At 71.3% G+C, this 55,493-nt stretch carries 50 protein-coding genes (1 of these 50 running past the window's edge); 21 read left to right on the top strand and 29 right to left on the bottom strand.

Annotated features, from left to right (window positions below; all coding sequences use genetic code 11):
* The 8 genes from AC3WXD_RS04870 to AC3WXD_RS04835 all read right to left on the bottom strand — a co-directional run.
* Positions 1 to 127, bottom strand: the start of a protein-coding gene (locus AC3WXD_RS04870) for an HD domain-containing phosphohydrolase (protein WP_492323166.1). The gene continues 2,828 nt to the left of window position 1, outside the view; only the first 127 of its 2,955 coding nucleotides appear in the window; the start codon lies at positions 125 to 127; its stop codon lies off the left edge, out of view.
* A 695-nt stretch (positions 128 to 822) separates the two neighbouring features.
* On the bottom strand, positions 823 to 2,088 hold the full coding sequence (locus AC3WXD_RS04865) for an MFS transporter (protein ID WP_052165778.1): 1,266 nt from the start codon (positions 2,086 to 2,088) through the stop codon (positions 823 to 825).
* A gap of 218 nt (positions 2,089 to 2,306) precedes the next feature.
* Entirely contained in the window at positions 2,307 to 5,108 is a 2,802-nt protein-coding gene (locus AC3WXD_RS04860) for a molybdopterin-dependent oxidoreductase (RefSeq protein WP_492323165.1), read from the bottom strand.
* 44 nt (positions 5,109 to 5,152) lie between these two features.
* Positions 5,153 to 6,382 (bottom strand): NAD(P)/FAD-dependent oxidoreductase, encoded by a 1,230-nt coding sequence (locus AC3WXD_RS04855; RefSeq protein ID WP_059411504.1) that lies wholly within the window; start codon positions 6,380 to 6,382, stop codon positions 5,153 to 5,155.
* Positions 6,379 to 6,729, bottom strand: coding sequence for a nitrite reductase small subunit NirD (nirD, locus tag AC3WXD_RS04850; RefSeq protein ID WP_020201054.1), 351 nt, complete (start codon positions 6,727 to 6,729; stop codon positions 6,379 to 6,381). Before nirD ends, AC3WXD_RS04855 begins: the two co-directional genes overlap by 4 nt.
* Before the next feature lie 53 nt (positions 6,730 to 6,782).
* Positions 6,783 to 9,335, bottom strand: a complete 2,553-nt coding sequence (gene nirB / locus AC3WXD_RS04845) for a nitrite reductase large subunit NirB (protein ID WP_492323164.1) — start codon at positions 9,333 to 9,335, stop codon at positions 6,783 to 6,785.
* A 60-nt stretch (positions 9,336 to 9,395) separates the two neighbouring features.
* A complete protein-coding gene (locus AC3WXD_RS04840; protein ID WP_492323358.1) occupies positions 9,396 to 10,712 on the bottom strand; it encodes an MFS transporter in 1,317 nt (438 codons plus the stop codon).
* 318 nt (positions 10,713 to 11,030) lie between these two features.
* Positions 11,031 to 11,528: a winged helix-turn-helix transcriptional regulator gene (locus AC3WXD_RS04835; protein WP_492323163.1), complete on the bottom strand. Its 498-nt coding sequence runs from the start codon at positions 11,526 to 11,528 to the stop codon at positions 11,031 to 11,033.
* Positions 11,529 to 11,617: 89 nt separating this feature from the next.
* On the opposite strand from AC3WXD_RS04835, the gene AC3WXD_RS04830 reads away from it, so the two are divergent.
* Positions 11,618 to 12,229, top strand: a complete 612-nt coding sequence (locus AC3WXD_RS04830) for a GNAT family N-acetyltransferase (protein ID WP_492323162.1) — start codon at positions 11,618 to 11,620, stop codon at positions 12,227 to 12,229.
* Here AC3WXD_RS04830 and AC3WXD_RS04825 read toward each other — a convergent pair.
* Positions 12,189 to 13,073 (bottom strand): EamA family transporter, encoded by an 885-nt coding sequence (locus AC3WXD_RS04825; RefSeq protein WP_492323161.1) that lies wholly within the window; start codon positions 13,071 to 13,073, stop codon positions 12,189 to 12,191. The genes AC3WXD_RS04830 and AC3WXD_RS04825 overlap by 41 nt on opposite strands.
* A 263-nt stretch (positions 13,074 to 13,336) precedes the next feature.
* On the opposite strand from AC3WXD_RS04825, the gene AC3WXD_RS04820 reads away from it, so the two are divergent.
* Positions 13,337 to 14,053 (top strand): SDR family oxidoreductase, encoded by a 717-nt coding sequence (locus AC3WXD_RS04820; RefSeq protein WP_492323160.1) that lies wholly within the window; start codon positions 13,337 to 13,339, stop codon positions 14,051 to 14,053.
* 22 nt (positions 14,054 to 14,075) lie between these two features.
* Here the strand turns inward: AC3WXD_RS04820 and AC3WXD_RS04815 are convergent, their stop codons facing one another.
* The 4 genes from AC3WXD_RS04815 to AC3WXD_RS04800 all read right to left on the bottom strand — a co-directional run bounded on the left by AC3WXD_RS04815 (position 14,076) and on the right by AC3WXD_RS04800 (position 18,242).
* On the bottom strand, positions 14,076 to 15,383 hold the full coding sequence (locus AC3WXD_RS04815; RefSeq protein ID WP_059411508.1) for a type II toxin-antitoxin system HipA family toxin: 1,308 nt from the start codon (positions 15,381 to 15,383) through the stop codon (positions 14,076 to 14,078).
* Entirely contained in the window at positions 15,380 to 15,673 is a 294-nt protein-coding gene (locus AC3WXD_RS04810; RefSeq protein WP_029043197.1) for a helix-turn-helix domain-containing protein, read from the bottom strand. The genes AC3WXD_RS04815 and AC3WXD_RS04810 overlap by 4 nt, the downstream gene beginning before the upstream one ends.
* 301 nt (positions 15,674 to 15,974) lie before the next feature.
* Complete coding sequence (locus tag AC3WXD_RS04805) at positions 15,975 to 17,594, bottom strand: rhodanese-like domain-containing protein (RefSeq protein ID WP_492323159.1); 1,620 nt, start codon at positions 17,592 to 17,594, stop codon at positions 15,975 to 15,977.
* Between the two features lie 33 nt (positions 17,595 to 17,627).
* On the bottom strand, positions 17,628 to 18,242 hold the full coding sequence (locus tag AC3WXD_RS04800; RefSeq protein WP_059411510.1) for a cysteine dioxygenase family protein: 615 nt from the start codon (positions 18,240 to 18,242) through the stop codon (positions 17,628 to 17,630).
* Positions 18,243 to 18,500: 258 nt separating this feature from the next.
* Between AC3WXD_RS04800 and dapC the strand changes: the two genes are divergently transcribed.
* Complete coding sequence (gene dapC / locus AC3WXD_RS04795; RefSeq protein WP_059411511.1) at positions 18,501 to 19,721, top strand: succinyldiaminopimelate transaminase; 1,221 nt, start codon at positions 18,501 to 18,503, stop codon at positions 19,719 to 19,721.
* 58 nt (positions 19,722 to 19,779) lie between these two features.
* Entirely contained in the window at positions 19,780 to 21,462 is a 1,683-nt protein-coding gene (locus tag AC3WXD_RS04790; protein ID WP_492323158.1) for a rhodanese-like domain-containing protein, read from the top strand.
* 31 nt (positions 21,463 to 21,493) lie between these two features.
* Here the strand turns inward: AC3WXD_RS04790 and AC3WXD_RS04785 are convergent, their stop codons facing one another.
* The gene (locus tag AC3WXD_RS04785) at positions 21,494 to 22,501 is read right to left on the bottom strand and encodes a tripartite tricarboxylate transporter substrate binding protein (protein WP_020201067.1); all 1,008 of its coding nucleotides are present in this window, start codon (positions 22,499 to 22,501) and stop codon (positions 21,494 to 21,496) included.
* A gap of 262 nt (positions 22,502 to 22,763) precedes the next feature.
* Here AC3WXD_RS04785 and AC3WXD_RS04780 point away from each other — a divergent pair, with 262 nt between their 5' ends.
* From AC3WXD_RS04780 to metC, 5 genes are read left to right on the top strand one after another with little or no spacing between them, the layout of a single operon-like run.
* The gene (locus tag AC3WXD_RS04780) at positions 22,764 to 23,612 is read left to right on the top strand and encodes a transporter substrate-binding domain-containing protein (RefSeq protein ID WP_492323157.1); all 849 of its coding nucleotides are present in this window, start codon (positions 22,764 to 22,766) and stop codon (positions 23,610 to 23,612) included.
* Positions 23,612 to 24,358, top strand: a complete 747-nt coding sequence (locus AC3WXD_RS04775) for an amino acid ABC transporter permease (protein ID WP_492323156.1) — start codon at positions 23,612 to 23,614, stop codon at positions 24,356 to 24,358. The genes AC3WXD_RS04780 and AC3WXD_RS04775 overlap by 1 nt, the downstream gene beginning before the upstream one ends.
* The gene (locus AC3WXD_RS04770) at positions 24,345 to 25,151 is read left to right on the top strand and encodes an amino acid ABC transporter permease (protein WP_020201070.1); all 807 of its coding nucleotides are present in this window, start codon (positions 24,345 to 24,347) and stop codon (positions 25,149 to 25,151) included. Before AC3WXD_RS04775 ends, AC3WXD_RS04770 begins: the two co-directional genes overlap by 14 nt.
* A complete protein-coding gene (locus tag AC3WXD_RS04765) occupies positions 25,138 to 25,995 on the top strand; it encodes an amino acid ABC transporter ATP-binding protein (protein WP_020201071.1) in 858 nt (285 codons plus the stop codon). The genes AC3WXD_RS04770 and AC3WXD_RS04765 overlap by 14 nt, the downstream gene beginning before the upstream one ends.
* A gap of 28 nt (positions 25,996 to 26,023) precedes the next feature.
* The gene (gene metC, locus AC3WXD_RS04760; protein WP_492323155.1) at positions 26,024 to 27,229 is read left to right on the top strand and encodes a cystathionine beta-lyase; all 1,206 of its coding nucleotides are present in this window, start codon (positions 26,024 to 26,026) and stop codon (positions 27,227 to 27,229) included.
* A gap of 109 nt (positions 27,230 to 27,338) precedes the next feature.
* Here metC and AC3WXD_RS04755 read toward each other — a convergent pair whose 3' ends face one another.
* The 3 genes from AC3WXD_RS04755 to AC3WXD_RS04745 form a co-directional block, all read right to left on the bottom strand.
* Complete coding sequence (locus tag AC3WXD_RS04755) at positions 27,339 to 28,739, bottom strand: NCS2 family permease (RefSeq protein WP_020201073.1); 1,401 nt, start codon at positions 28,737 to 28,739, stop codon at positions 27,339 to 27,341.
* 550 nt (positions 28,740 to 29,289) lie between these two features.
* The gene (locus AC3WXD_RS04750) at positions 29,290 to 30,264 is read right to left on the bottom strand and encodes a Bug family tripartite tricarboxylate transporter substrate binding protein (protein ID WP_492323154.1); all 975 of its coding nucleotides are present in this window, start codon (positions 30,262 to 30,264) and stop codon (positions 29,290 to 29,292) included.
* A 59-nt stretch (positions 30,265 to 30,323) separates the two neighbouring features.
* Entirely contained in the window at positions 30,324 to 30,545 is a 222-nt protein-coding gene (locus tag AC3WXD_RS04745) for a hypothetical protein (RefSeq protein WP_492323153.1), read from the bottom strand.
* A 40-nt stretch (positions 30,546 to 30,585) separates the two neighbouring features.
* On the opposite strand from AC3WXD_RS04745, the gene AC3WXD_RS04740 reads away from it, so the two are divergent.
* The 5 genes from AC3WXD_RS04740 to AC3WXD_RS04720 all read left to right on the top strand — a co-directional run bounded on the left by AC3WXD_RS04740 (position 30,586) and on the right by AC3WXD_RS04720 (position 34,317).
* Positions 30,586 to 31,290, top strand: a complete 705-nt coding sequence (locus AC3WXD_RS04740) for a GntR family transcriptional regulator (RefSeq protein WP_052165779.1) — start codon at positions 30,586 to 30,588, stop codon at positions 31,288 to 31,290.
* 143 nt (positions 31,291 to 31,433) lie between these two features.
* Entirely contained in the window at positions 31,434 to 32,054 is a 621-nt protein-coding gene (locus tag AC3WXD_RS04735) for a flavin reductase family protein (RefSeq protein ID WP_029043201.1), read from the top strand.
* A gap of 171 nt (positions 32,055 to 32,225) precedes the next feature.
* Positions 32,226 to 32,702 (top strand): nuclear transport factor 2 family protein, encoded by a 477-nt coding sequence (locus AC3WXD_RS04730; protein WP_020201079.1) that lies wholly within the window; start codon positions 32,226 to 32,228, stop codon positions 32,700 to 32,702.
* Positions 32,703 to 33,011: 309 nt separating this feature from the next.
* Positions 33,012 to 33,749 (top strand): SDR family NAD(P)-dependent oxidoreductase, encoded by a 738-nt coding sequence (locus tag AC3WXD_RS04725; protein WP_492323152.1) that lies wholly within the window; start codon positions 33,012 to 33,014, stop codon positions 33,747 to 33,749.
* A 67-nt stretch (positions 33,750 to 33,816) separates the two neighbouring features.
* Positions 33,817 to 34,317, top strand: coding sequence for a RidA family protein (locus tag AC3WXD_RS04720; RefSeq protein ID WP_492323151.1), 501 nt, complete (start codon positions 33,817 to 33,819; stop codon positions 34,315 to 34,317).
* 1 nt (position 34,318) lies between these two features.
* Here the strand turns inward: AC3WXD_RS04720 and AC3WXD_RS04715 are convergent, their stop codons facing one another.
* The 5 genes from AC3WXD_RS04715 to AC3WXD_RS04695 all read right to left on the bottom strand — a co-directional run bounded on the left by AC3WXD_RS04715 (position 34,319) and on the right by AC3WXD_RS04695 (position 39,648).
* Positions 34,319 to 35,230 (bottom strand): LysR family transcriptional regulator, encoded by a 912-nt coding sequence (locus AC3WXD_RS04715; RefSeq protein WP_492323150.1) that lies wholly within the window; start codon positions 35,228 to 35,230, stop codon positions 34,319 to 34,321.
* A gap of 40 nt (positions 35,231 to 35,270) precedes the next feature.
* Positions 35,271 to 36,389 carry an NAD(P)H-dependent flavin oxidoreductase gene (locus tag AC3WXD_RS04710; protein WP_492323149.1) on the bottom strand — a complete coding sequence of 373 codons (1,119 nt, stop codon included), beginning with the start codon at positions 36,387 to 36,389 and terminating at the stop codon, positions 35,271 to 35,273.
* A complete protein-coding gene (locus tag AC3WXD_RS04705; protein WP_492323148.1) occupies positions 36,386 to 37,666 on the bottom strand; it encodes a YbfB/YjiJ family MFS transporter in 1,281 nt (426 codons plus the stop codon). Before AC3WXD_RS04705 ends, AC3WXD_RS04710 begins: the two co-directional genes overlap by 4 nt.
* Positions 37,659 to 38,543 (bottom strand): LysR family transcriptional regulator, encoded by an 885-nt coding sequence (locus tag AC3WXD_RS04700; protein WP_492323147.1) that lies wholly within the window; start codon positions 38,541 to 38,543, stop codon positions 37,659 to 37,661. The genes AC3WXD_RS04705 and AC3WXD_RS04700 overlap by 8 nt, the downstream gene beginning before the upstream one ends.
* A gap of 172 nt (positions 38,544 to 38,715) precedes the next feature.
* Positions 38,716 to 39,648, bottom strand: coding sequence for a LysR family transcriptional regulator (locus AC3WXD_RS04695; RefSeq protein ID WP_454733399.1), 933 nt, complete (start codon positions 39,646 to 39,648; stop codon positions 38,716 to 38,718).
* A gap of 142 nt (positions 39,649 to 39,790) precedes the next feature.
* On the opposite strand from AC3WXD_RS04695, the gene AC3WXD_RS04690 reads away from it, so the two are divergent.
* Positions 39,791 to 40,579, top strand: coding sequence for a carboxymuconolactone decarboxylase family protein (locus tag AC3WXD_RS04690; protein WP_020201087.1), 789 nt, complete (start codon positions 39,791 to 39,793; stop codon positions 40,577 to 40,579).
* A gap of 16 nt (positions 40,580 to 40,595) precedes the next feature.
* Here AC3WXD_RS04690 and AC3WXD_RS04685 read toward each other — a convergent pair whose 3' ends face one another.
* On the bottom strand, positions 40,596 to 41,513 hold the full coding sequence (locus AC3WXD_RS04685; RefSeq protein WP_059411524.1) for a LysR family transcriptional regulator: 918 nt from the start codon (positions 41,511 to 41,513) through the stop codon (positions 40,596 to 40,598).
* Positions 41,514 to 41,625: 112 nt separating this feature from the next.
* Here AC3WXD_RS04685 and AC3WXD_RS04680 point away from each other — a divergent pair, with 112 nt between their 5' ends.
* Positions 41,626 to 42,657 carry an aldo/keto reductase gene (locus tag AC3WXD_RS04680; protein WP_492323146.1) on the top strand — a complete coding sequence of 344 codons (1,032 nt, stop codon included), beginning with the start codon at positions 41,626 to 41,628 and terminating at the stop codon, positions 42,655 to 42,657.
* A gap of 13 nt (positions 42,658 to 42,670) precedes the next feature.
* Here AC3WXD_RS04680 and AC3WXD_RS04675 read toward each other — a convergent pair whose 3' ends face one another.
* Together AC3WXD_RS04675 and ppk1 are read right to left on the bottom strand one after the other, a co-directional pair.
* Positions 42,671 to 43,003 (bottom strand): CppA family protein, encoded by a 333-nt coding sequence (locus AC3WXD_RS04675; protein WP_020201090.1) that lies wholly within the window; start codon positions 43,001 to 43,003, stop codon positions 42,671 to 42,673.
* 300 nt (positions 43,004 to 43,303) lie between these two features.
* Entirely contained in the window at positions 43,304 to 45,448 is a 2,145-nt protein-coding gene (gene ppk1 / locus AC3WXD_RS04670) for a polyphosphate kinase 1 (RefSeq protein WP_492323357.1), read from the bottom strand.
* Positions 45,449 to 45,706: 258 nt separating this feature from the next.
* Here ppk1 and AC3WXD_RS04665 point away from each other — a divergent pair, with 258 nt between their 5' ends.
* The 4 genes from AC3WXD_RS04665 (at position 45,707) to AC3WXD_RS04650 (ending at position 49,661) form a co-directional block, all read left to right on the top strand.
* Positions 45,707 to 46,663, top strand: a complete 957-nt coding sequence (locus AC3WXD_RS04665) for a Bug family tripartite tricarboxylate transporter substrate binding protein (protein WP_492323145.1) — start codon at positions 45,707 to 45,709, stop codon at positions 46,661 to 46,663.
* The gene (locus tag AC3WXD_RS04660; RefSeq protein WP_492323144.1) at positions 46,660 to 47,859 is read left to right on the top strand and encodes a CaiB/BaiF CoA transferase family protein; all 1,200 of its coding nucleotides are present in this window, start codon (positions 46,660 to 46,662) and stop codon (positions 47,857 to 47,859) included. The genes AC3WXD_RS04665 and AC3WXD_RS04660 overlap by 4 nt, the downstream gene beginning before the upstream one ends.
* Before the next feature lie 28 nt (positions 47,860 to 47,887).
* Complete coding sequence (locus tag AC3WXD_RS04655) at positions 47,888 to 48,661, top strand: enoyl-CoA hydratase (protein WP_020201094.1); 774 nt, start codon at positions 47,888 to 47,890, stop codon at positions 48,659 to 48,661.
* 106 nt (positions 48,662 to 48,767) lie between these two features.
* A complete protein-coding gene (locus tag AC3WXD_RS04650) occupies positions 48,768 to 49,661 on the top strand; it encodes a LysR family transcriptional regulator (protein ID WP_020201095.1) in 894 nt (297 codons plus the stop codon).
* Positions 49,662 to 49,723: 62 nt separating this feature from the next.
* Here the strand turns inward: AC3WXD_RS04650 and AC3WXD_RS04645 are convergent, their stop codons facing one another.
* The 4 genes from AC3WXD_RS04645 to AC3WXD_RS04630 all read right to left on the bottom strand — a co-directional run bounded on the left by AC3WXD_RS04645 (position 49,724) and on the right by AC3WXD_RS04630 (position 54,405).
* Entirely contained in the window at positions 49,724 to 51,106 is a 1,383-nt protein-coding gene (locus AC3WXD_RS04645) for an MFS transporter (RefSeq protein ID WP_454733395.1), read from the bottom strand.
* A 76-nt stretch (positions 51,107 to 51,182) separates the two neighbouring features.
* Complete coding sequence (locus AC3WXD_RS04640) at positions 51,183 to 52,217, bottom strand: succinylglutamate desuccinylase/aspartoacylase family protein (RefSeq protein ID WP_020201097.1); 1,035 nt, start codon at positions 52,215 to 52,217, stop codon at positions 51,183 to 51,185.
* A 134-nt stretch (positions 52,218 to 52,351) separates the two neighbouring features.
* A complete protein-coding gene (locus AC3WXD_RS04635; protein WP_020201098.1) occupies positions 52,352 to 53,284 on the bottom strand; it encodes a LysR family transcriptional regulator in 933 nt (310 codons plus the stop codon).
* Positions 53,285 to 53,493: 209 nt separating this feature from the next.
* Complete coding sequence (locus AC3WXD_RS04630) at positions 53,494 to 54,405, bottom strand: LysR family transcriptional regulator (protein WP_231586408.1); 912 nt, start codon at positions 54,403 to 54,405, stop codon at positions 53,494 to 53,496.
* A 212-nt stretch (positions 54,406 to 54,617) separates the two neighbouring features.
* On the opposite strand from AC3WXD_RS04630, the gene AC3WXD_RS04625 reads away from it, so the two are divergent.
* On the top strand, positions 54,618 to 55,493 hold an 876-nt coding region (locus AC3WXD_RS04625; protein ID WP_492323143.1), incomplete at its 3' end, for an MBL fold metallo-hydrolase.

Raw genomic sequence — 55,493 nt, 5'->3', positions numbered from 1 at the left:
GCCGCTCGTACAGCGTGAGCGCGCCGTAGAGCAGCAGCACCATGCCGGCCATGAGGACCAGCAGCGTGATGTAGATCGAATACGGCGACAAGATTCCGGACTGGCGCTCTGGAGTGGCGGCATGCATGGTAGTGGTCCGAGGAGGTACGGTTGACCTGGTCCGTACCGCAAACAGCATCACGGCGCGGGCGCGCTGGCGCGCGATCGTGACGGTGATATGAAGCGGCGGATGCGTCGTCCCCTTGCCGCTTGCCCATGCACAAAGGCCGGAAAAATGCCGCCGGCCGGTGTGTCGGGCTGATTCTGTCATAAGCGTTTTTCAAATGATATGGCGTGCCGCGCATTCGCTCCTTTGCCACATGCGGCGCGCGATATTCGTGCACGGCAGGAAATGGCGCAATTCAATCCGATTGCGAAAATTCCGCGGCGTTTCCTTATGCCAATGCGGATGTCGATGGCGCATGGCGGCCGTGGCAGCCACGCCGGACGCCAATTCGCGGGCAGCGGGTTTCGCCATGATTTGTCGCGGCCGCGCCTGGCCGGCCATAACCCGCTTATGGCCGGTGGCGGCGCGCGAGCGAATCCGCGCCAGGCGGCGAACATGGCGCGGCGGCCGAATGCCGCGGGTGGATCTGGAAATGCCTGGAGGCGTTTCGGGCCGGTATTGTTTTTTTCGTGCCGCTCGCGATAGCCTGCGGATTTTCCGTGCGGCGCATTCCCGCGCGCATCAGCCGAATATCGCGGCACGGGCGGGGCTGGCGTTCTGCGCCGCCGTCCCCGCCCTCATGCCCTGAGCCGCCCGCATGGCGGCTTTCCCTGGCTTCAGCAGTTGCAGTCCGGCGCGGGCGCGATCACGCCCGCGGCCGCCGGGGCCGCGGCGTGGTCCTTGCCGATGGCGCGGAAGCTGCCGAGCAGTGCCAGGCCGATCACCGCCAGGGCCGCGCCCAGGCCGAAGTCGGTCGGGATGCCGGCGTGGTCCACGATGCCGCCGCCAACCGAGGAGCCCACCGCGATGGCCACCTGGATGATGCCGACGAACAGCGCCGAGCCGGCCTCGGGCAGGTCGGCGGTGGAGCGCTGGATCCATACGCTGAGGCATAGCGGGATCGCGCCGAAGGCGATGCCCCACGCCAGCACGGTCGCCACCACCGCCGGCGCCGCATGCCGCAGCGCGGGCATCGCCAGCAGCGAGACCATCAGTATCACGATCATCGCCGCGAGCGACGCGCTGAGGTTGCGCCCCACCGTGGCCGAGACCGCGAAGTTGGAGACGAAGCCGATGATGCCGAAGCCGAGCAGCACCAGGGTGATGCTCTGCGCGCTGAAGTCGGCGTATTGCTGGAGGAACGGCGCGATGAAGGTGTAGGACGAGAAGTGGGCGCCGAACACGAAGGCGACCATGATCAGGCTGCGGCGCGAATGCGTGCGGCGCAGCAGCGCGAGCAGGTCGGCCATGCGCAGCGCGGCTTTCGACGGCAGCGCCGGCACCAGCATGGCCTGGGCCACCAGCGCGACCGCCACCAGCACGCCGGTGGCCATGAACGAGGCGCGCCACGAGGCGAGACCGGCGATGAAGGTGCCCAGCGGCACGCCGATCACGGTGGCGCACGTCACGCCCGCGAGGATCATCGCGGTGGCCTTCGGCGCTTCATGGGGGTGCACCAGCCGGCCCGCCGCGGCCAGCGCGAGCGTCCAGAAGCCGCCCAGGCTCGCGCCCAGCAGCGCGCGGCCGACCAGCATGACCGTGAAGCTCGGCGCGAATGCCGAGATCAGATTCGACGCCAGCAGCAGCACCGACAGGACCAGCAGGATCAGGCGCCGGTCGATGCGTCCGGCGCCCAGCATCATGCCCGGCGCGGAGATGGCGGCCAGGATGCCGGGCGTCGTCACCATGAGTCCCGCGGTGCCCGGCGTCACGCCGAATTCCGCGGCGACCTGCGGCAGCAGCCCGACCGGCAGGAATTCCGTGGTCACGAACGCGAACGCGCCCACCGTTACCGATCCGACCGCCAGCCACGCCCGCAGGGGCGAATCGGCGTGGGGATTGTTCGTTGCGTCACCCGCGGGGTGACTGCCTTCCATCATCATGAGTCTGCTCGTTTGCTTGTCTGTTGCGGATCTGCGGGGCGCGACCCGGAAAGACGGGCAACATACCACCGCCGCGCGCTTTGCGCTGGCGGCCCGCAAATACTGCGCTAATCCCCGGTCCGCGGCAGGGTCTTCATCGTACTTACACATGGCGGGCGCCGCCGCCGCCGGCGCGCGGGCCGGCATTTTCTGCCGCGAAGCGAGGTTTCGCGCCGGGCTCAAGCCGTTTCCGCCACCCTGATCTCCGTCAGCAGCTTCTTCAGTTCCGGCACGCAGGAGCCGCAGTTGCCGCCGGCCTTGACGCAGGCCGTGATCTCGGCGGGCGTGGCGAGGTTGTGCTTGCGCACCGCGTCGCAGATCGTATTGCGGCCCACGCCGAAGCACGAGCACACCGTGGGGCCGGCATCCACGCCTTTTTCCAGCGGCTGGCCGAGCAGCAGGCCGATGCGGTCGGCGTCTTCCAGGCGCTCCCTGGCGAACAGCGTGGACAGCCACGCGCGCGAGGGCAGCTCGGGCCGGGTGGCGACGTAGATGCAGCTCTGCAGGCGGTCGTCGACCACGTGGCCGGCGTGGTAGATGCCGGCGCTGCGGTCTTCGTATTCGATCCAGTCGGCGTCGGGGTCGGTGATGCCGAGCAGGGCGCGCGCCCACGCGGCGCGGTCGTCGACGTTCTCGCGGCCGGCGAATTCGTAGCGCTGGAACTGGCGGCCCTGCACGCGCGTCCAGTAGGTCAGGGCGTTGCCGGACAGCTCGCCGCGGCTGAGCGCGAAGCCGTGCCACGAGACCGGGAACGCCTCCACGCGCGCCGGCGTGTGCTTGAACTCGGGCTCGCCGGAGAGCGGGTCCACCACCGGGTTGACCAGGGCGCCGACGCGCGCGTCGGAGCTGAACTGGTCGTTCCAGTGGATCGGCACGAACACGCTGCCGCGCGCGATGCCGCCGCTGTGCTGCACGCGCGCCACCAGCGCGCCCCAGCGGGTGCTCACGCGCGCCAGCTTGCCTTCGCCCACGCCGCACAGCAGCGCGTCCTGCGGGTGCATGTCGACGAACGGCTCGGCGATGTGGTCGGCCAGCCTGGGCGATTTGCCGGTGCGCGTCATGGTGTGCCACTGGTCGCGCACGCGGCCGGTGTTGAGCACGAGCGGGTATGCGTCGTCGGTGGCGTTGGCCGGCGCGCGCGGCGCGGTGGCGACGAAGCGGGCGCGGCCGTCCGCGTGGGCGAAGCGGCCGTCGGCGAACAGGCGCTCGGTGCCGCGGCTGCCGCGCAGCGCCGGCGCCCTGGCCGCCACCGGCCATTGCACCGGCGGCATTGCGTCGAACTGCGCGCGGCTCATGCCGGCCAGCCCGGCGATGTTGAAGACGCGCGGCGCATGCGTGGCGTCCGCGCCGCCGTTGCGGTAGGCGCTCAGCCGAGCGTGCTCGTCGAAGATCTCGTGCACGCCGGCGTAGGCGAAGCCGTCGAAGCCCATGCGCGTGGCCACCTCGCACAGGATGCGCCAGTCCGCGCGCGCTTCGCCGGGCGCGGGCAGGAACGCGCGCTGGCGCGAGATGCGGCGCTCGGAGTTGGTCACGGTGCCGTCCTTCTCGCCCCAGCCGAGCGCGGGCAGCAGCACGTGCGCGGCGTCGTTGGTGTCGGTGCGCAGCATGATGTCGGAGCTGACCACCAGTTCGCAGCGGGCCAGCGCGCGGCGGGCCTGGTCGGCGTCGGGCAGGCTCACCACCGGGTTGGTGGCGATCACCCACACCGCCTTGACGCGGCCCTGCTCGATGGCTTCGAACAGTTCCACCGCCTTGAGGCCGGGCTTGTCCGCGATGGCGGGCGAGCCCCAGAACGACTGCACGATCTCGCGGTGCAGCGGCTCGGCCAACTCCATGTGGGCGGCCAGCATGTTGGCCAGGCCGCCGACTTCGCGCCCGCCCATCGCGTTGGGCTGGCCGGTCAGCGAGAACGGCCCCGCGCCGGGCTGGCCGATGCGGCCGGTGGCGAGGTGGCAGTTGATGATGCTGTTGACCTTGTCGGTGCCGGCCGAGGACTGGTTGACGCCCTGCGAGAACGCCGTGACCACCCTGGGCGTGGCGGCGAACAGCGCGTAGAACGCGCGCAGGTCGGCCACGTCGAGCTTGCAGGCGCGGGCCACCGTGTCGAGGTCGGCGCAGTCCGGGCCGGCGGCGGCCAGCGCGTCATCGAGGCCGCTGGTGTGGGCGGCGATGAAATCCGCGTCGGCGGCGCCGTGCCGCGCGAGATAGTGCAGCAGGCCGTTGAACAGCCACACGTCGGTGCCGGGCTTGACCGGCAGGTGCAGGTCGGCCAGCTCGCAGGTGGCGGTGCGGCGCGGGTCGATCACCACCAGCTTCATGCCGGGGCGCGCTTCCCTCGCCCGCGACAGGCGCTGGAACAGGATCGGATGGCACCACGCGGTGTTGGAGCCGACCAGCACGACGAGGTCGGCCAGCTCCAGGTCCTCGTAGTTGCCCGGCACCAGGTCCTCGCCGAAGGCGCGCTTGTGCCCGGCCACCGCCGACGACATGCACAGGCGCGAGTTGGTGTCGATGTTGGCGCTGCCGATGAAGCCCTTCATCAGCTTGTTGGCGATGTAGTAGTCCTCGGTCAGCAGCTGGCCGGAGACGTACAGCGCCACGGCGTCGGGGCCGTGCTCGGCGATGATGTCCCGGAAGCCCCGCGCCACGCGGTCGAGCGCGTGGTCCCACGAGACCTGCGTGAGCGCGCCGCCGGCGCCGCGCACCTGCGGATGCAGCAGGCGGCCTTCCAGCCCGGTGGTCTCGGCCAGCGCCGAGCCCTTGACGCACAGGCGGCCCTGGTTGGAGCCGTGGCTGGCGTCGCCGGCCACCTCGACGCTGCCGTCGGCATGGCGCGTGGCGCGCACGCCGCAGCCCACGCCGCAGTAGGGGCAGGTGGTGTCGGTGACGGTGGTGTCGGCGGACAACCCGGCAGGCAACCCGGCGGACAGCCCGGCCGCGGCCTTGGTGGAGACAATGACGGGAATATCGGACAGGTTCACGGTGGCGCTCGTTGCTGACGGTTCTATCGGAGGCGGCGCGGCATTCAGGCCGCCAGCGCCTCGCACTGCGCGCGGCCGAACAGCAGGCGCTGGCGCATCGCGCCGACCGGCGCACCGCGCTGGATCAGGTCGAAGTACCAGGGGCCGTCCTGCACGTCGCCGTACAGCACCGCGCCGACCAGGCGGCCGTCCTGCAATACCAGCCGCTTGTAGACGCCGCGGCGCGCGTCGCGCATGACCAGGTCCTCGCTGCCCGCGCCGCCGATGAAGTCGCCGGCGGAGTACAGGTCCACGCCCGTCACCTTGAGCTTGGTGGCGGTGGCCTGCTGCACGTAGCGGCGGTGCCCGGCGCCGGCCAGGTGGGCGGCGGCCACGCGGGCCTGGTCCCAGATCGGCGCCACCAGGCCGAAGGTGGCCTGGCGGTGCTGCACGCATTCGCCCACGGCGTACACGCGCGGATCGTAGGTCTGCAGCGTGTCGTCCACCACGATGGCGCGCTCGCAGTGCAGGCCGGCCTGCCGCGCCAGTTCGATGTTGGGCCGCACGCCCGCGGTCATCACCACCAGGTCGGCGGGGACGCTGGTGCCGTCCTTGAAGCGCACGCCGGTCACGCGCGTCTCGCCGAGGATGGCGCTGGTATGCGCGTTGAGCAGGAAGCGCAGGCCCTTGCGCTCCAGCGCCTGCTTGAGCAGGGCCGAGGCGGGCGCGTCGAGCTGGCGGTCCATCAGGCTGCCGGTGACGTGCACCACGCTGACTTCCATGCCCTGGCGCATCAGGCCGTTGGCGGCTTCCAGGCCCAGCAGGCCGCCGCCGATCACCACCGCGTGGCGGTGGTCGCGCGCCGCGGCCAGCATGGTTTCCACGTCCTGGATGTCGCGAAAGGCGATCACGCCGTCGAGCTGATGGCCCGGCACCGGGATGATGAAGGGTTTGGAGCCGGTCGCCAGCAGCAGGCGGTCGTAGCGTACCTCGCGGCCCGACTGCGAGCGCACCATGCGGCGCGCGCGGTCGATGGCCACCACCGGGTCGCCGGCTAGTAGCTCGATGCCGTTCTGCGCATACCACTCGCGCGTGTTGAGCATGATGTCGGCGATGGTCTTCTCGCCGGCCAGCACCGGCGAGAGCAGGATGCGGTTGTAGTTGCCGTGCGGCTCGGCGCCGAACACGGTGATGTCGTAGAGGTCGGGCGCCAGCTTGAGCAGTTCCTCGACCGTGCGCATGCCGGCCATGCCGTTGCCGACCACCACCAGGCGGGGCTTGGGGCTGGCGCTCATGCGGCCACCCACACCTTGCCGTCGTGGACGCGCGCCGGGTAGGCCGCCACGGAATGCTCGGGCGCCTCCAGGCATTCGCCGGTGCGCAGGTCGAAGTGCTGCTTGTAGATCGGCGAGGCCACCACCACGCGCTCGCCCAGGCTGCCGACCAGCCCGCGCGACAGCACCGCGGCGTGGGAGTTGGGGTCGTAGTTGGCGATGGCGAAGACCTGCTCGGCCTCGCCCGCGCCGACGCGGAACACGGCGATCTGCGCCTGGTCCACCAGCGCGCACACGCCGGTATTGGGCACGATGTCGCGCAGGGCGCAGACGGCGGTCCAGGTCTCGGGCTGGCGGGCTTGGCTCATGCTTGTTCTCCTTGGGTCTGGCGCGGTGGGGTGGGTGGCTCGGGCGGGGCGGCTCAGGCGGCCTTGACGACGGTCACGGGGATCTGTTCGATCCGGGAGCGATGCAAGATCCGTTCCTCGGGCGTGGCCGGGCGGACCTGGCCGCGCTCCTCCATGAACACCAGGTTGTCGTCGCGCAGGTCGCTGTTGACGAAGTGGCGGAAGCGCTTGCGCGTCTCCGGGTTGGTCACGGCCAGCTTCCATTCGTCCTCGTAGGTGTCCACCACGTGCTGCATCTGCGCTTCCAGTTCGGCGCCGATGCCCAGGCTGTCCTCCAGCACCACCGCCTTGAGGTAGTCCAGGCCGCCTTCGAGGTTGTCGCGCCAGGTGCTGGTGCGCTGCAGGCGGTCGGCGGTGCGCACGTAGAACATCAGGAAGCGGTCCACGTAGCGCAGCAGCGCGGCGCGGTCCAGGTCGCTGGCCAGCAGCTCGGCGTGGCGCGGCTTCATGCCGCCGTTGCCGCACACGTACAGGTTCCAGCCGCGCTCGGTGGCGATGATGCCCACGTCCTTGCCCTGCGCCTCGGCGCATTCGCGCGTGCAGCCGGACACGCCGAACTTGATCTTGTGCGGCGCGCGCAGGCCCTTGTAGCGGTTCTCGATCTCGATGGCCAGGCCGACCGAGTCGTCCACGCCGTAGCGGCACCACGTCGAGCCCACGCACGACTTCACCGTGCGCAGCGACTTGCCGTAGGCGTGGCCCGACTCGAAGCCGGCCGCGATCAGTTCTTCCCAGATCATCGGCAGCTCTTCCAGGCGCGCGCCGAACATGTCGACGCGCGCGCCGCCGGTGATCTTGGTGTAGAGGCCGTATTTCTTGGCCACCTGGCCCACCGCGATCAGGCCGTCGGGCGTGACTTCGCCGCCCGGCATGCGCGGCACCACCGAGTAGGTGCCGTCCTTCTGGATGTTGCCGAGGAAGTAGTCGTTCGAGTCCTGCAGGCTGGCGTGCTCTTCCTTGAGCACGAACTCGTTCCAGCACGAGGCCAGGATGTTCGCCACGGTGGGCTTGCAGATGTCGCAGCCCAGGCCCTTGCCGTGCGCGGCCAGCAGCTCGCCGAAGCTCCTGAAGCCGCCCACGCGCACCAGGTGGTAGAGCTCCTGGCGCGAATAGGCGAAGTGCTCGCACAGGTGGTTGTTGACCGCCAGGCCCTGCTTCTTCATCTCGGCCTTCATCACCTGCGTGACCAGCGGCACGCAGCCGCCGCAGGTGCTGCCGGCCTTGGTGCAGCTCTTGAGCGCGCCGATGGTGGCGGCGCCGTCGCGCACGGCGGCGCAGATGTCGCCCTTGGAGACGTTGTTGCACGAGCAGATCTGCGCGGCGTCGGGCAGCGCGTCGGCGCCCAGCGCCGGCCTGGCCTGGCCGTCGGAGGACGGCAGGATCAGGAATTCGGGCGACTCGGGCAGCTCGATCTTGTTGAGCATCATCTGCAGCAGCGTGCCGTATTCCTCGGCGTCGCCGACCAGCACGCCGCCCAGCAGGTACTTGCCGCAGTCGGACACCACCAGCTTCTTGTAGACCTGCTTGCGCTCGTCGGTGAACTGGTAGGCGCGCGCGCCGGGCGCGCTGCCGTGCGGGTCGCCCAGGCTGGCCACGTCCACGCCCATCAGCTTGAGCTTGGTGCTCATGTCGGCGCCGGCGAACTCGGCCTGGTGGCCCAGCAGGTGCTTCGCCGCCACGCGCGCCATCTCGTAGCCGGGCGCGACCAGCCCGTAGATCTTGCCTTGCCACAGCGCGCATTCGCCGATGGCGTAGACGTCCGGGTCGGAGGTCAGGCACTGGTTGTCCACGGCGATGCCGCCGCGCTCGCCCACTGCCAGGCCGGCCGCGCGCGCCAGTTCGTCGCGCGGGCGGATACCGGCGGAGAACACGATCATGTCGGTCTCCAGGTGGCTGCCGTCGGCGAAGTTCATGCGGTGCGTGCCGGCCTCGCCGTCGACGATCTCCACGGTGTTCTTGCGCGTGTGCGCGGTCACGCCCAGGTCTTCGATCTTCCGGCGCAGCATCTCGCCGCCGCCGTCGTCCACCTGCACCGCCATCAGGCGCGGGGCGAACTCCACCACGTGGGTCTGCAGGCCCATGTCGCGCAGCGCCTTGGCGCATTCCAGCCCGAGCAAGCCGCCGCCGATGACCACGCCGGTCCGCGCGCGCGCGCCGCATTCCTGCATGGCTTCGAGGTCTTCGATGGTGCGGTAGACGAAGCAGTCCTTGCGGTCCTTGCCCGGCAGCGGCGGCACGAACGGATAGGAGCCGGTGGCGATGACGAGCTTGTCGTAGGGCAGCGTCTCGCCGGTGGAAATGCTGACCGTCCTGGCCGCGCGGTCGATGCCGGTGGCGCGCGCGTTCAGGCGCAGCAGCATGTTGCTGCGCTCGAAGAAACCGGCCTCCACCAGCGACAGGTCCTCGGCGGACTTGCCGGCGAAGAATTCCGACAGGTGTACGCGGTCGTAGGCCGGGCGCGGCTCCTCGCACAGCACCGTGACCTCGATGTCCTGCGAGCCGGCCTCGGCCAGGCTTTCCAGGAATTTGTGGCCGACCATGCCGTGGCCGATGACGATCAGTTTCATGATGGTTTCCTTGTTCTGTGGGGCCGGGGCCTTGCTGTGCTTCTTGTCGTTCCGCGCGGCTCAGGAGCCGGCCAGCGCGTTGTCGAACAGGGCCTGCTCGCTGGCCTTGTGCTCGGCGGAGAAGCGCACGGCGATGGCGCACAGGGCCGAGACCAGCGCGGCCGCGCCGAGCACCGTCAGGGTCTGCTGCAGGTTGCCGCCCAGGCCCTTCATCAGGAAGCCAGCCGCGACCGCGCCCACGTTGCCGCCGGCGCCGATGATGCCGGCCACGCCACCGAGCGCCTTGCGGTCGATGAACGGCACCAGCGCGTAGGTGGCGCCGCACGCCATGTGGGTGAACAGGCCGAAGGCCAGCATGGCTACCACCGCCGCCACCACGCTGTGCGCCTGGGCGAACCACAGCAGGCCCAGGCCTTCGCCGAGGATCAGCACGAACAGCAGCATCGAGCGCGCGTCGAGGCCGCGGCGCAGCGCCGCCTTGTCCGACAGCCAGCCGCCCAGCGCGCGCGCGAACAGCGCCAGCAGGCCGAAGCTGGCGGCGGCCAGGCCGGCGCTGCCCAGCGACAGGCCGAAGTGGTCCACGTAGTAGGTGGCGGCCACGTTGTGGATGAAGATCTCCACGCCGAAGCAGGCGCCGTAGGTGATGAACAGCATCCACACGCGGTAGTTGGCGCTGGCCGCGGCGAAGCTGGCCCAGCCGCCTTTCTTGCCGCTGTCCACGGCGATGCCTTGCTTGCGCAGCGCGATGAAGTCGCCCTGCGGGCAGTCCTGGGTGAACTTCCAGTACAGCACGGCCACCACCAGCATCAGCACGCCCGGCACCAGCAGCGCGAGGCGCCAGCCCAGCGCGTGGTTCACGCCCAGCATCAGGATCGCGCCCAGCAGCAGCGGCATGGTCGCCTGCGCGGCGCCGCCGCCGGCGTTGCCCCAGCCCGCGGCCGCGGCGTTGGCGGTGCCGACCACGTTGGGCGCGAACATCACCGAGGTGTGGTATTGCGTGATGACGAAGCTCGCGCCGACCGCGCCGATCAGCAGGCGGAAGAACAGGAAGGCTTCGTAGCTCTGCGCCATCGCCACGCCCAGCACCGGGATCGCGCCGAGCGCCAGCAGGCCGGTATAGGTGCGGCGCGGGCCGAAGCGGTCGCACAGCGGGCCCACCACCAGGCGCACCAGGATGGTCACCGCCACCGCGGCGATGTTGATGTTGGCGATCTGGTCGGGCGTCAGGCCGAACTCGCCCTTGAGCACCGGCATCAGCGGCGCGCAGGCGAACCACGCGAAAAAGCACACGAAGAATGCCATCCACGTCAGGTGGAAGGCGCGCATCTGCGGCGTGCGCAGGCTCAGCAGTTCGATGCGGGTGGCTTTGCCGGTCATCATGGCTCCAGACTCCAGAAAAACAAATGGCGTCCCGCGAGCCGGTCATGAAGACAGGATCAGGGGACGCCGTTGTCCTGGCGGCATCGGTAAAGACCGCTGTCGCCGTGTGTGGGGGGAGCGGGCCGCCGTTGGTCCGCTCGCGTTCTGTTGAGCAAGCGGCGTGCCAGCGGCGGATGTGATGGCGAGCGGGGCTTCTGGCGGGAAAGGGCGCTTCGGCGGCGGCGGCCGTGCGCCGCCTTGGGGCAGCCGCGGCGGCGCGGCACGGTCATGGTGCGGTGCAGTGAACGAGGGCGGTGCGCGGCGCCGCCGCGCGGCTCAGGCGCCGGCCGCGGCGGTGCGCCCGTCGTCGGCGGCGGCGGGAGGGGCTTCGCGCGGTACCCGGCTGAGCTCGATGTCGTTGGGCCGCACCAGCGCGTCCATGTCGTCGACCAGCGCGGCGCGCACGTGGCGGCCCTGGGGCGTGAGCAATGCCACCGGGCCTCGCCCGTGGGGCGCCAGGTGGCGGTCGCCCCATTGCAGCAGGCCCACGAGCACCGGCAGCAGCTCGACGGCGGCGCGCGTGGGGCGGTACTCGAAGCGCTCGCGCTCGCCGGGCTCCTTGTAGCCGACCTTGCGCAGGATGCCGGCCTCGGTCAGCGTCCGGAGGCGCGCGGACAGCACGGCGGGCGAGCATTGCAGCCGCGCGAGAAAGTCGTCGAAGCGCCGGATGCCGTGGAACACGTCGCGCAGGATCAGGATCGTCCACTTCTCGCCGATCAGGTTGAGCGTGGCGGCAATCGAGCAGTGCTGGAGGTCTTCGGCGGTGGGTCGCATGCAAACTAGCATAGCACCCTGACTTCATTTGCAAAAGTCAGGGTATAGCCTATACTCCTGACTATTAAAAATGTAGTCAGGAGTCGCCGATGCCCTCGTCGCAACCACCCGCCGCCGCGGCCGGATGCCCGCAATGCGCCCAGGGCTGGCAACTGGCCGGCGGCGAGCGGGTGGTGGTGCGCGCCGTGCGCGCGGCCGACGCGGCGCGCGAGCGCGCCTTCGTCCAGGCGCTGTCGCGCGAGAGCCGCTATTACCGCTTCCTCACCGGCGGGCGGGTGTCCGACGAGGTGATCAGCCGGTTCATCCATGACGAGGACGGCCTCGCGCTGGTGGTCACGGCGGAGGTGGCGGGCGAGCCGGTCATCGTCGCCAACGGCAACTATGTCGTCACCGCCGCCGGCGTGGCGGAGTTCGCGGTGGCGGTGGCCGACGACTGGCAGGGCAAGGGCCTGGGCCGCCGGCTGATCGCGCGCCTGCGCGATGCCGCGGCCGGCGCGGGCCTGCGCCTGCTGCGCGGCGACGTGCTCAGCGAGAACCGCCGCATGCTGGCGCTGATGCGGGAGTTCGGCTTCTCCAGCCGGCGCAACCCGGAAGACGTCATGCTGCACGAGGTCACGCTGGTGCTGCGCGGCGGCGGGCTGAGCGGCAACGCAGACTGGCTTACGCCGGCACCGTGTCGCGGCGGCGCGTGCCGGCCGTGACCGTGCAGCCGACCGAGGCGATGATGATGCTGGCGATGGCCAGCCACTGCTGCGCGCTCAGCGTCTCGTGCAGGAACACCAGCCCGGCCAGCGCGCCCATCGCCGGCTCCATGCTCAGCAGGATGCCGAAGGTCCGGCGCGGCAGGCGCTTGAGCGCCACCATCTCCAGCGAATAGGGAATCGCGCTCGACAGCAGGCCCACCGCCAGCCCCGCCAGCAGCAGCGCCGGGCTGAACATGGCCGTGCCGGTGTGCGCGAGGCCGAACGGCAGCACCACCAGCGCCGCCACGGTCAGGCCCAGCGAAGTGGCCTGCCCGCCATGCGCGTTGCCGGCCATCTGGCCGAATATGATGTACAGCGCCCAGCCCACCCCCGCCGCCAGCGCGTAGCCGATGCCCACCGGATCGAGCGTGCCCACGTTCTGCCCGAGCGGCAGCAGCAGCAACAGGCCCGCCACGGCAAACGCGATCCACAGGAAGTCGATGGCCCTGCGCGACGACGACACCGCCACCGCCAGCGGCCCGGTGAACTCGATGGCGATGGCCAGCCCGAGCGGCACCGTGCGCAGCGCCATGTAGAACAGCAGGTTGGTGGCGCCCAGCGCCGCGCCGTACAGCGCGATCGCGCGCGCGTTGGCCCGGCTCAGCGGCAGCCGCCACGGCCGCCACACGCACAGCAGGATCAGCGCGGAAAAGCCCACGCGCAGCGCGGTGGTGCCCTGGGCGCCGGCCGCGGCGAACAGGGTCTTGGCGAACGAGGTGCCGATGCACAGCGAGGCCATCGACCCGACCAGTGCCAGCACGGCAACGAGGGTTGTGCTTTGTTTCAGTCGGTTCAGCGGCAATTGCGAGTCTCGGGAAGGGGGTGTCCTGGCAGCCGGCGGGCCGGCAGGCGGCGGCGAGGCCTGCATCTTGAACGATCTTGCCGGCGCTGGCTAGGACATGTGCAGCATGGCGGACCCGGCCCACCCGCGCCGCGCACCGGGTGGTCCGCGCCGCCGGTGCGTGCCGAGGCGCCGCATGGCGCTGGCGGCCGAGGAGGGCGATGTCTATGTTGAAGGAGAGCGCCGGCATGGCCGGCCCCGCCACCGCCTTCAGGAGAACTCCGATGGCATCCTCCGCCTCTCCCCGCCGCGTCGCGATCACCGGCGCGGCCGGCGCGCTCGGCCGCGCCGTCGCCGGGGCCTTTGCCGACGAAGGCGACCGCCTGGCCCTGATCGACCTCGACGCCGAAACGCTGCGCGCGCACGCGCCGGTGGCGCAGGCCGCCGGCTGGCACCTGCCGCTCGGCGCCGACGTGACCTCGCCGGACAGCATGGCGCAGGCCGCGCGCGCCATCCTCGACGCCTTCGGCGGCCTCGACGTGCTGGTGCACGTGGCCGGCGGCTTCGAGATGGGCGAGCCCGCGCACGCGCTGAGCCGCGAGTCGTGGCTGCGCATGATGGACCTCAATGCGTGGTCGCTGGTGGCCGTGACCCGGCACTTCATTCCCGCCATGCTGGCGCAGCACGCCGGCAAGGTGGTCGCCGTGTCCGCGCGCGGCGCGGCCAGCGGCGCCGCCGCGATGGGCGCCTATTGCGCCTCCAAGAGCGCGCTGCAGCGCCTGGTGGAAAGCCTGTCGCACGAAGTCCGGCAGGCCGGCATCAACGTCAACAGCATCGCGCCCGGCATTCTCGACACGCCCGCCAACCGGCGCGCCATGCCCCATGCGGACACGGCCGCCTGGGTGTCGACGGCCGCGGCCGCGCGCGCGGTGCTGTTCCTGGCGTCGGACGGCGCGCAGGCCATCCACGGGCAGCATCTGGTGCTGGACGGGTTGAGCTAGGCCGGCGCCGGCGCCGCGTTCCTCACGCCGGTCCGGGCCGTGCCAGCGGCAGGGTCGCCAGCCGTTCCAGCACCACGGCGCGCATGCCCGCCGGCGCCGGCAACTGTTCCAGCAGCGCGGGCCAGCGCTCGTGCGCCATCGCCACCGCGTCTTTCGCGGCGGCGGTGGCGATGCGCTCGGCGACCCTGGCCGCGCGCGCGAACTCGCGGTAGGTCTGCAGGGTCTGCGCGCGCTGCTGGCGGTCGATGGCGACGTTCTGGCCGAAGCCGGCAAAGCCCGGCAGGGCGGCCACGCTGACGATGTCGTAGGCCGGCGACAGCTCGGCGGCGATGCCGTTGCGGTACAGGAACGAGAAGTTCCTGAGATGGGCGTCGCTGTTGCCCAGCAGCGTGTTGACGGCCTGGCGGATGAAGAACTGGCGCACGTCCTCGATGCCGCGCACGCTCAGGCGCTCCAGCAGTTGCACCAGCGCGGCGTAGGCCTCGGGGCCGGCGTACTTGCGGCTGGGCATGCGCGTGAGCACCTGGCAGCCGTCCTCGGCGTGCACGCGGCCGCCCGGCTCGCGGTCGAAGCGGTCCACGGCGAGGAAATGCAGACCGGCGCCGAGCGCCTCGGGCAGGCCTTCCACCTCGATGGCGGCCAGCGGCACCGGCCGGCACGGCGCCACCGCCACGCCGGCGGCCTGCGCCAGCTGCATGGCGGCGTACTCGTTGAAGACCTGGCTGTCGTCGTTGCGCGCGGGCAGCTTGGCGATCAGGTCGGAGAGGCGCCCGTGCGTGGGCAGCGTGTAGCGCCTGCCGGCCTGCGCGGTGGACAGCGCGAGCTTGTTCTGCACGCCCGAGACCGAGGCCGCGCCTTCGGTGGCGCCTTCGATCACGGCGATCTCGAGGTTGTCGGCGCCGCCGGTCACGCCCACGGTGCGCACGTGCCCGGGCAGCGTGTCGAGCGGGGCCGGGCGTATCACCACGGCGCCGGGCAGGTCGTCGCCGGCGGCGGCCAGGATGCCGAAGTCGTCGCGGTCCCCGGCGTGCTGGCGGGTGGCTTCCAGGCGCCTGCGCAGCTCGCTCTCGGGCAGCAGCCCGGCGAAGTAGGGCGGCAAGGCGCCGTTGGTGTTGTAGAGCGCCGGATGGAACGGGTTGGAGAGCACGGTGGCGGTCAGCGCCTCGTTGCCGGGGAAGGTCAGCGACAGGCTCAGCGTGGGCCGCAGCGGATCGCCGCGGAACGCTTCGGCCGGCACGAAGCGGCAGGTGCGCTCGACCTCGCACAGATGCCCACACAGCACGCCGTGCAGATGGACTTCGAGGTAGCGGGGCCGCAGGCCGGGGCTCACGGCTGCGGCTCCAGGAACATTTCCACCGAGGTGCGGGCGTCGCGGTCGGGCCCGCTGTCCTTGCCTTCGAGCAGGCGCCGCACCGCCAGCAGGTGCTCGCGCGGCACCAGCACCCATTCCGCGTCGAGCGCGGCGCCGATGGCCTCCAGCGTGGAGGCGCGCACGTCGCTCCTGCCGCTCAGCGCGGTGGTCAGGTTCGATGGCGCCATGCCGATCAGGCGTGCCACCTCCGCCAGGGAAGCCTTGCGCGCGGCGCGGCGCGCCTGCAACTGTGCTTGGAATGATGCCATGACATAGTTTTAGCTGAATATATATGTCATAGCATAGCAGATGGCCGGACGGATTTATGCTATTCCATAATTTTGTTATTTAAAATATGTCATAACATAATGCGCCGGGATGTGATGCCGCGGACGCGGGCAGGCCGGTCCTCGGCCGGCGCTCGCCGCCGGCGCGGCGGTGGGCTCTCGCGCGCCGTGGCGATGGCGGGCGGGGAAAGCCCTGGGTTCCGGCCGCCGGTGCCGCGCGCCGCCCACGCCGGCGGCCGGTAGCGGCGGCGCCCGGTGGCAGGGAACCGGCGGCGCCGGGGCGCTACGCCGCGCGGCCGTGCACGGCCGGCTGGCCCGGCGCCCGGCGGAAGACCCCGAGCTCGTCCGGCGCGCACTGCGCGATCAGCCCGGTTTCCCACGCCAGGTAGGCGCGCGCCGCCTCGTGGTTGCCCTCGTGGCGGTCGTGCACGAAGAACAGGAAGTCGATGCGCGCCGCCGCCGGCAGCGGCGCCGGCCGCACCGCCTGGGGCAGGCCCGCGGCCAGCCAGGTGTCGTAGCCCTGCGCCAGCCGGTACACATGGGTGTAGCCCTCGGCGAGCAGGTCGTGGCCGGCCAGGCTGGCCACGCGCGGGTCGGCGGCGATCAGGATGACCGGCCGGCCCGGCTCGGCGCCGAGCTCGCCGAGCGTGCGCGGCAGGCGCGGGCGGATCGACCAGACCGCGCCGTCGGCGTGGCCGCGCCCGTAGGCGGCGCTGTCGCGCAGGTCGATCGCGATGGCGTCGGGCGCCTCGGCATGCAGCGCGCGCAGCAGGCTGGCGTCGAGCACCGGCAGCTTGCGGGCGGACAGGGGCCGCGGCGGCGCGCTCACCTTGAGCGCCGCGTCGACGCCGTCGGCCAGCACCGCGCTTTCGTAGCCCAGCTGGTACAGCCAGCTTGCCACCACCGGCGCGCGCACGCCGTCGTCGTCGAACACGATCACGCGCGCGCCGCGCACGCCGACGTACTGGTCGGTGGCCTGGATCAACTGGCCGCCGGGCGCATGCGTGGCGCCGTCGATGGTGCCCGCGGCGAATTCCTCGGCGGTGCGGATGTCGAGCAGGAAGGTGGTGCGCCCGGCATCGTCGAGCCATTGCTGGGCCTGCGTGGCCGACAGCGCGGGCAGGCCGAAGCGCAGCAGCAGCCGCGCCGAGCGCGCGCGCGCCGCGGCCAGCGCGGCGGCATCCGGCGCCGGCGGATAGCGGCGCTGGCTGCCGTGCTCCAGCGCGTGGCCCGCGAGATACCAGCCCTGGGTGCCGTTTTCCAGCGCCAGCACCGGGTTCGGCAGGCCGAGGTTGCGCAGGGTCTGGGCGCCGATGATGCTGCGCGTGCGGCCCGCGCAGTGCACCACCACGGTGGTCCGCGCGTCGGGCACCAGCGCGTCCAGGCGCAGCGCCAGCTCGCCGTTGGGCAGGCTGCTGGCGCCGGGGATCGTCATCTTCTGGTGCTCTTCGAAGGTGCGGCCGTCCACCAGCACCAGCCTCTCGCCGGCCGCGCGCCGCGCCACCAGTTGGTCCGCGCTCAGGCGCGGCGTGTGGTGCCAGTGCTCGACCAGTTCGCCGAAGGTCTTGGAGGGCACGTTGACGCCCTTGAACAGCGTATAGCCGGCCGCGGCCCAGGCCGGCGCGCCGCCCGCGAGCAGGGTCACATCGCCGTAACCGAGCTGCGCCAGCCGCTGCGCGGCGCGCGCGGCCACGCCGTCGCCATCGTCGAGCAGCACGATGCGCTCGGCCAGGCGCGGCGCCAGGCGCCCGACGTCCAGCTCCAGCCGGCTATAGGGCAGCGGCACGGCGAAGAACGGATGGCCTTCGCCATACTGGCCGTGCTCGCGCACGTCGAACAGCGCCAGGGGCTGGCCGTCGTTGAGCCAGCCGCGCAGCGTGGCGGCATCGATGGATCGGGTCATGGCGGGCTCCTGGGGGCTGGGATGGACGGCGCTTCAGGCCGCGGCCTGGGCCGGGACCTGTTCGCTGCGGTTCATCTGGGTGGTGTTGTAGTTGACGATGCGGCCGGTCTCCGGCTCGATGCCGATGCGCCCGGTCAGCGCTTCCAGCGGGCGGCCGTAGAGGTGGAAATGCAGCGTGGGCGCGTCGCCCACCACGTGGATGCTGTGGATGTCCTGCGGCAGGAAGGCGATCGGCGCGCCGGGGCGCACCACCTGCTCGCGCTCCAGCGCCAGCGCGGCGCGGGCGGGATCGCTGCCGTCGTCGGTGCGGCGGTAGACGCGGTTCAGCTCGTCGCCCTGCACGGCCACGATCACCGCCCAGGTGTCGTGGTTGTGCGGGATGGTCTTCTTGCCGGGAACGATGGAGTTCAGGTACAGCGCCGGCAACTGGCCTTCCTCGCTCAGGCGGTAGCGCGTGGAGGTGGCGGTGCCGTCGGCGGGCGGCGGGAAATCGGCGAAGCCGAACAACGCCTTCTTGTCGGCCAGCGCCTGCAGGGCGTGGGTCACGCGCTCGAGCGTGGCGCGGTCCACGTCGCGCTGGCTGGTGAGGGCGCGGACTTCGGCAAGGGTGGTGGCGACGGCGGCGCTGCGCTGGCTCTGGATGGTCATCTGGGGGAATCCTCGTTCTGATCGGCAGGCCTCCACTCTACGGAGTGCGCGGCGGCGGTTGAAAGAACAATATCGCCGATGCATATGCGGTTTTGCCGCCAGGCCCCAGTCGGGCGGGCGCCGCGCTTCGCATTTCCAATGACGGAAAGATTCGTTGCCGCGGCGCCTGCCCGGCTCTTAGAGTTGGGCGCAAGCCGGTCCGGGCAAGCCCCGGGGGCCAGCCATTGCCGGGCCCCGTTCCCGGAACGGAGACCGCACATGAGCCAGACCCTGCACGAACGCCTGCAACCCTATCCCACGGAGAAACTGGCGGCGCTGGCGGCACAGACGCCGCTGCGCACCAGCCTGCCGCCGATCAGCTTCAGCTGGGGCGAGCCGCGCCATGCCACGCCACGCTTCATCGAGGAAGCGCTGGCGCGGCACGCCGGCGAGATCGGCCGCTATCCCAAGGTGCCCGGCAGCGACGCGCTGCGCGAGGCCATCGCCGCCTGGATCGCGCGCCGCCACGGCGTGGGCGACCTGGACCCGGCGCGCGAGATCGTGCCGGTCAACGGCGCCAAGGACGGGTTGTTCAGCCTGGCGCAGGCCGTGCTCGGCGCCAGCCGCCCGCGCGAGGGCGCGCCGGTGGTGCTGGTCAGCAATCCCGGCTACCAGGTGTACGAGGGCGCGGCGCTGCTGGCCGGCGCCGAGCCTTATTACATCGACACCGCGCGCGGGCTGGTGGCCGCGCTGGACGCGGTGCCGGCCGAGGTCTGGCCGCGCGTGCGGCTGTGCTACCTGTGCTCGCCGGACAATCCGTCCGGGCGCGTCTATCCGCTGGAAGACTGGGCCCACGTGCTGGCGCTGTCCGAGCGCCACGGCTTCCACGTGGTCTCCGACGAGTGCTACTCCGAACTGTATTTCGACGAGGCCGCGCCGCCGCTCGGCGCGCTGGCCGCCGCGCAGGCGCTGGGCCGGGACCGCCGCCGCCTGCTGGCGGTGGCGAGCCTGTCCAAGCGCTCCAACGCGCCCGGCCTGCGCTCCGGTTTCGTCGCCGGCGACGCCGACGTGCTGGCGCGGCTGCGCCAGTACCGCAGCTATTCCGGCGGCGTGCTGAACCCGGCCGTGCAGGGCGCCAGCCTCGCCGCGTGGCGCGACGAGGCGCACGTGGTGGAGAACCGCCGCCTGTACCGCGAGAAGTTCGATTTCGCCGTGCCGCGCCTGCGCCAGGTGGCGCGGCTGGAAGCGCCGCAGGCGGGTTTCTTCGCGTGGCTCGACATCCGCGCCAGCGGGCTGGACGACGTGGCCTTCACGCGCCTGCTACTGGCCGAGCAGAACCTCGCCGTGGTGCCCGGCACCTTCCTCGCGCGCACGGTCGACGGCCACAACCCCGGCGTGGGCCATGTCCGCATCGCGCTGGTCGCCAGCCCCGAGGAATGCGCGCAGGGCGTGGAACGCCTCGTGAGCCTGCTGCGCGGGTTGCAGCCGGCCGCTGCCTGAGCGCGCGCGGCTTGTTGCCGCCTTGCCGTATCCGACGATCTCCTTTTTCTTCTCCGCCATGACCATCACCGACCTGACCCAGACCTTTGCCGACGACCCCGCCGCCGCGCGCGCGGACCATCCGCGGGTAAGCCCGGCCGCGCTCAAGGATGCCATCGCCGGCGGCGGCGAGCTGGCCGTGCTGGACGCGCGCGAGGAGGGCGCCTTCTCACGCGCGCACCTGCTGTTCGCCGTGCCCGCGCCGCTGGGCCGGCTCGAAACCGTGATCGACCGCCTGGTGCCGCGCCGGAACACGCGCATCGTGGTGACGGACCTGGCCGAGGACCTCGCCCACGCCGCCGCCGGCAAGCTGCTGCGCTTCGGCTACATCGACGTCTCGGTGCTGGCCGGCGGCACGCGCGCGTGGCAGGCCGCCGGGTACGAAGTGTTCAGCGGCACCAACGTGCCCAGCAAGGCTTTCGGCGAAGTCATCGAGCACGAGCTGCACACGCCGTGGATCACCGCCGAGGCGCTGCGCCTGCACCAGCAGCGCGGCGACAACGTGGTGGTGGTGGACAGCCGCCCGTTCAGCGAATTCCAGAACATGAGCATTCCCGGCGCGGTGGACTGCCCCGGCGCCGAGCTGGTCTACCGCATCGGCGAGATCGCGCCCGACCCGGACACGCTGGTGGTGGTCAACTGCGCGGGCCGCACGCGCAGCATCGTCGGCGCGCAGACGCTGATCAACGCCGGCATTCCCAACCGCGTGGTGTCGCTCAAGGACGGCACGATGGCATGGCTGCTGGCCGGCTACGCGCTCGACCACGGCCAGACCCGCTTCGCCCCGCAGCCCGGCGACGCCGCGCAGGCCACGGCGCGCGAGCGCGCCGCCCGCGTGGCCGGACGCGCCGGCGTGCGGCACATCGACGCCGCGCAACTGGCCGCGTTCGAGCAGCAGGCGCACGAGCGCACGCTGTACCGCTTCGACGTGCGCTCGCCCGAGGAATACGCCGCCGGCCACCTGCCGGGCTGGCGCAGCGCGCCCGGCGGGCAGCTGGTGCAGGCCACCGACGCCTACGCCGGCACCCGCCGCGCCCGCATCGTGCTGGCCGACTGGGACGGCGTGCGCGCGCAGACCACGGCGGCATGGCTGGCCCAGTTCAGCGGGCACGAGGTGTTCCTGTTCCGCGCCGATCCGCGCGCCGCGCGCGAGGCCGGGCCCGAGCCGGTGCGCGTGCTGCGCACCTCGGCCGCCGAGGCGCCGTGGATCGAGGCGGCTTCGCTGTCCGCGCTGCAGGCGCGCGGCGGCGTGACGGTGGCCGACGTCGACAGCAGCCTGGCCTTCCGCCGCGGCCACATTCCCGGCGCCTGGTTCGCCACGCCGGAAAAGGCGGCGCTGGTGCTGGACCACGCCGGCCCGGCCGACGTGATCGTCGTCACCTCCGCCGACGGCGTGCTGGCGCAGGTGGTGGCCGCGGCGCTGCGCCACGCCAGCGGGCGCGACGTGCGCGCGCTGCTCGGCGGCAACGCGCGCTGGCAGGCGCTGGGGCTGCCGGCCGAAGCCGCGCCGGCCGGCTCCGCCGCCGCCGCGCGCGTGCTGACCGGCGACGAGGATGCCTGGTACAGCGCCTACGCCTACGAAGACGAAGGCCGGCGCAAGGCCGAGATGCATGCCTACCTGAACTGGGAAATCGGGCTGGTGGACCAGCTCGGGCGCGATGGCGATCTGGCGGTGAAGCTGGTGGACTATCGCAAGGCCTGAAAGGTACAAAAGCCCTGGGGGTTTGTTTCCCTCACCGCAACGAAATCCCCGAAGCCGCGATCACCGCCGCATAGCGCGGCATGTCCTTCGACAGCGTGGCATCGAGTTCCTGCGCCGTCGATCCCACCACCACGTAGCCCGCGTCTTCCAGCTGGCTGCGCGTGGCCGGCACGCTGAGCACGGCGGCCACGTCGCGGCTGATGCGCTCCACCACCGGCGTGGGCGTGGCGGCCGGCGCGATCAGGCCCTGCCAGCTTTCCACGGCGAAGCCGGCGGCGCCGGCCTCGGCCATCGTCGGCACCTGCGGCAGCGCCTTCGAGCGATAGGGCGTGGTGACGGCCAGCGCCGTCAGGCGCCCGGCGCGCACGTAGTCGGTGACGGCGGCGAGCGTGATGAGGGTGGCGTCGATATGGCCGCCGAGCAGGTCCACCGTGGCCGGCGCGCCGCCCGCATACGGGATGTAGTTGACGCGGATGCCGGCCTGGCGCGACAGCATCTCGTGCGCGACGTGGGCGATGCCGCCGTTGCCGGGCAGGCCCAGCGTCACCTCTCCGGGTTTCCTGCGGGCCAGCGCCAGGTAGTCCTGGAACGTGCGCACGCCGAGGTCCGGGCGCGCCACCAGGATCTGCGGGTTGACGACCGCCTTGCTCACGCCGCGGAACGCATGGGCCGTGTCGTAGGGCAGCGTCTTGAACAGCGAGGCGTTGAGCGTCACGCCCTCGCCGCCGAGCAGCAGGGTGTAGCCGTCGGCCCTGGCCCTGGCCACCTGCGCGGCGCCGAGCGTGCCGCTGGCGCCGGCCACGTTTTCCACCACCACCGGCTGGCCCCATTTCTCGCCGAGCTTGAGCGCCAGCGTGCGCGCGAGCTTGTCGGCGCTGCCGCCGGCGGCAACCGGCACCACGATGCGCACGGCGTGCGCGGGAAAGGCGTCGGCCTCGGTGGCCGCGGGCGCGGCGTGCGCGCGCAGCAGCAGCGGGGCGCCGGCGATGGCGGCGGCGCCGAGGCCGATGAAGGTGCGAAAGAGAGTGCGGCGTTGCATGGCGTTGCGGCCCCGGCGCGTTGCCGGGACGTGCGGGATGGAAGGAGGAGGAACAGCTTAGGAACGCACCCCGCCGGCGGCCAACGAATCTTTCCGCGCATGGTTATGCGGCGTGCCCGGTGGCAACGCGCGGCGCATAACGATTGCCTCTTTTATTCGTTCCGTGGCATCGGGCCTTTGCGTACAGTTGGTCGACCGCACCGGCTGCCGCGCGCTGGCCGGCGCGCGGCATGACGACACGCATAACAACCAGAAGCACACCATGACACGCAATCTTTCGCCACGGTCGCCGCGTTGGCCGGCCCTTGCCGCCGCCTTGCTGGCCGGCACCTTCCTCGCCGGCGCCGCGCATGCGGACGCCACGCTCGACAAGATCCGCCAGCGCGGCAAGATCGTGGTCGGCGTGATGCTGTCCGGCAGCGCCTTCGGCTCGATCGACCCCGCCACGCAGAAGCCGGTCGGCTTCAACGCGGACCTCGCGCAGGACCTCGCGAAGCAGCTCAACGTGGAGCTGGAGACGGTGCAGGTGCAGCCGTCCAACCGCGTGCAGTTCCTGCAGCAGGGCAAGGTCGACGTGCTGATCGCGTCGATGGAATACACCCCCGAGCGCGGCGAGCAGCTCGGCTACGTGCCCACGCCGTACTACCGCGTGGGCGGTGCCGTGATCGTGCCCAAGCAGAGCGACATCAAGCGCTGGGAAGACCTCAAGGGCAAGACCGTGTGCATCTCGCAGGGCAGCAGCTATACACGCCCGGTGCAGGTGGAGTACGGCGCGATCCCGAAGGGCTTCAAGGGCTCGTCCGAGTCCCTGCTGGCGCTGCGCGGCGACAACTGCGCCGGCGCCGTGCACGACAACACGCTGCTGCAGCCGCTGGTGCGCGGCAACCCGGAATGGCAGAACTACCGCATCGTGCTGCCCGAGCTGAACCCCGCGCCCACGGTGATCTGGACGCGCAAGGGCGAGCAGGACACCATCCAGGCGGTCGAGCGCGTGGTGCAGGGCTGGCACCGCAGCGGCTGGCTGATCGGCACCGAGAAGAAGAACGGCATCCTGCCGCCGTCGCCTTCGCTCACCGAGCTGCATGACAAGTTCAAGGGCGGCCGCGGCTGATGGATGCCGCGATCACCGCACTGATCGCGGGGGCGCGCCACCTCGGCCTGAACTACGCCTTCCTGGCCGACGCCTATGACCGCGGCGCCTTCGTGCACGGCGCCTGGGTCACGCTGGAGCTGGTGCTGTGCACGCTGGCCGGCAGCCTGGTCGCGGGCGTGGCGCTGGCCGCCGCGCTGACCTCGCGCCACGCGCTGGTGGCCGGCGCCACGCGCGCGTTCGTCGAGGTCACGCGCAATACGCCGACGCTGGTGCAGCTCTACTGCGCCTTCCTGGTGCTCAACATGCTGATCACCCACGCCTTGCAGGACGCGCAGCGCAGCAACCCGCTCACGCCGTTCCTGTGGGTGGTGGTGGTGCTGTCGCTGCACAAGGGCGTGTTCCACGCCGAGGCCCTGCGCGCCGGCATCGAGGCGGTGCCCAAGGTCACGCTGGAGGCGGCGGCGTCGCTCGGCTTCGACCGCCGCACGCTGCTGTGGCGCGTGCAGCTGCCGCTGGCGCTGCGCTTCGCGCTGCCGGCGCTGGTCAACAACTCGGTGGAGCTGGTCAAGGCCACCGCGGTGGCGTCGGCCATCGCCGTGGGCGACATCACCTACGCCTCGATCATGATCTGGACCCAGCGCGACAACGTGCTGGAACTGATGGTGCTGTTGCTGCTGTTCTTCGGCGTGCTGACCTGGGTGGTCAGCCGGGCCGGCAACTGGCTCGAACTCCGACTGAGGATGCCCGGCTATGGCAACCGCTGATTCAAGCCTGCCGCGCGCCGGCATCGCCTGGCCCGCGGCGCGGCGCTTCTCCGGCCTGTTGTGGCTGCTGCCGCTGGCCGCGCTGGCGGTGGCGGCCAGCCGCCATCCCGACCTCGCGCGCGCGCTGGCCGGCGCGTGGCAGTGGTCGCCGGCGCTGCTGCGCGGCTTCCTGGTCAACATCGGCGTGAGCGTGCTGGCGATCGCGCTGGGCACCGCCGGCGGGCTGCTGGTGGGCGCGCTGCGGCTGTCGCCGGTGGCGCTGCTGGCGCGGCCCGCGCACTGGTACGTGCAGGTGTTCCGCAACGCGCCGTGGCTGGTGCTGATCTATTTCTCCACCTACGTGTTCCCGTTCGAGATCAACATCGGCCGCCACATCCTGCCGTTCCCGGACTGGTTCAAGGTGGTGGTGGGGCTGGCGCTGCCGGCCAGCGCCAACGTGGCCGAGGTGCTGCGCGGCGCGGTGCAGTCGATCCCGCTCACGCAGTGGGAGGCGGCCAGCTCGATGGCGTTCTCGCGCCGGCAGATCCTGCGCCTGATCATCGTGCCGCAGTGCGTGCGGCGCATGCTGCCGCCGTGGATGAACCTCTACGCCACGCTGACGATGGGCACCGCGCTGGCTTCGCTGGTGGGCGTGCACGACCTGCTCGACACCGCGCAGATCGCCAGCAATACCGTCAACCAGACTGCCTTCACCGTGCTGATCTACTTCGTCGTGATGGCGATGTTCTTCGCCTGGTGCTACCCGATCTCGCGCTTCACCCGTTATCTGGAACAAAAACATGCTGTTGCCTGAACATGCCGACGGCCCTGCGCTGGCTACGCTCCCCGCGCCGGCCGCGCCGCTGGTCGCCCTGCGCGACGTGCACCTGTCCTTCGGCGGCAACGCGGTGCTCAAGGGCATCGACCTCGACGTGCGGCGCGGGCAGGCGGTGTCCATCATCGGGCCGTCCGGCTCGGGCAAATCCACCATCCTGCGCTGCATCACCGGGCTGCTGGAGCCGCAGCAGGGCAGCGTGACCGTGGGCGGCGTGGCGGTGCGCGAGCTGCGCGGCGAGGCCGAGCGCATCGCGCTGCGCAAGCGCGTGGGTTTCGTCTTCCAGCAGTACAACCTGTTCCCGCACCTGACCGTGCTGCAGAACCTCACCATCGCGCCGCTGCGTGTGCTGGGGCGCGGCCGCGCGCAGGCCGAGGACACCGCCATCGAGCTGCTGCGCAAGGTGCGCCTGGCCGACAAGGCCGGCGCCTACCCGGGTGAGCTGTCCGGCGGCCAGCAGCAGCGCGTGGCGATCGCGCGCGCGCTGGCGATGGAGCCCGAGCTGATCCTGTTTGACGAAGTCACCTCCGCGCTCGACCCCGAAACCGTGGGCGAAGTGCTGACCGTGATCGGCGACCTCGTGGAAGAAGGCCTGACCTGCCTGCTGGTCACGCACGAGATGCGCTTTGCCGAGGAAATCAGCGACGAGGTGTATTTCACCGAGGGCGGGCGCATCGTCGAGCATGGCCCGGCGCGCCGCATCTTCAGCGCGCCCGGCAGCGAGCGCACGCGCGCCTTCCTCAACCGCGCGCTCGGTGCCCAGGCGCGCCCGCCCGCCGATCCCTTCGTCGTCAGCTTCGACAAGCTGCGCTTCGCCATCTGAGCCACACCCGCATCCACCACCGAGCACCATGAGCCACCATCGCGATACCCAGCTGATCCACGCCGGCACGCCGCCGTTTACCGACGGGCACGGCCCGGTCAACGTGCCGGTGGTGCGCACCAGCACCGTGCGCTTCGAGAGCACCGCCGCCTACGACGACATCCGCGCCCGCCACGCGCGCGGCGAGCGCGTCAGTTCCTACGGGCGCCAGGGCATGGACACGCACCGCGCGCTGGAGGATGCGCTGGCCGCGCTCGAAGGCGGCAGCCGCACCTTCCTGGCGCCCTCGGGGCTGGCAGCGATCTCGCTGGTGTTCGTGGCGCTGCTGTCGCCGGGCGATCACGCGCTGGTGGCCGACAGCGTCTACGCGCCGGTGCGCCGGCTGGACCAGTCGCTGCTGCGCCGGCTCGGCATCGAGCTGACCTATTTCTCGCCGTCGCGGGATGACCTGGAGACGCTGATCCGCCCCAACACGCGGCTGCTGTACCTGGAGTCGCCCAGCTCGCTGCTGTACGAAGTGCTGGACCTGCCGCGCCTGTCGCAGATCGCGCACCGGTATGGCGTGACCGTGGCCACCGACAACACCTGGGCTTCGGGCCACCTGCTGCAGCCGCTCGCGCTGGGCGTGGACGTCTCGGTGCTGGCCTCGACCAAGTACGTCAGCGGCCATTCGGACCTGATGCAGGGCGCGGTGGTGGTCAAGGACGAAGCGCTGGCGCGCCGCATCGCCGAGACCTACGACAGTTTCGGCCTGGCCATCAGCGCGGACGATGCCTACCTCGCGCTGCGCGGCATCCGCACCCTGGCGGTGCGGCTGGCCCAGCACCAGCGCAACGCGCTGGCGGTGGCGCAGTTCCTGGAAGGGCACGAGGCCGTGGGCCGCGTGTTCCATCCCGCGCTGCCGTCCGACCCGGGCCACGCGCTGTGGCGGCGCGATTTCTCGGGCGCCAACGGGCTGGTGTCGTTCACGCTGCCGGGCGCCGACGCGGCGGCGGCGAACGCGCTGGTCGACGCGCTGGCGCTGTTCGGGCTCGGCGCTTCCTGGGGCGGTTATGAAAGCCTGGCGCAGGTGGCGGCGCGGGAACGGCTGGCCGAGCATTCCTACTGGCGCGGCAGCGAGCCGGTGATCCGGCTGCACGTGGGACTGGAGGCGGCGGCGGACCTGATCGCGGATCTGGAGCAGGGACTGGCGGCGACGCAGCGCCAGGCGGCGCGGCCGCGCGCGGCGGCCTGAGGCCGCGGGAAAAGAGGAGGCGGGGGCCGGCTCGCGGCTGTCATCCGCCTCCAAAGAAGCCGGCGTCATCGTGCGCCGGCTTCCAGTACGCGGTCGCGGGCCGCGGCCGTCAGATCGCCCATCCGCCCGCGTAGAACACCGCCAGCGCCAGCGCGATGCCCACCGTGCCCACGTTGAGCTTGCGGAATTCGCCGGCCACCACGCGGCCGATCACCAGTGTGCAGAAGCCCAGCATGATGCCGGTGACGATATTGCAGGTCAGCACGATGAACACCGCGCACACCAGGCCGGCCATCGCGTCGACCAGATCGTCCATATGCAGCTTGCCGACGCTGCCGAGCATCAGCAGGCCGACATACATCAGCGCGGGCGCGGTGGCATAGGACGGCACCAGCGCGGCCAGCGGCGAGAAGAAGATCACCGCCAGGAACAGCAGGCCCACCACCACCGCGGCGAGGCCCGTCTTGGCGCCGGCGGCCACCCCCACGCTCGATTCGATGTAGGCCGCGGCCGGCGCGCCGCCGAAGCACGCCGAGAAGATCGAGCTGAGCGAATCGGCGGTCAGCGCGCGGCCGCCGTTGGGGATCCGGCCCTTCTCGTCGAGCTGGCCGGCCTGCCCGGCCACGGCGCGGATGGTGCCGGTGGCGTCGAACACGGCGGTCATCACCAGCGCCAGCACGCTCGGCAGCACCGCCAGCGAGAGCGCGCCCTTGATGTCCATCGCGCCGATCAGCGAGGCGTGCCCCGGCGCGCTCAGCGCGGGCAGCGCGAACACGCCGCCGAACCTGACCGCGGGGTCGAAGGCCAGCCCCAGCGCCGAGATGGCGACGATCACCAGCAGGATGCCGCCCGGCACGCGGCGCCGCTCCAGCCCGAAGATGGCGGCCAGCCCGACGATCGACATCACCACCGGGAAGGCCGTGATCTTGCCCAGCGAGACCGGCAGGCCGGCGCCGGCGTTCTTCACCACCAGGCCCACGTCGCTGGAGGCGATCAGCAGCAGGAACAGGCCGATGCCGATGCCGGTGCCGTGCGCCACGCCGGCCGGCAGGTTGCGCAGGATCCACGCGCGCACGCCGGTGACGGAAATCGCGGTGAACACCACGCCCATCAGGAAGATCGCGCCAAGCGCCACCGCCGGCGACAGGCCCTGGCCCAGCACCAGCCCGAACGCGGTGAACGCGGTCAGCGAGATGGCGCAGCCGATGGCGATCGGCAGCCGCGCCCACATGCCCATCAGCAGCGAGCCGAAGGCCGCGGTCAGGCAGGTCGCGACGAACACCGCGCTGGTGTCGAAGCCCGCCTTGCCGAGCATGCCCGGCACCACGAAGACCGAGTAGACCATCGCCATGAACGTGGTCACGCCGGCCACGGCCTCGCGGCGGCCGGTGCTGCCGCGCGCGCTGATCTGGAAATACTTGTCGAGGAATCCGTTGACCTCGATGGCTTCGATCGCATCGACGGCCTTGGCCTCGACGGCATCGGTGCCGGGGAAGGGCTGCTCAAGCATGGCGGAGTGTCTCCTTTGTGGTGCGCCGGGGCGGTGGCGTCGCCACTCGCATCCGGGCTGTCTCGCTTTGTTTTCGTCGTCGCCGGGCGGGTGCGGCGGCACAGGCCGGTTGCCTGTGCCGCGCGCTGCACTGCATGCCGCGGTGCGCGGGTGCCGGCCACGTGGACGCCACTCCGTGCTGGCGGCCGTGGTCCGGCATGGCGAAGACTAAGGGAGACGCGGCGATTCTCCATACGCGGCGGCGCATGGCGGGCATTGCGGCTTTTGTATGAGGGAAAGGGCGCCGGTCGGCGCACGAGGCTGGCATGCGCTTCGTGTAGCGCCGCCCCGGTTCAGATGCCGATGGTTGTCTCCGCTCGCCCACTTCGCGGGAGAGCGGAGACAACAGCCGGTGATGCCGCCGTCGTCAGCGGTCAGTCGTCGCGCGCCGCCGCGAATTCCGCCAGCGACGCCTCGCGATGCTGATCGAGCCGCGGCGCGGCGGTGAAGCCCGCGAGCGGGCGGTCCGCGGCATTGCGGTTCATCTTGCTCCTTGGGCGAACGCGGGAAGTCAGTCGATGCGGGCGCCGCTGCTGAGCGTGAGCTCGGTCACGGTCTTGCCTTCGCGCAGCGCGAACTGCCTGAACTCGGCCGGCGAGGCCGACGGCGAGACCTCCTCGCCGCGGCTGGCCAACCGCGCGCGCAGATCGGGCCTGGCGAGCGCCCTGGCCGAGGCGGCGAACAGCTTGTCGATCACCGCGGGCGGGGTCTGCGCGGGCGCGAACAGGCCGTACCAGTTGGTTATGTCGTAGCCCTTGATGCCGGCCTCGGCGATGGTCGGGTAGTTGGGCAGCACCGGCGAGCGCGTGGCCGAGGTCACGGCGATGCCGACCACCTTGCCGGTGTCGATCACCGCCTGCACCGAGGCCGGCGTGGCGAAGGTAAGCTGCGCGTCGCCGGCGGCGACCGCCTGCGCGGACGGCGCGCCGCCCTTGTACGGCACGTGGGTGAGCCGCACGTCAGCCAGCTTGGCGAACTGCACGCCGGCCAGGTGCGTGATGACGCCGTTGCCGGACGACGAATAGTTGAGCGAGCCGGGCTGCTGGCGCGCCCTGGCCACGAGGTCCGCCACGCTGTTGATGCCCGCCGCCTTGTTGGCCGCCAGCAGCAGCGGCGACACCGTCAGCCGCGTGATCGGGGCGAAGTCCGCGGGCTCGTAGTGGATGTTCTTGTACAGCACCTTGTCGCCGCCCATCACGCTGGCCGTGGCGATATACAGCGTGTAGCCGTCGGGCGGCGCCTTGGCCACGGTTTCGGCGGCGATGGTGGTGCCGGCGCCCGGCTTGTTGTCGATGATGACCGGCTGGCCCAGTTCCTTGGACAGCGCGTCGCCGTACAGCCGCGCCACGTTGTCGGCGCCGCCGCCGGCGGGAAAGCCGATCACGAGGCGCACCGGCCTGGACGGGAACGCGTCCGAGGCCAGCGCCGGGCCGGCCAGCGCGCAGGCCATCGTCATGAACAGCAAGGTCGGGTGCCGCTTGGTCATGCTTGTCTCCTTTCTCGGTTTGTCCGCGTTTTCTTCGCGGTTTTTTGGGCTGCGCGCGCCTAGCTGCCGGCGAACGCCGGCGGCCGCTTCCCGCGCTCCGCGGCGGGCCCGCCGCGCGCGATCCGGTTCGGGGCCTGCTCCATGCCGTCGACGGCATTGATATGCTCGCGCAGTACCTCGAGGTCGCGCGGGCTGAGGCGGCTGGTCATCTTGGGGCGGCTCGACGTGATGATTGCTGCGCGTTCTTCGACGCGAAGCCGCGGCTCGCCGTGGTTTTGCATATAAGATTGATATATAGATATATTTAAGACGATTCTAGATATGCCAAAAGAGCAGTCAAATCGAGGTTTACCCGGTCAGTCGCTCCAGGACCGCGTGCGCGAGGCCATCGAGGCGGACATCCACGCGGGCAAGCTCAAGCCGGGCTCGCAGCTCGACGAGCGCGCGCTGGCCGAGCGCTTCGACAGCTCGCGCACGCCGGTGCGGGAGGCGCTGCTGATGCTGGCGGCGCAGGGGCTGGTGACGATCGCGCCGCGCGCCGGGATCTTCGTACACAAGCCGACGGTGGCCGAGCTGGTGGCGATGTTCGAGACGCTGGCCGAGATGGAGGGCGTGGTGGCGCGGCTGGCCACGCAGCGCATCACCGAGGCGGGCCGGACCGCGCTGGCGGCGGCCTTCGAGCAGGGCCGCGCCTACGTCGAGGCGGCCGACACGCCCGGCTACGTGGAGGCCAACCGCGCCTTCCACGACGTGCTGTACCACGCCGGCGCCAATCCCTACCTCGCCGAGCAGATCCGCATGCTGCGCCGGCGCCTGGCGATCTACTGGCGCCAGCGCGGGCTCATCAACGCGGCGCGCGTGCCCAGCTCGTTCCGCGAGCACGGCGCGATCGTGGCGGCGGTGCTCGCCGGCGACGCGGATGCCGCGGCGGCGGCCATGCGCGCGCATGTCTCCGCGGGCGGCAAGGCCATCGCGGACCTCGTGCTGCTGGCGCGGGACGCCTACGACGAGCCCGCGGCGCCGTGACGTGGCGCCATGACGTGACGCCACAACGCGGCGCCACAAAACGCGCGGCGCCCGCAACTGGTAGCATCGCAGGCAGCTTGCCGGGCGGCCCCTGCGCCGCCCGGCATGGTCTTCAACGCAGTCTTTCCCGGGTGTCCCGCTCCGTGTCCCACGACTTCTACTTCTACGAACCCGCGCGCGGCCACGGCCTGCCGCACGATCCCTTCAACGCCATCGTCGGGCCGCGCCCGATCGGCTGGATCTCCTCGCGCGCCGCCGACGGCATCGCCAATCTCGCGCCGTACAGCTTCTTCAACGCCTTCAACTACACGCCGCCGATCGTCGGGTTCTCGAGCGTGGGCTACAAGGACAGCGTGCGCAACATCGAGCAGACCGGCGAGTTCTGCTGGAACCTCGCCACGCGCGCGCTGGCCGAGCAGATGAACGCCAGTTGCGCGGCGGTGCCGCCCGAGGTGGACGAATTCGCGCTGGCCGGCCTGACGCCGGCGGCCTCGCGCATGGTGGCGGTGCCGCGCGTGGCGGAAAGCCCGGTCTCGTTCGAGTGCAAGCTCACGCAGCTGATCCAGCTCCAGGGCGCGGACGGCCACAAGGTGCCCACATGGCTGGTGCTGGGCGAGGTGGTCGGCGTGCACGTGGAGAAGTCGCTGTTCAAGGACGGCATCTATGACACGGCCGCCGCCCGGCCGATCCTGCGCGGCGGCGGTCCGGCGGACTACTTCGAGATCGTGCCCGAGATGCTGTTCCGCATGCGGCGCCCGGGCTGAGCGCGGGGTGCGGGCGGGGTGCGGGCGGCGGCCCGCGGGCCGTCCGCCGTGGGGGTTTTCGAATTTCTCCTTGACATACAGACCTGTCTACTCAAACAATGTGTAGACAGATCTGTATCATTTCTTCATCCCCAACTGCGCCCCAGCCGCACCCTAGCCAGGAGAACACCCATGTCCCAAGCCGAATCCCGTCCGCCATTTCCCCCGTTCACCCGCGAGACCGCCATCCAGAAGGTGCGCGGCGCCGAAGACGGCTGGAACAGCCGCGACCCCGAGCGCGTGTCGCTGGCCTACACCGTCGACAGCGCATGGCGCAACCGCGCCGAGTTCGTCAACGGCCGCGAAGCCATCGTCGGCCTGCTGACGCGCAAGTGGCAGAAGGAGCTCGACTACCGCCTGATCAAGGAACTGTGGGCCTTCGACGGCAACCGCATCGCCGTGCGCTTTGCCTACGAATGGCATGACGATTCCGGCAACTGGTACCGCTCCTACGGCAACGAGAACTGGGAGTTCAACGAGGCCGGCCTGATGCAGCGCCGCTTCGCCTGCATCAACGACGCGCCGATCAAGGAGTCCGACCGCAAGTTCTTCTGGCCGCTGGGCCGCCGCCCGGACGACCATCCCGGCCTGAGCGACCTCGGGCTGTAAGCGCGCCGTCGTGTTCTTGCGGGAACGCCGCCGTCCCGATCCGGGCGGCGGCGTTTTCGCTTCTGCTTTTCCCTTCCCCTCATTCCCGCTCGGCATTCTCCCGCCGGCGCGCCGCGACTTGTTCCGCCATGTATCAAGTCATGTGCCGGGCCGCCCGTTTATCCCGCCGCGGCGCCTGCCTATAGTTCGACTCAAGGTTTCTGGCATTTTCCGACAAGCAGCCGACACCGAGATCCGCGATGAATCGCCCGACTGAATTGATCGATTAACGGCGCGATTTTCCAACCGTCAAACCATTTGGAGTCTGCAATGAGCAACCATCCCAAGACCGTCGTCATCACCGGCGCTTCCAGCGGCATCGGCTTCGCCCTGGCCGAGGCCTATCTCGCGCGCGGCGACAACGTGGTGGGCAACGCCCGCACGCAGCAACGGCTGGACGCCGCCGCCGCGCGCCTGGGCCATCCCGACAACTTCCTGCCGGTGGCCGGCGACATCGCGCTGCCCGCCACCGCGCGCGCCATCTTCGAGCGCGCCAGCGCGCGCTTCGGCAAGGTCGACGTGCTGGTCAATAATGCCGGCATCTTTATCGCCAAGCCGGTCGGCGAATATACCGAGGAGGACGTCGAGAATATCGTCAATACCAACCTCAAGGGATTTTTCTATATTACCCAGCAGGCCGCCGCGCATATGAGCGCGAATCGCGCGGGACATATCGTCAGCATTACCGCCAGCCTCGCCATGCAGCCGACCGCGCAGGTGCCGGCGCTGCTGCCGGTGCTGATCAAGGGCGGCCTGAACCACGCCACGCGCGGCCTGGCGCTGGAACTGGCGCCGCACGGGGTCAAGGTGTCGGCGGTCGCGCCCGGGATCATCGATACGCCGCTGCACGGTGCCGGCACGCATGACTTCCTCAAGACGCTGTCGCCCAGCGGCGAGATCGGGCAGGTCAGGGACGTGGTGGACGCGGTGCTGTACCTGACCGGCGCGGCGTTCACCAGCGGCGTGGTGCTGCCGGTGGACGGCGGCGCGACGGCGGGCCGCTGGTAAGCAGGCCATGCGGGGCGGCGGCCATGCCGTTGCCGCCCGGCATGCGGGCAACATGACGGAGACGATCATGTCAGTGGAACAACGCATCGCGGCGCTCGGGCTGACGCTGCCGGCGCCGCCGCAGCCGCTCGGCAGCTATACGGCGGCGAGCGAGGCCGGCGACCTGCTGTTCATCTCGGGGCAACTGCCGCTGCGCGACGGCAAGCTCCTGTACCGGGGCCAGGTCGGCGCCGGGCTGACGCCGGAAGACGGGCGCCAGGCGGCGCAACTGGCCGCGCTCAACGTGCTGGCGCAGATCCGCGCGCACCTGGGCGGCTTCGACCGGCTGACGCGCATCGTCCGCGTGGAGGGGCACGTCAGCAGCGCGCGGGGCTTCTTCGGCCAGCCGGCCGTGCTCGACGGCGCCTCCGACCTGTTCGCCGCGGTGCTGGGCGACAAGGCCGGGCACGCGCGCGCCGCGTTCTCGCAGACGCAGCTGCCGGCCGATGCCGCGGTGATCCTGGTGGTGATCGCGCAGGTCACGCCGATCGCGCCGACGGCGCCCGCGCCGCGCGTGTCCCCGGCCTGAGCTAGCCGGCGAACTTGTCGACCAGGAAATCGACGAAGGCCCGCACGCGCGACGACATATGCCGCGCATGCGGATAAAGCAGCACGAAGGGCCGGCTGGCGCCGCCGAATTGCGGCAGCAGCTCCACCAGCCGGCCATCGCGCAGCTCCTGCTCCGCCACGAAGCGGTAGGTCTGGAACAGGCCCGCGCCGCTGCGCGCCAGCGTGACGCCGCCGAGCACGTCGTCCGAGCAGCCGTAGCCGCCGCGCGTGGCCACCTCGGCCAGCTCGCCGTCCTCCATGAACAGCCACGGAATGCGCCGGCCGCTGCTGGGCAGCTCGAACTGGATGCAGTCGTGCGCCTGCAGCGCGTCCAGCGTGCCGGGCACGCCGGCGCGCGCGAGGTAGGACGGCGCCGCCACCAGCACCAGCTCGGCGTCCTCCAGCTTGCGCGCGATGAGATTGGAGTCGTCCGGCGCGCGGCCGCGCACCGCGAGGTCGAAGCCGTCGTCGGCGAAATCCACGTTGCTGTTGCTGATGTGAGTCTCGATCTCCACCTGCGGGTAGCGCGCCCGGAACTCGGGCAGCACCGGCAGCACGCGGTAATGCGCGTAGGGCGTGGGCAGGCTGATGCGCAGCAGGCCGGCCGGGCTGGCGTGCTGGCCGGTGGCTTCGCGCTCGGCGTCCACCAGTTGCGACAGCGCGCGCCGGGCCCGCTCGAAATACGCGCGGCCTTCGTCGGTCAGGCGGATCTGCCGCGTGGTGCGCACGAACAGCCGCACGCCGAGCCGCTCTTCCAGCCGCGACACCGAGCGGCTCACCGCCGCCGGCGTGACGCTGGCCGCCACCGCCGCGGCGGTGAAGCCGCCCAGTTCCGCCGCCAGGCAGAACAGCTCGATGCTGCCAAGCTGGAGGTCGTCGAACTGGCGCTTCATCGGTGTGTCATCCGCGTTCCCGTTCGGGTTCTGGCCTGATTCAGGCGGCGGCGCCGGCGGCGTGGGCGAGGTCCGCCACCGCCTGCGCGAGCTCCGCGCGCAGCTGCGCCACCAGCTCCGCCGCCGGCAGGCTGCGCGAGAGTTGCGCGGCCTGGCCGGCCCACTGCGCGGCGAAGCCGGCGCTGCCCCGTGCCTTGGCCGCGGCGTGCAGTGCCTTGCCGGCGTCGTAAGTGATGGGGTAGTCGGGGATCGGCGGGCAGTCCGGCGCCTCGCCCAGCTCGGTCAGCCGGTTGACGATGCCGCGCGCGGCGCGCCCGGACACCGAGCGCGTCAGCGTGGTGCGGACCGGCTGGCCGGCGAGCAGGGCGGCGCGGTAGGCGGCGTCGGCCGCGCTTTCCGGGCACGGCACGAAGGCGGTGCCGAGCTGCGCGGCCTGCGCGCCCAGCGCCAGCGCGGCGGCGATGCCGGCGCCGTCCATGATGCCGCCGGCCGCCACCACGGGCAGCGTGGTGTTGCGCACCAGCAGGCGCACCAGCGCCAGCGTGCCGAGCCGCTCGTCGCGCGCGGCCGGCTCGAAGATGCCGCGATGGCCGCCCGCTTCCACGCCCTGCGCCACGATGGCGTGCACGCCGGCGTCGGCCACCTGGCGGGCCTCTTCCACGCTGGTGGCGGTGGCCATCAGGTAGATGCTGGCCTCGCGCAGCGCGGCGATCCACGGCTGCGGCGGCAGGCCGAAATGAAAGCTCGCCACCGCCGGGCGCTCCTCGAGCAGCATCGCGAACATGGCTTCGTCGGCCACGAAGCTCTGGTAGATCTCGCGCAGCGCGGCCGGCGGCGTGGCGCCGAACTCGGCGAAGCTCGGCGCGAGATAGGCCAGCCAGCGCGCCTCCCGCGCGGCGTCCGCCACCGCGGGCGCGTGGCAGAACAGGTTGACGTTGAACGGCTTGCCGGTCAGGGCGCGGGTGTCGCGGATCATCTTGCGGGCGCCTTCGGCGTCCGTGGCGCCGACGCCGAGCGAGCCCAGCCCGCCGGCATTCGAGACGGCCGCGGCCAGCGCCGGCGTGCCGATGCCGGCCATCGGCGCCTGGATGAGCGGCACGGCAAGGCCGAGCCGGGACAGCAGCGCGCGCGGCTGGGTGGCGGAATTGGGGGTGTTCATTGCGTGACTCCTTCGGAAGAGGGGCGCTTGCCGGCTCCCGGCGCGCGCACGAAGATGACGGCGGCGGCCGCCAGCAGCGCCGCGGCGGCGGCGGCCAGCGGCCCGTTGAAGCTGTGGCTGCGGGCCATCAGCGCGCCCGCTGCCAGCGGCCCGGCGATCTGGCCGACGCCGTAGGCCGAGGTCATGGCGGCCAGCAGGTTGAATGGCACCGCGTGGGCCACGCGCCTGGCCGCCGGCATGGCGATGGTCACGGTGCCCACGAAGGTGCCGCCGACCAGCAGCGCGCTGGCCAGGTAGGACCACGCGGCATGGCTGAGCGCGGGCAGGATCACGCCCGCGGCCTGCACCAGCAGGTTGAGCGCGAGCGCGCGCCGCGTGCCGAGGCGCCCATGCAGGGCGTGCCACAGGTAGCACGACGGCGCCGCGCCCAGGCCGAACACGGCCCACACGTGGATCGGGTCGACCTGGCCGAGCGCGTCGCGCACGAACAGCGGCAGGTAGGTGGCGGTCACGATGTAACCGAAGCCGGCCAGGCCATAGCTGGCGATCAGCGGCCACGGTCCCGGGACGCTGGCCGCGTTGGCGGCATCGGCAGCATCGGCCGCGCCGACGGCGGCCACGGCCGCGCCGGCCGGATGCGGCGGCGGCGGCGCCCGCCCGCCGAGCAGGCGCCATGCCGGCAGCGACAGCGCCAGCGCGCCGGCGGCCAGCGCGGCCCACAGCGCGGGACTGCGCCAGCCGGCCAGGTTGCCGGCGGCGATGGCCTCGGCCGACAGCAGGATGCCGCTGCCCACGCCCGCGAACAGCAGCGGCGCGCCGTGCGGCTGGCCCACGAGCTGGAACAGCCACACCGAGGCGGCCACCAGCGCCAGCGCGCTGAAAAAGCCGGCCACGAAGCGCGTGCCGGCAACGAACCACGGCGCCGCCGGCAGCGCCAGCACGAGCAGGCACAGCACGGTGCCGGCCAGCGCGATGCGGCACAGCAGCGGCGTGGCGCGCGGCGACAGGCGCGTCACCGCGAGCGCGCCGGCCAGGTAGCCCGCGTAGTTGGCGGACGCGGCCAGCGAGCCGGCGCCGACGCTCAGCAGCCCGTCGCGCACCATCAGCGGATACATGCCGGTGAAGGCGAAGCGGCCGAAGCCCATGCCGACGGCCAGCACCAGGGAGGCAGCCAGCGCCGGCAGCCAGGGCGCGCCGGCGCGCTCGGCGCCGCGCTCGCTGCTGCTCTCGATGTCGCCGGCGGGCCGGGCGGCGCAGGCAGGTCGGGCTTCAGCCATGTTGCAGCTCCTGCAGGAAGGCCTGGTATGCCGCGGTCGTGAAACCCTGGCGGCGCACCAGGAAGGTATGCGCGGTGCGCACCGGCACGGTCTGCAGGCCCGCCGCGTCCGGGTGCAGCGCGAGCAGCGAGCGGGGCACGATGGCGACCGCCGAGCCGGCCGTCACGCAGGCCAGGATTGCATGGTAGGACGCCAGCTCCAGCATGTTGAGCGCCGGGCGCGGACCCGCGCCGCCGCCGAGCCAGTTCTCGGCGCACAGGCGGTAGGTGCAGCCGCGCGAGAAGGTGGCCAGGCTGCGCAGCACGAGGTCCTGCGGCGCGCGCACCGGCGGGTGGCTGGGCGGCAGCACCAGCAGCAGTTCCTCGGAGAACAGGAAGCTGCCTTCCAGCCCGGGGCCGAGCTCGTCCATGTCCAGCGTGTCCGGCGCGCCTTCGCCGGGATGCGCCACCACCGCGCAGTCGATGCGGTGCGCCAGCAGCGCGTCCACCAGCGCCTGCGTGGTGCCGGTCTGGATCTCGATCTGCACCTGCGGCCACTTGCCGTGGTAGCGCGCCAGCGGGCGCGGCAGCCGCGCCGCGGCCGAGCTTTCCATGCTGCCCACGCGCAGCCGGCCGGAGGGCGCGCCGGCGCGCATCGACTGGCGGGCTTCCTCGGCCAGCGCCAGCAGTTGCTCGGCGTAGCCCAGGAAGCGCTGGCCTTCGGGCGTGAGCGTCATGCGCTTGCTGTCGCGCAGGAACAGCGCCACGCCAAGCTCTTCCTCGAGCTGCTTGACGCGCGTGGTGACGTTGGACTGCACGCGGTCCAGCGCCCGGGCGGCGCGCGTCACGCTTTCCTCGCGCGCCACCGTCCTGAAGATTTCCAGCTCGGCCAGATCCACGGCGGGTTCCTCGATATGGGATTGAAGTTTGTTCTTTAAAAAAGAACAAATTTCAGTTAACTATCATTTATTGGGATGATTAAGTCAAGAAGACCTTGCCGCGCGCAGGGTTTGCGCGCGCCGGGGTGACTTGCAAGGCGGGAGGGGAAGGGTAAGGGGAAGGGCAGCGCGTTCAGCGCCGGCGCGCGGGCGGCCTCGCGGCTGGCCGGGCTGGTCGGTAGCGCTCGCGCAGCGTTTCCAGCAGCAGCGGCAGGGCCGGCGCCGGATTGCCGGGCGCATGGACCACGGCCACGCCGATCCGCAGCACGGCGGCTTCCTTGAGCGGCTTGTAGACCACGCCCGCGCGCGCCATCGCCTGCAGCGAGGCCGGCACCAGCGCCACGCCCTGGCCGTCGGCGATGAGGCCGAGCAGCACGTGGTGGTCGGCCGGCTCGGGCACGCGCGGCGGCGAGAAGCCCAGCGCGCGGAACAGCGCTTCGTAGTGGTCGAAGTAGGCGGGGTTGAGGCGCCGCTGGAACCAGAACAGCGGATCGGCCTGCAGCTCCAGGATGGAGAGGCGCTTGCGCCGGGCCAGCCGGTGCGTGGCCGGCAGCGCGGCGACCAGCGGATCGTCGAACAGGTGCTCGACGTGCAGCTCGCCGGTGCCGGACGGCAGGCCGATCAGCGCGGCATCGAGCGCGCCGCGCCGCAGGTCGGCGATCGACTGCTGCGAGATCTGCCGTTTCTGCAGCAGCCGCACGTCCGGCGCGCGCGCCTGCAGGGCCGGCGCCAGCCATGTGAACAGCGCGGCGTCGACCACCGTGGTGATGCCCAGGCGCAGCCCGGCGTTGCGCCGCGCGCGCTTGCGCGCGCGGGCGAGCATGGCGTCGGCGCTGGCCAGCAGCGCGCGCGCTTCGGGCAGCAACTGGCTGCCGGCGGGCGTGAGCGCCACGCCATTGCGGTCGCGCTCGAACAGGCGCGCGCCGACGGTTTCCTCGAGCGCCTGGATCTGCCGGGTCAGCGGCGGCTGGGTGATCGACAGGCGCTCCGCCGCGCGGCGAAAGCTCAGTTCGTCGGCTACGGCCACGAAGTATTCGAGTTGCCAGAGTTCCAGGCGGGGCTGCATGCGGGGTGCGCTCGGACGGGTTGCTGATACGCACAAGGTATCACGCCGAAGGCATTGGCGGCGCGCGCACGCGCTGGCTAAGCTTGCTTCACTGCTTGCTTCACATCACCAACTCGTCACCGAACCAAGGAACACCTTCCCGATGAATCCGCACACCCTTCCGCACACGCTGTCTCTCGGCCGGGCCCGGCTTGCCGCCATCGAAGGCAGCGCCGATGCCTCCATTCTCGACGCGCTCGGCGACATCGCGCCCGATCTGGCCAGCCTCGCCATCGGCTTCGTCTATGGCGAGATCTATCCGCGCGCGGGCCTGTCGCTGCCCGAGCGGCAACTGGTCACGGTGGCCGCGCTCGCGGCGATGGGCGGGCTCGCGCCGCAACTGGAGTTCCACCTGGCCGGCGCGCTGAACGTTGGCTGCCAGCCGGCGGAGCTGGTCGAGGCCATGATCCACCTGGCTGTGTACGCGGGTTTTCCGGCGGCGCTCAACGGCATTGCGGCGGCGCGGGCCGTGTTTGCCCGCGCGGGTGTCGTGGTGGCGGCGGCGGCCGCGCGGCCGGCCGCCGCCGGCTCGCGCTACGAGGCCGGGCTCGCGCGCCTGCGCGAGATCGACGGCGAGGCCGGCGTGCGCGTGATCGCCTCGCTGCAGGACATCGCGCCGGACCTGGGTCGCTTCATCATCGAGTTCGCCTTCGGCGACATCTACGCGCGGCCCGGCCTCGATCTGGCCAGCCGCGAGCTGGTCACGGTGGCCGCGCTGGCGGCGATGGGCTCGGCCACGCCACAACTGAAGGTGCACATGCATGGCCTGCTGAACGTGGGCGGCACGCGGCAGCAGCTCGTGGAGGCCATCATCCAGATCGCGGCCTATGCCGGTTTCCCGCGCGCCATCAATGCGGCGCTGGCGGCCAGGGAGGTGGTGGCCGCGCACTGACGGCAGCGAGGCCGCCTCACGGCGCCACGCCTTGCCTGGCCTCGAGCAGGCCCGCCACCCAGTCGATGAAGACCCGCACCTTGGCGCTCAGGTGGCGGTTGCGCGGGTACAGGGCCAGCATCGGCAGCGTGCCGGCATTCCAGTCCGGCAGCACCGGCACCAGCCGGCCGCTGGCGAGGTGCGCGCGCACGACGCCGTTGAGCGGGCTTTGCATCAGGCCCATGCCGGCCACGGCGGCGGCGATGCAGGTGTCGGCATCGTTGGCCGCGACCCAGTGCGGGCGGGTGATTTCATGCGCCTCGTCGCCGCGCCGGAAATCGAACGGGAACACGCGCCCGGTCTTGGCCGAGAAGAAGTTCACGAAGCGGTGCCGGTCGAGGTCGGCCAGCGTGGCGGGCATGCCGTGGCGCTGCAGGTAGGCCGGCGCGGCGCAGGTTGCCACTTCCAGCTCGCCGAGCCGCCGCGCGGCCAGGCTCTCGTCGTGCACGAGGCCGCCGCGGATCACGCAGTCCACGCCTTCGGCGATCAGGTCCACCGGGCGGTCCGAACTGCCCAGTTCCATCATCACCTGCGGATAGCGCGCGAAAAAGTCCGGCAGCGCCGGCGCGATGACATGGCGGCCCAGGGAGGCCGGCACGTCCACGCGCAGCCGGCCGGCGGGCGTGACCACGGCTTGCCCGAGCATGGCCTCCAGCTCGTGCATCTCCTGCAGCATGGTGCGCGCGCGCTGATGGTAGGCCATGCCGTCGTCGGTCAGGCTGAGCCGCCGCGTGGTGCGGTGCAGGAGCCGCACCCCGAGGTGGCTTTCGAGGTCCTGGACGATGGTGGTGACGCGCCCCCGGGGCAGGTGCAGCGCGGTCGCCGCGCGCGAGAAGCTGGCCAGCTCCACCACGCGGACGAAGACCTCCATAGCTTTGAACCGGTCGATGGACATGTCGGGATTGTTCTGAATATAGGGAATAGTGATTTCTTCGTTTCGCAGTTTATACGCATCCGTTAGCACAATAGACTGCCTTCACCGATTCAACGATGCGAAGGAGATTCACATGAGCACGTCGTCCCAGTCTTCCCAATCCCCCGGGGTTCCCCTGGCCGCGCTCGGCGCGCACGGGCCGCAGCAGGTGTCGGCGCTGGGCCTGGGCTGCATGGGCATGTCCGATTTCTACGGCGCCAATGACCGCGGCCAGAGCATCGCCACCATCCACGCGGCGCTGGACGCCGGCATCAACCTGCTCGACACCGGCGACTTCTACGGCGCCGGCCACAACGAGATGCTGATCGGCGAGGCGCTCCGGGGCCGCCGCGGGCAGGCGCTGGTGTCCGTCAAGTACGGCTCGCTGCGCGCGCCCGACGGCAACTGGCTGGGCATGGACGGGCGCCCGCAGGCGGTGAAGAACTTCATCACCTACAGCCTGCAGCGGCTCGGCACCGACCACATCGACATCTACCGCATGTCGCGGCACGACCCGGCCGTGCCGGTGGAGGACACCATCGGCGCCGTGGCCGATCTCGTGAAGGCCGGCTACGTGCGCCATATCGGCCTGTCGGAAGTGGGGCCGGAGATCATCGAGCGCGCCCACAAGGTGCATCCGGTCAGCGACCTGCAGATCGAATATTCGCTGCTCAGCCGCGGGCCGGAGGCCGGCATCTTCCCCGTGCTCAGGCGGCTGGGCATCGGCGTGACCGCCTACGGCGTGCTGTCGCGCGGCCTGATCAGCGGCTCGCGCCCCACCGGGCCGCGGGATTTCCGCGCCCACCTGCCGCGCTTCACCGGCGAGAACCTGGGCCGCAACCAGCAGCTCGTGGCTGCCCTCGGGCAGGTGGCGCAGGAACTGGGCGCGACCACGGTGCAGGTGGCGATCGCCTGGGTGCTGGCCAAGGGCCGCGCGCTCGGCGTGCAGATCGTGCCGCTGGTCGGCTCGCGCTCGCTGGCGCAGCTGGAGGGCGCGCTGGGGTCGCTGCGGTTGCCGCTGTCGGCGCAGGACATGGCCCGCATCGAGCAGGCGGTGCCGCGCGAAGCCGTGGCCGGCACGCGCTACGGCGAGGAACAGATGGCGTTTCTCGACAGCGAGCGCTGAGCCGGCAGTCTTGTCAGCGGGGGTTCCCGGCCAGCACCGACGGCGGCTGGGAAGCGGCCAGTGCCACCGCGTGCCGCGCCGCGGGCGCCGGGCGCGCCAGCATCTGGCGGATCGAGGCGAGGTAGCGGTCCCCGACTTCGCGCGTGGCGCGGTTGGCCTGCGCGCGCAGCGAGCGCCGCGGCGGCGGCGTGACGTTCAGGCTGCGGCAGATCGTGGACAGGTAGGGTTTGCGTTCCCCGGTCAGCCGCTGCGCTGCCGCCGCGAGGGCCGCGTCGCCGACCCGCGCGCGCAGCCACGCGAGGACCTGGCGGTCGTATTCGTTCTGGACCCGGACCAGATGTTCCATGATGGGCTCCTGAAATACTGTTCATGCATACAGTAACTGTAAATATATACAGTAATCGGGGGATTTCAAGGAACGGCGGATTCGGGGGAATGGATGTGGCTTATGAATAACCTGCCCGCCAATGCCGGCGCGGCGGCTGGCAGCCGGCCCGGGATTGCCCGGGCCGGACGGCGGCAGTGCCGGTTGCGGCAATGGGTGATGAGGTGGGGAAAGCGTGGCGGATGCCGCGCCGGACGGCCGGCGATCTGCCGCGATGAGGCGGCGCCGGCCGGCCCGGACGCGGGCGATGTCGAGGGGGCGCTACGCCAACTGGTTCATCAGCGTGTCCTGGGCGGACACCAGCCGGTGGCCGCGCCGGCGCCGGTAGCTGCCGTCCGGCTCCAGCTCCCAGGTATCGCGGTTGTCCTTGAGATAGCGCTTGAGGCCTTCCTCGATCACGCGCTTCTTGAGGGCCTTGTCCAGCACCGGGAAGCAGATCTCGACGCGGCGGAAGAAGTCGCGCTCCATCCAGTCGGCGCTGGACAGGCGCACGTCCTCGGCCTTGTCGTTGTAGAAATAGAAGATGCGCTCGTGCTCGAGGAAGCGGCCGAGCACGGAGCGCACCCGGATGTTCTCCGACAGCCCCGGCAGGCCGGGCCGCAGCGCGCAGGCGCCGCGCACGATCAGCTCGATCTTCACGCCGTCGCACGAAGCCTGGTACAGCGCCTCGATGATCTTCGGCTCCAGCAGCGCGTTCATCTTGGCGATGATCAGGCCCTTGCGGCCGGCCCTGGCGTGCCTGGCCTCGCGGCGGATGGCCTCGATCAGCGCCGCGTGCATGGTGAACGGCGACTGCCACAGGTGCGCGAGCGTGCCGGGATGGCCGAGCCCGGTCAGTTGCGAGAACACGTTGGCCACGTCGGCGGCGATGGCTTCCTTGCAGGTAAACAGGCCGATGTCGGTGAAGTTGCGGGCGGTCTGCGAATGGTAGTTGCCGGTGGAAAGATGCACGTAGCGGCGCAGCTTGCCGCCCTCGCGCCGCACCACCAGCGCCATCTTGGCGTGCGCCTTGTAGCCCACCACGCCGTACACCACGTGCGCGCCGGCTTCCTCGAGCTGCGCGGCCCAGTTCATGTTGGCTTCCTCGTCGAAGCGGGCCAGCAGCTCCACCACCACGCTGACTTCCTTGCCGCGCCGCGCCGCGCCGATCAGCGCGTCGAGCAGGGCCGAGTCGTTGCCGGCGCGGTACACCGTCTGCTTGATCGCCATCACGTCCGGGTCTTCGGCGGCCTGGCGGATGAAGTCCACCACGGGCGCGAACGACTGGTAGGGGTGGTGCAGCAGGATGTCGCCGTCGCGGATGGCGCGGAACATGTCGGTCTGCTCCTGCTGGAGCGCCTTCGGCAGGCCGGGCCGGCACGGCGGGTATTTGAGGTCGTCGCGCGCGACGCTGTCGGGCACCGGCAGCAGCCGCACGAGGTTGACCGGCCCGTTGACGGCGAAGACCTCGGTCTCTTCCAGTCCGAACTGGCCTTGCAGGAAGCGCGTCATCTTGGGCGAGCAGTTGTCCGCCACCTCGAGGCGCACCGCGTCGCCCAGGTGCCGCTGCGGCAGCTCGCCCTGCAGCGCGTCGCGCAGGTTGCGCACTTCGTCCTCGTCGACGAACAGCTCGCTGTTGCGGGTGACGCGGAACTGGTAGCAGCCGCGCACGCGCATGCCGGGAAACAGCTCGCCCACGTGCGCATGCAGGATCGAAGACAGGAACACGAAGCCGTGCGGGCAGCCCGAGATCTTGCTCGGCAGCAGGATCACGCGCGGCAGCGCGCGCGGCGCCTGCACGATGGCGGCGCCGGCTTCGCGGCCGAAGGCGTCCTTGCCTTCGAGCTCCACGGCGAAGTTCAGGCTCTTGTTGAGCACGCGCGGGAACGGGTGCGCCGGGTCGAGGCCGATCGGGGTGAGCATCGGCATCAGCTCGCGGAAAAAGAACTCGCGGATGTACTCGGCCTGCTCGGCGGACCAGTGCGGGCGCCGCAGGAAGCGGATGCCCTCGGCGGCCAGCTCCGGCACCAGCACGTCGTTGAACAGCCGGTATTGCTCCGCCACCAGCTTGCGCGCCCGCGCGCCCAGCAGCGCGTAGACCTGGCGCGGGTCCAGCCCGTCCGGGCCGGGCAGCGCGGACTGCAGCTTGATCTGCTCCTTGAGGCCGGCCACGCGGATCTCGTAGAACTCGTCGAGATTGCTGCTGAACACGCACAGGAAGCGCAGCCGCTCCAGCAGCGGGACCTCGGGGTCCGCGGCCTGGAGCAGCACGCGGTGGTTGAACTCCAGCTGGCTGGCGATGCGGTTCAGGAAGGTCTGCCGGGCATCGGCGCTGGCGAGGAAATCCGCGGGAGCGCCTTTTGCATCACTCGACGGCAAGGGGAGGGACGGGGCGGTCTGCAGTGGGACACCCGAGCCTTCGGCCATATTCGACTTCAATCCTTTTTCTTGTATGGGTCGCCACCGGCGGCGACACGATGGCCTGATAGTACCGCGTCGCGCGGCGCTTGAGGAGGGTGGCGCGGCGCCTGCATCGTGCCGGAACGGCCGCGTCGGCTGCCGCGGGCGCGCGCCGTATTCATTCCATGCCGGGATAGGTTTATGAAAACCATTCGCTTGTGACGCGCGGCGGGCTGCGAATAGGATGCCCCCATCAAAACAGAACAGACGATGAGGAGACATGGCATGAAGAGATTCGCAGCCTTGCTGGTGGCATCGGCCGCGCTGGCCCACGCCGCTTTCGCGCAGGACGGGGAGGCCTATCCGACCCGCCCGGTGAAACTGGTGGTGCCGTTCGGCGCCGGCAGCGCGTCCGACACCGCGGCGCGCATCGTCGCCGAGGCGGTGCGCGACAAGCTCGGCACCATCGTGGTGGACAACCGCCCGGGCGCCAACGGCATCATCGGCTCGGCCTACGTGGCCAAGGCCGCGCCCGACGGCTACACCCTGCTGCTGACCAGCAGCGCCACCCATTCCGGCATCGGCGCGCTGTACCGCCATCCCGGCTACGACCCGATCAAGGACTTCGTCCACATCACGCGCATCGCCACCATCCCGATGGTGCTGGTGACGCGCCCCGACGCGCCCTACAAGACCGCGAAGGAACTGGCCGCCCAGGCCCGCAAGGCGCCGCTGCGCTACGGCTACGGCAGCGGCTCCGCGCAGATCGCCGCGGCGACCTTCAGCATGGTGGCCGACGCGCCCTCCGAGGGCATTCCGTACAAGAGCCAGCCGCCCGCGGTCACGGACCTGATGGGCAGCCAGATCGACTACATGCTGGCGGACACCTCGGTGGTGACGAGCTTTCTCAAGGGTGGCAAGCTGGCCGGCCTGGCCATCTCCAGCCCGCGGCGCTCGCCCGACCTGCCCGGCATTCCCACCATGACGGAGGCCGGCTACAAAGACTTCGACCTCGTGGTCTGGGTCGGGCTGGCGGCGCCCGCGGGCACGCCCGCGAGCGTGACCGAGCGCTGGAACAAGGAAGTCGGCGCGGCCTTGTCCGACCCGCAGGTGAAGGAAAAGCTCGCCCGCCTGGGCATGGTGGCCAGCCCGAGCGGCATCAGGGAGCACGGCGCCTTCGCGCTGGCGCAGCGCGACATCTGGACGGCGCGCGCGGCCAGGGCGGGAGTCGAGCAGCAATGACGCAGCCGTTCAGCCAGCCGGCGCCGCTCGAAGGGGTGCGCGTGCTCGACCTGACCTCGGTCGTGATGGGGCCGGTATGCACCCAGATCCTGGCCGACTACGGCGCCGAGGTGGTCAAGGTGGAGCCGCCCGAGGGCGACGTGATGCGCCATGCGGGGGCTAAGCGCGCGCCGGGCATGGGCGCCATGTTCCTGCACGCCAACCAGGGCAAGCGCTCGGTGGTGCTCGACCTCAAGCGCGCGCAGGACCAGGACGCGCTGCGCGCCATGCTGCCCGGCTTCGACGTGTTCATCCACAACGTGCGCCCGCAGGCGATGCGCCGCCTGGGCCTGGATGAAGCCGCGGTGCGGCGCCTGCATCCGTCGGTCGTTCACGTCGAGCTGACCGGCTATGCCGCCGACGGCCCCTACGAGGGCCGCGCCGCGTACGACGACATCATCCAGGCGCAGACCGGCCTGGCCGAGCTGTTCGCGCGCCAGTCGGGCGGCGCGCCGATGTACGTGCCGACCCTGATCGCCGACCGCGTCACCGGCCTGACTGCGGCGCATGCCACGCTGGCCGCGCTCTATCGCCGCCGGCAGACGGGGCAGGGCGAATCCGTGAAGGTCTCGATGTTCGAGACCGTGGCCGCGTTCGTGCTGGGCGACCATCTCGGCGGCGCGAGCTTCCTGCCGCCGGCCGGCCCGATGGGCTACAGCCGGCTGCTGACGCCGCACCGGCGCCCCTACCGCACGCTGGACGGCCACATCGCCGCGGTGGTGTACAACGACAAGCACTGGCGCGCGTTCTTCGCGGCCATCGGCGACCTCGCCGCGTTCGAGGCCGACGCGCGCTTCCAGACCGCCGCCGCGCGCGCCGAGAACTACGACGCCATCTACGGCTACCTGGCCGGGGTGCTGGCCACGCGCACCAGCGCCGACTGGCTGGCGCTGCTGGCGGCGGCCGACATCCCGTGCAGCCCGGTCAACCGCGTCGAAGACCTGCTCGACGACCCGCACCTGCGCGCCGTCGGCTTCTTCGAGGAAGACACCGGCGGGGCCGCGCACGGCACGCGCCGCATCGCCGCGCGCTTCCGCTCGCCCGCGGCATCCACGGCATCCGCGCGTGGCGGCGCCGCGGCGCCCGAGCTTGGCGCGCACACAGCACAAGCCGCGCAAGCCGTGCCGCGCGGGCAGATCGAGCCGGCGGACCGCTGAATCCAACCATCATCCGGGAATTCCCCTCATGCAGACGCTTCACCATGTCACGCTCGCCACGTCCGCGCAGGGCGTCGCCACCATCCAGATCGCCAACGGCACCTCGCTCAACATCCTCGACTCCGACACCATCGTCGAGCTGACCCGCCTGCTGCGCACGCTGGCGCGCGACCCGCAGGTGCGCGCGCTGGTGATCCGCGGCAGCGGCGACAAGGCCTTCATCGGCGGCGCCAACATCAAGGAACTGGCCCGGCTCGATCCCGACACCGCGGTGGCCTTCATCACGCGCCTGCACGACCTGTGCGAAGCGGTGCGCGACTTTCCGGTGCCGACCTTCGCGCGCCTGGCCGGCTGGTGCATGGGCGGCGGCATGGAGCTGGCGGCGGCCTGCGACATCCGCGTGGGATCGACCGCGGCGCATTTTTCCATGCCCGAGGTGCGCATCGGCATCCCCTCGGTGATCCACGCCAACCTGCTGCCGCGCCTGATCGGCGAAGGCAACACGCGCTGGCTGCTGCTGTCCGGCGCCGCCATCGACGCGGCCAGGGCGCACGCGTGGGGCTTCCTCAACGAGCTGGCCGAGCCCGACGCGCTCGACGCCGCCATCGCGCACGCGGTGGGCGAGATCCTCGAATGCGGCCCGGCCGCCGTGCGCGCGCAGAAAGCGCTGCTGCGCGGCTGGGAGAACCCGGCGCTCGAGCGCGGCCTGAAGGACAGCATCGCCATGTTCGGCGCGGTCTACGAAGGTGCCGAACCGGACCAGTACATGCAGCGCTTCCTCAACCGCAAGCGCCCGGCGTGAGCCGGCGCGGGGTTCTCTTGTAAGATCGGGGGCGCCGGGCGGCGCCCTCGCGGCGGTGGCCGGCCGCAGGGCGCCATCCGGCGCTTTCGCACACGGCCGCGCCATCATGAACCTGACGATCCGGGAGTTCCGCGTTTTCCGCGTGGTGTACGAACTGCGCAGCTTCAGCGCCGCCTCCGAAGCGGTGCACATGACGCAGTCCGCGGTCAGCAAGCTCTGCCAGGAAATGGAGGCCAAGGTCGGGCACCGCCTGTTCGAGCGCTCCACCCGCAAGGTGGAGCCCACCATGCTGGCCGACCACCTCTACGGCTATGCGTGCGAGATCCTCGGCACGATGGACGCCGCCGAGCGCAGCCTCAACGGGCTGCTGAGCCTGGAGCAGGGCGAGGTTCGCGTGGCGGCCTCGCCGATGATGACGCAGGGCCTGCTGACCGGCCCGGTCAGCCGCTTCCACGCGGCGCACCCGGGCGTGCGCATCGGGCTGCACGAACTCTCCACCGACGAGACCATCGACTACGTGGTCAACGGCAAGGCGGACTTCGGCCTGGTCTCGATCGAGCAGACCCATCCCAAGCTCGCCATCGAGCGGCTCTACGACGAGTCCATGTACGCCATCTGCGCCAGGGACCATGAACTGGCGAAGAAAAAGCGCGTCTCCTGGGATGCGCTCAGCGCCTATCCGCACGTCTCCATGCATCCGTCCTTCAGCGTGCGCCGCACCGTCGACCGCGTGTACGGACAGAAGGGGCTGGGCTACGTGTCCGTGATCGAGGTCGGCACCGTCCTCTCCGTGCTGGGGATGGTGAAGGCCGGCGTCGGCGTAGCGGTGCTGCCCGGCTACGTGATGAGCTTCGTGTCGGACATCGGGCTGGCCTCGGTGTTGCTGCCGGCGGCCGACTACAGCCACCCGATCTCGCTGATCCGCCGCTGGAACGCCCGCCCGTCGACCGCGGCCGAGGCGCTGATCGCGCTGCTGAAGGAAGCGATCGCGCCGGGGTAGGCGTGCGTCCTTGCTCAGGCCCGATGCGCCCCGTCGCGGCAGGCCGGCACCTCGATCTCGAATCAGCGCGCTCCCTCGATGCCGCCGCCGGCCCGCCGGGCGGCGATGAAATACAGCAGCGCGCTGGCGGCCGCGGCGGCGGTGCCGACGATGGCCAGGGCGATCGCCAGCCCGGCCCTGGGATGGCCCAGCCATTCGTTGATGGCGCCCACCGCGAACGGTCCCAGCCCGCCGCTGATGGCGTTGGTGAGGAACACCAGCAGCGCCACCGCGCGGCCGCGCATGCGGTTGGGAATGGCGATCTGCAGCGGCACCGGCGCCAGCGCCATGACGATGCTGGCGGCATACGCGCACAGGCCGTACAGCGCCAGCGACAGCCACATCGCCGGCGCGAGCGGCGCCGCGCAGGCGGCGGGCACCAGCAGGGCGGCCGCGCCGCAGGCGATGCGCAGCACCTTGCGCAGCGCATCGCGGTCGTCGACCTTGCCCACGAACAGGCTCGCGCTGACGACGCCCGCCATGCCGCCGATCATGTAGACCGGGCCGGTCAGCTTGCCGACCGCGCTGGCGGACAGGCCGAAGCTGCGGATCAGCAGGGTTGGGAACCACGCGGCGTGGGAGTAGAACAGCAGGATGAGCGCGACGTAGCCGAAGAAATAGGGCAGGCAGAAGCGGTTGCGCACGAACAGCTCGCGCAGGACTTCGCCGATCGGCGGCGCGGCCCCGGCGGCGCCCTGCGCGGCCGGCAGCCCGCGCCGCGCCGGCTCGCGGATCGTCGCCAGCACCAGCGCCGCGAGCGCCAGGCCGGGCAGCCCGACCAGGAAGAAGACCACCTGCCACGGCTGCAGGCCCTGCCTGGCCAGCCAGCCGGCCATCGCGGGCTGGTCCATCCAGCCCAGCAGCGCGCCGCCGCCGAGCAGGGCGACGCCGCCGCCGATGTAGGGCCCGAGCATGAACACGCTGCTGGCGCGCGTGACCTTGCGCGGCGGGAACATGTCGCTGAAGATGGACAGCGCGGCCGGGCTCAGCGCGGCTTCGGCGATGGCCGTGCCGGCGCGCCAGACCAGCAGTTCGCCGAAGCTGCCGGCGGTGCCGCACATGGCCGTGGAGATGGCCCAGATGGCGACGCAGGCCGCACTCAGGCGCACGCGGTTGGAGCGGTCCACCAGCCGCGCCACGAACACGCCGGCGGTGGCATAGCAGAGCGTGAAGGTCGCGCCCTGCAGCAGGCCGATCTGGGTGTCGCTGAGCAGCAGCGATGCCTTGAGCGGCTGCACCAGGATGCTGACGACCTGCCGGTCGATATAGGAAAAGGCAAAGCACACGAAGAACATGAATACGATGTATCCATGCGAGAACGCGGTGCCGGTGTCTTCGATCACCGGCGCGTCGGCGCCGGGCGCGCCGGCTTGCAGGGCCGGCGCGGCTTCGGGGGCGGAGTGCATGAAGGTTTCCTCGTAAGGGCGGAGGGCGGGCCGGCGCGCGCCAGGGAAGGCGCGCCGGTTCCGGCGAGGCTGTCGGCTACAGCGTGGCGGGGGCGGCCAGCAGGGCGATGCAGTCGCCGGGCTCGACGCCGGCGAAGCTGCGCGCGCACACCACCATGCCGGCGCCGCCGAAATGCAGTTCGCGCGGCGGCTCCCACGGCGCGTAGGGATCGAACAGCCGCCCGGCCAGTTCGCCGGCGGCCACCTGCTGCCCCAGCGTGAAGCAGGGTTCGAACACGCCGTGGCGCGGCGCGAACAGGTAGTGCCGGGTGCCGTCCACGGCGATGAAGCGCGTGTCGTGGCGCGGCGGCGGCGGGTTGTCGCCGCGCGTCAGGCCGGTGGCGTGGAGCACGCGGCGCAGCCCGTCCTCGACGATGGCGAGACCTTCCACATTGCAGCTGCCGAAGCCGCCGAACTCGCCGCACAGGAACAAGGTGCCGTGGCGCTCGGCCGCCGCGCCGTAGGTCCGGTCCTCGCCGAGCAGGTCCATGATCATGGTGTGGGGCGCGGCGAACGCATTGACCAGCTTCAGGTACTCGGCGCGGCGCGCCGGGTCGGGCGGCAGCGCGGCCAGCAGCGTGGGCATGTGGTTGAACGAGGCGCCGCCGGCGTGCAGGTCGAGCACCACGTCGGCGCGCGGAAAGAGCTCGGTGTCCACGTAGTGGGCGATCATCGCCGTGACCGAGCCGTTGCGCTCGCCGGGGAACATCCGGTTCAGGTTGCCGCGGTCGATCGGCGAGGTGCGCGAGCCGTTCAGGAACGCCGGGAAGTTCAGCGCCGGGATCACGATCAGCCGGCCCTCGATCCGCATGGCGGGCATGCGCTGCAGCAGCTTCATCAGCGCCAGCGGGCCTTCGTATTCGTCGCCGTGGTTGCCGCCGGTCAGCAGCACCGTCGGCCCCGTGCCCTGCTTGAGCACGGCGACCGGCGCGGGAATGTGGCCGTAGGCGGAGCGGTCGTGCGAATAGGGGATGCGCAGCACGCCGGTCTGGAAACCCTCGCGCTCGTAGTCGATCCCGGTCGAGATCAGTGTTTTCCTGGAAGGGGTGTGGTCGTTCGGTCGGCCTGGCATGCCTTGTCTCCGGTGGGGGATCGGGCGCGGCCGGTTGGCGTCTGGAGGGGGGCGGCCGCGCTGCATGTCATATTGATGACCGCGGCGGTCGACGACAAATGCCGTTTTCTGGCGCAGGCGATGCCTTCCAGGCATCAGCCCGGCGCGGCGCCGGCCTGTCGCATCGCTTCGACGGTCTGGATGAAGCGCGCAAGCGCGGGCGCGGGCGCATCGGCCTTGTGCGCGAACACGAGCGGCATCGGGATCGACAGGTCCGTGAACGCGGCGAAGCGGCACAGCGCGGGCGGGCGGCCGAGGTTGGCCGAATTGACGATGGCCGCGCCGACGCCGGCGCAGACCAGCGACAGCATGGCGGCCTCGGTCGAGACCTCCTGCACCACGTTGAGCGTGATCCCGCACGCCTGGCAGGCGCCGATCAGGCGGTCGTAGTAGAGCGGATACGTGGCGCGCGGGAAGGTCACGAACGGCCAGTCCGCGATCTGGCGCAGCGCCACGCCGGGCAGCCCCGGCCGGGCGCGGGCGGTTTCCTGCGCCGGCAGGGGCCAGGCGAGCGGCGCGGCCAGCATGACGTCGTTCGTCGTCAGCGGCAGCGTGCCGAGCGGTTCGGCGAGCGGTCCGTACTGGTAGATGAAGCCGCCGTCGAGCGTGCCCGCGCGGATCTCGTCGAGCTGCAGCGGCGTGTTCATCGGCACCAGCTCGATGCGCACGTCGGGCACCTCTTCCTGGAAGCGGCGGAAGACGTGCGGCACGATGCCGTCCCAGCCGCTGTTCTCGACGAAGCCCAGGCGCAGGTAGCCTTGCACGCCGGCCGAGATGCGCTGCGCGCCGCGCGCCGCCACGTCGAGCTGGTTGAGCGCCGCGCGCGCATCGCGCAGGTAGGCCTGGCCGGCCGAGGTCAGCCTGAGGCCGCGCGGCGTGCGCTCGAACAGCGCGAAGCCGAGCTCCTCCTCCAGGTCGTGGATCTGGCGCGAGATGGCGGGCTGCGTGACGTGGACATGCTCCGCCGCCACGCGAATGCTCTCGTGCTCGGCCACGGCGATGAAATAGCGCAGATGTCGTAGTTCCACAGACTTACCCGTTGTTGAGTTGCGCCGGCGGCGGCCGGTCCACGGCAAACATGCCACAAAGCGCCGGCCCCGGAAAGGCGGGGCCGCGCGGCGCGGCGCATGTCCGGCCGGCATCGGCGGCCGGCGCACGCTGCCTGACGCGGGACGCGGCCGGCAAGCCGACGACGGAACCGGAGGCATATGGTTGCGTTGCCATGCCGGCGCCGCGTTCAGCGCTGCGCGCCCGCCGCCGCCCGTTCGAGCCGCGGCACGAGGAAGTCGATGAACGCGCGCAGCTTGGGCGGCTGCACGCGCCCGCGCGGGAACACGGCGTGCAGGTCCGGGCAGCGCCCGAGCCAGCCCGGCAGCACCGGCACCACCAGCCCCTGTCCGGCATGCCGCGCCATGATGAGGTCGGTTGCCATCATCAGGCCCGCGCCGTCGAACAGCGGCGCCTTGAGCGCCTCCGGGTCGTCGGCCTCGATCACGGGGCGGATCGGGTAGTCGACGAGCTTTCCGGCCGCGTCCGCGCGGCGCATCGGCCAGGCATGGCCGCCGGCGCGCCGGGCCACGCGCGTGGACAGCGCCGCGTGCTCGCGCAGCGCATCCGGATGGGCCGGCGCGCCGTGCCGCGCGAGATAGGCGGGGCTGGCGTAGATGCGGTTCGGGAAGGTCGCGAGCCGGCGCGCCGCCATCGACGAATCCGGCAGGTCGCCCATGCGCAGGGCGAGGTCGATTTCCTCGCCGACCAGATCGAGCGTGCGGTGGCTGAGCACGAGGTCGATCTGCACGTCCGGGCAGCCGGCGCGGAATTCCGCCAGCAGCGGGCCGAGCAGGCTGACCGACAGCGAATACGACGCCGTGATGCGCAGCGTGCCGCGCGGCGCGCCGTGCAACTGGCCCACCGCGGCATCGGCGTTGGCCAGCATGGCGGGAATGGCGCGGCAGGATTCGTAATAGAGCGTGCCGGCCTCCGTCAGGCCGAGGCGGCGCGTGGTCCGGTGCAGGAGCTGCGCGCCGAGCCGCTGCTCGAGCTCGCGCAGCTTGCGGCTGACCGTGGTCTTGGGCAGGTCCAGCGCGGCCGCGGCGGCGGTGAAGCTCCCGGCTTCCACGACCTTGAGGAAGACCAGGGTGTCGTTCATGTCGGGCATGGTCGGGTCGGCGCGCGGCGTGGCAGGAGCGATGGCGGGTGATGCCGATTATGCCATCGGCGGCACAATGATTGCCGGAAACGACGGCTTATCGCGGTGGCGGACCGTTGTTATCGTTCCATTCGTCGCCGATTCGGCACCAATATCAGATCCAGTGCGGCGCCTGACGAAGAGGCCGCCGCATAACCGGAACGAGACCCACCATGCATTTCTCCCGCTTCCTGCTGCTTGCCACCGCTTCCATGTCCGTCCTCGCCGCCAGCCCCGCCGGCGCCGACGTGGCGCCTTCGCCGGACAAGCCGGCCAGCCCGGGATGGGTGGCGCGCCAGGCCCCCGGTTTCTATCGCTTCGCGCTCGGCGCGTTTCGCGTCACGGTGCTGTCCGACGGCACCGCGCCGCGCGACGTGCCGGCCATCACGAGCGACCCGCAAGCCGTGCGCGCGGCGTTCGCGGCCGCCCACCAGGCCTTGCCGGTCGAGATCTCCGTGAACTGCTTCCTGATCGATACCGGCGAGCGCCGCATCCTCGTCGACACCGGCGCCGGCGAACTGTTCGGGCCGCTGACGGGCCGCCTCGTCGACAACCTGCGCGCCGCCGGCTACGAACCCGGCGACATCGACGACATCCTGCTGACGCACATCCACGGCGACCATTCCGGCGGCCTCAGCATCGGCGGGCGGCGGGTGTTTCCGAATGCCGTGGTGCACGTGGACCGGCGCGACCCGGCCCTGTGGCTCAGCGCCGAGGCCGAGGCCCGCGCGCCAGCGGCGGCCCGCACGACCTTCCGCCAGTCGCACCAGACCGTGGACCCGTACGTGGCGGCTGGCAGGCTGCGCACCTTCGATGGCGCCACCCAGTTGTTTCCGGGTGTGCGTTCGGTGCCGCTGTACGGCCACACGCCCGGCATGAACGGCTATTTCATCGAGAGCCAGGGCCAGCGGCTATTGCTGTGGGGCGACATCATCCACGCCAGCGAGGCGCAGTTCCGCGATCCCGGCATCACCATCGACTACGACGTCGACCGCGCCGGCGCCGCGGCGGGGGGGGGGGGGGGGGGGGGGGGGGGGGGGGGGGGGGGG

The organism is Cupriavidus sp. FW216-B1 (assembly GCF_058789195.1).
Note: the sequence above shows the minus strand (reverse complement) of the source record. Positions and strands in the feature narration are given on the sequence as shown.

Coding starts and splice junctions, on each gene's coding strand:
- nirB (WP_492323164.1), bottom strand. CDS start 9,335: ATGAAACTGATCGTCATCGGCCACGGCATGGTCGGCCACAAATTCCTG.
- AC3WXD_RS04785 (WP_020201067.1), bottom strand. CDS start 22,501: ATGCAACGCCGCACTCTCTTTCGCACCTTCATCGGCCTCGGCGCCGCC.
- AC3WXD_RS04770 (WP_020201070.1), top strand. CDS start 24,345: ATGGCAACCGCTGATTCAAGCCTGCCGCGCGCCGGCATCGCCTGGCCC.
- AC3WXD_RS04680 (WP_492323146.1), top strand. CDS start 41,626: ATGAGCACGTCGTCCCAGTCTTCCCAATCCCCCGGGGTTCCCCTGGCC.
- AC3WXD_RS04675 (WP_020201090.1), bottom strand. CDS start 43,003: ATGGAACATCTGGTCCGGGTCCAGAACGAATACGACCGCCAGGTCCTC.
- ppk1 (WP_492323357.1), bottom strand. CDS start 45,448: ATGGCCGAAGGCTCGGGTGTCCCACTGCAGACCGCCCCGTCCCTCCCC.
- AC3WXD_RS04660 (WP_492323144.1), top strand. CDS start 46,660: ATGACGCAGCCGTTCAGCCAGCCGGCGCCGCTCGAAGGGGTGCGCGTG.
- dapC (WP_059411511.1), top strand. CDS start 18,501: ATGAGCCAGACCCTGCACGAACGCCTGCAACCCTATCCCACGGAGAAA.
- AC3WXD_RS04715 (WP_492323150.1), bottom strand. CDS start 35,230: ATGAAGCGCCAGTTCGACGACCTCCAGCTTGGCAGCATCGAGCTGTTC.
- AC3WXD_RS04695 (WP_454733399.1), bottom strand. CDS start 39,648: ATGCAGCCCCGCCTGGAACTCTGGCAACTCGAATACTTCGTGGCCGTA.
- AC3WXD_RS04775 (WP_492323156.1), top strand. CDS start 23,612: ATGGATGCCGCGATCACCGCACTGATCGCGGGGGCGCGCCACCTCGGC.
- AC3WXD_RS04820 (WP_492323160.1), top strand. CDS start 13,337: ATGGCATCCTCCGCCTCTCCCCGCCGCGTCGCGATCACCGGCGCGGCC.
- AC3WXD_RS04740 (WP_052165779.1), top strand. CDS start 30,586: ATGCCAAAAGAGCAGTCAAATCGAGGTTTACCCGGTCAGTCGCTCCAG.
- AC3WXD_RS04855 (WP_059411504.1), bottom strand. CDS start 6,382: ATGAGCGCCAGCCCCAAGCCCCGCCTGGTGGTGGTCGGCAACGGCATG.
- AC3WXD_RS04840 (WP_492323358.1), bottom strand. CDS start 10,712: ATGACCGGCAAAGCCACCCGCATCGAACTGCTGAGCCTGCGCACGCCG.
- AC3WXD_RS04755 (WP_020201073.1), bottom strand. CDS start 28,739: ATGCTTGAGCAGCCCTTCCCCGGCACCGATGCCGTCGAGGCCAAGGCC.
- AC3WXD_RS04800 (WP_059411510.1), bottom strand. CDS start 18,242: ATGACCATCCAGAGCCAGCGCAGCGCCGCCGTCGCCACCACCCTTGCC.
- AC3WXD_RS04730 (WP_020201079.1), top strand. CDS start 32,226: ATGTCCCAAGCCGAATCCCGTCCGCCATTTCCCCCGTTCACCCGCGAG.
- AC3WXD_RS04690 (WP_020201087.1), top strand. CDS start 39,791: ATGAATCCGCACACCCTTCCGCACACGCTGTCTCTCGGCCGGGCCCGG.
- metC (WP_492323155.1), top strand. CDS start 26,024: ATGAGCCACCATCGCGATACCCAGCTGATCCACGCCGGCACGCCGCCG.
- AC3WXD_RS04710 (WP_492323149.1), bottom strand. CDS start 36,389: ATGAACACCCCCAATTCCGCCACCCAGCCGCGCGCGCTGCTGTCCCGG.
- AC3WXD_RS04725 (WP_492323152.1), top strand. CDS start 33,012: ATGAGCAACCATCCCAAGACCGTCGTCATCACCGGCGCTTCCAGCGGC.
- AC3WXD_RS04750 (WP_492323154.1), bottom strand. CDS start 30,264: ATGACCAAGCGGCACCCGACCTTGCTGTTCATGACGATGGCCTGCGCG.
- AC3WXD_RS04865 (WP_052165778.1), bottom strand. CDS start 2,088: ATGATGATGGAAGGCAGTCACCCCGCGGGTGACGCAACGAACAATCCC.
- AC3WXD_RS04810 (WP_029043197.1), bottom strand. CDS start 15,673: ATGGCATCATTCCAAGCACAGTTGCAGGCGCGCCGCGCCGCGCGCAAG.
- AC3WXD_RS04780 (WP_492323157.1), top strand. CDS start 22,764: ATGACACGCAATCTTTCGCCACGGTCGCCGCGTTGGCCGGCCCTTGCC.
- AC3WXD_RS04705 (WP_492323148.1), bottom strand. CDS start 37,666: ATGGCTGAAGCCCGACCTGCCTGCGCCGCCCGGCCCGCCGGCGACATC.
- AC3WXD_RS04790 (WP_492323158.1), top strand. CDS start 19,780: ATGACCATCACCGACCTGACCCAGACCTTTGCCGACGACCCCGCCGCC.
- AC3WXD_RS04830 (WP_492323162.1), top strand. CDS start 11,618: ATGCCCTCGTCGCAACCACCCGCCGCCGCGGCCGGATGCCCGCAATGC.
- AC3WXD_RS04835 (WP_492323163.1), bottom strand. CDS start 11,528: ATGCGACCCACCGCCGAAGACCTCCAGCACTGCTCGATTGCCGCCACG.
- AC3WXD_RS04630 (WP_231586408.1), bottom strand. CDS start 54,405: ATGAACGACACCCTGGTCTTCCTCAAGGTCGTGGAAGCCGGGAGCTTC.
- AC3WXD_RS04655 (WP_020201094.1), top strand. CDS start 47,888: ATGCAGACGCTTCACCATGTCACGCTCGCCACGTCCGCGCAGGGCGTC.
- AC3WXD_RS04720 (WP_492323151.1), top strand. CDS start 33,817: ATGTCAGTGGAACAACGCATCGCGGCGCTCGGGCTGACGCTGCCGGCG.
- AC3WXD_RS04640 (WP_020201097.1), bottom strand. CDS start 52,217: ATGCCAGGCCGACCGAACGACCACACCCCTTCCAGGAAAACACTGATC.
- AC3WXD_RS04765 (WP_020201071.1), top strand. CDS start 25,138: ATGCTGTTGCCTGAACATGCCGACGGCCCTGCGCTGGCTACGCTCCCC.
- nirD (WP_020201054.1), bottom strand. CDS start 6,729: ATGAGCCAAGCCCGCCAGCCCGAGACCTGGACCGCCGTCTGCGCCCTG.
- AC3WXD_RS04745 (WP_492323153.1), bottom strand. CDS start 30,545: ATGCAAAACCACGGCGAGCCGCGGCTTCGCGTCGAAGAACGCGCAGCA.
- AC3WXD_RS04805 (WP_492323159.1), bottom strand. CDS start 17,594: ATGACCCGATCCATCGATGCCGCCACGCTGCGCGGCTGGCTCAACGAC.
- AC3WXD_RS04685 (WP_059411524.1), bottom strand. CDS start 41,513: ATGTCCATCGACCGGTTCAAAGCTATGGAGGTCTTCGTCCGCGTGGTG.
- AC3WXD_RS04645 (WP_454733395.1), bottom strand. CDS start 51,106: ATGCACTCCGCCCCCGAAGCCGCGCCGGCCCTGCAAGCCGGCGCGCCC.
- AC3WXD_RS04665 (WP_492323145.1), top strand. CDS start 45,707: ATGAAGAGATTCGCAGCCTTGCTGGTGGCATCGGCCGCGCTGGCCCAC.
- AC3WXD_RS04650 (WP_020201095.1), top strand. CDS start 48,768: ATGAACCTGACGATCCGGGAGTTCCGCGTTTTCCGCGTGGTGTACGAA.